Genomic DNA, 56,922 nt, shown 5'->3' on the forward strand with positions numbered 1-56,922 from the left:
CGCCGCACAAGAACGCTTTAACCTGGCTCTGTCGCAGATCTCGGAAATGCAAAGCGAGCTTCTGGCGTCCGAAGAACGCCGCCGCGAGTTGGAAACCGGGATCGGGGTCATTCAGTCGACACTGCGCCGCACCATTGGCGAACGCGACGTGGCGAAGGGCAGCTTGGAGCAGGTTCTTGCGGAAGCCCGCGAAAACGCGGACAACGCAGCCCCGGGCACGACCGCCGTCGCCAGCAACGCAACGCTGACCTTCATGACCGAAGAACTGGCCCGCACCGCAGCCGAGCGCGACAAGGTCGCCGCCAGCGCCGCCGAGGCCGAGAAATTCGCCCAGGATATGATGTACGAGGCGCGTCTGAAGCAAGAGCGCAACGACCAGATCTTCCGCCAGCTGGAAGATGCCGTGTCGATCTCGATGGAACCACTGGACAAGATGCTCGCCAAGTCCGGCATGCCTGTCGACGACATTCTGGGCCAGATCCGCCGGAGCTATTCTGGTCAAGGCGGCCCCCTGACCCCGCTGATCCTGTCCACCAGAGGCGAGGCTCCGGATCCGGACACTGAACGCGCCAACCGCATTCTGGGCGAGCTGGATCGCATGAACTTGTATCGCATCGCAGCCCAGAAGATGCCCTTCGGCATGCCTGTAAAGTCAGGTTTCCGCTTCACGTCGGGCTTTGGCGCCCGCTGGGGCCGGATGCATAATGGCACAGATTTTGCCGCCCCCATCGGCACCCCGGTCTATGCACCGGCAGATGGGGTCGTCATTCACGCTGGCTGGTCTTCGGGCTATGGCCGGCTTATCAAGATCCAACACGAATTCGGCGTCGAAACACGTTACGCCCATTTGTCGCGCATGAATGTGCAGAAAGGACAAAGGGTCTCGCGCGGGGATCGAATTGGTGATATTGGAAACAGCGGACGCTCGACCGGGCCGCATCTTCACTATGAAGTGCGCGTGGGCGGACGTCCGATCAACCCCATGATCTATATCAAGGCAGCACGCGATGTTTTCTAAAAGCAAGATCAACGAGCCCGGCCCCAAGGCTGGCGACAAGGATACCAAACCCGCTGCGGCACCCGCCGCTGAGAAACCGGCCATCCCCCCCAAGGCGTCCACACCGCCCGTGCCGTCTTCGACCCCGAAAGCCAAACCGCCTGCATCGACATTGTCGTCTGACATCGTCATCAAGGGCGACATCAAGTCGACCGGCGACATCATCGTTGAGGGCACCGTGGAAGGTGACATCCGCGCCCACCAGCTGACCATTGGCGAAGGCGCCACCGTACGCGGCGAAGTGGTTGGCGACGACGTTGTGATCAACGGTCGCATCATCGGCCGCCTGCGCGGCCTGAAGGTGCGCCTGACCGCCACCGCACGTGTGGAAGGTGACATCATTCACAAGACCATCGCCATCGAAAGCGGTGCGCATTTCGAAGGCTCGGTTCAGCGTCAAGACGACCCGCTGTCGGGTGGCGCGAAAAAAGTTCAGCCTCCGGCGGCTTCTGCCCCCGCTGCAGCCCCCGCTGCTGAAAAAGCCTAAGTTCCGAAAATCCGGGACCATTCCAAAACAAAGGCCGTCTGATGGGCGGCCTTTGCTATTTCTAGAGGTGCGTTGTGTCAGTCCTCGAACGACATGACCTTCTGGTATAGGTGCCATGTCGCATGCCCCAGGATAGGCAACACAATGAACAGGCCGAGAAACAGTGGCAGCATCGCCAAAATCATCAACACCGTGACCAAAGCGCCCCAGAAAACCATCGGAACAAGGTTCTGCACCACGGACTGGAATGAATAGATCATGGCCGAGATGAAATCCATCTCGCGATCCAGCAGCATCGGCAGGCTACTTACGGTCAGGGCAAAGGCCACAAACGCCATAATACCACCAACGATGGTGCCCACGGTCAACATCGTGATCCCGTTGCTGTTCAACAGGGCATCCTGCCAGTTCGACGTGATATTGGTCATGGGCTGCAGCCCCATGAACAGCATGAACACGATATGTGCCACGAAGATCCAGAACAGAAAGCCCATGATCAGAACCATCGCGATCGACGGGAACTGTCGGTCTTTTTGGTTAAACACCACGCCGAGGATTTGCGCCCAATCGAGCGGCGCGCCTTTTTGCAAACGGCGGCTAACCTCGTACAGGCCGACGGCCAGAAATGGGGCCAGAAACGGGAAGCCAAAGGCGACGGGAATGATCCAATAACTTTGATCCATCACCTTGAACTCAAGAAACAGAACAATGCCGCCCAGCACGAAAAACAACGCGAAAAACAACCCGAAGGCTGGCGCGGTTTTGAAATCCTGAATTCCTGCTTTTAAGGCTGACAGCACATCCGAAATGGAAATGGATTGGATACTTGGCGGCGACGAGGCCTCCAAAGTGGTTGCGTCAGACATTTTTCCTCCCTGCACGTATCTTATTTTTGTTCTCGCGCGCAGATCGAGTGTTGCGGGTGAATTTGCATCCGTCAAGTTTATGAACGCGTTAATCTTGCGTCTCAACGCGCTGAGGACAGCGATAAAATGGCCCGGGATCGGCGAAGCGAAAGAACAAAGGGTTGACCCGGATAGGGCGAACGGGCTTTCGTGCGATAGGTTTGACTGGCGCAGCCGCTTGCTCGCGGCAAAGCGCAGCATCTTGTGTGACGGGGATTTTGACATGCCATTTCTGAAAAAGCTCATCGCTGTTGGGGGCATCCTCTGCCTGACCTCGGGCGCAGCCATGGCCGCCAAATGCGGTAATACATCAGCAGGGTTCGAGGCTTGGAAGGCCGGCTTCGCCAAACAGGCGCAAAGGGCGGGTGTTGGCAAACGTGGCCTTCAGGCCCTCGCCGCGACCCAATACTCATCCACCACCATCAGTGCCGACCGCAATCAGAAATCATTCCGGTACACTCTGTCCAAGTTCATGCAGATCCGAGGCTCTGCCACGATCGAGGCGCAGGGGCGCAAGCGCTTAGCGAAGAACCCGCAATTCTATCAATCGCTCGAAAAACGCTATGGTGTTCCGGCAGGTGTCCTGTTGGCAATCCACGGGATGGAAACCGGGTTTGGTGGTTTTATGGGCGACACGCCGGTTGTGTCCGCGATCACCACATTGGCCTACGACTGCCGCCGTTCTGATTTCTTCAAACCCCACGCGATTGGCGCGTTGAAACTAGTGGATCAGGGCACGATCACCAGCGCGACGCTTGGCGCCAAACATGGCGAGCTTGGTCACACCCAATTCCTGCCGGGCAACGCCGATAAATACGGGGTCGATGCCTCGGGCGATGGGCGCGTGGATCTGTACAATCTGGCAGATGCGATGGCCACCACCGCAAACTTCCTACGCAAGAAAGGCTGGAAGCGGGGCAAAGGCTATCAAGAGGGCCAACCGAATTTCCGCGTGATCAAGGAATGGAATGCGGCGACGGTCTATCAGCAGGCCATCGCGATCATGGCGGCGAATATCGACAGATAACCCCCTGCTACAACAAAGCCCCGGCCAGAGGGTCTGACCCGGGCTTTGCTGAATCTCTCAGCGCGGGCTTAGTCCTCCGCGTTGGCCTCGGACCGCGATTTGCCGGCCACGTCTTGCGCCAGAACCGATGCCATGAATGCGTCCAGATCGCCGTCCAGAACACCTTTGGTATCCGAGGTCTCGTGACCCGTACGCAGGTCTTTCACCATCTGGTAGGGCTGCAGTACGTACGAACGGATCTGGTTGCCCCAGCCCGCATCGCCCTTATTTTCATGCGCTTCGTTGATCGCGGCGTTCCGACGGTCCAGCTCCATCTGATACAGGCGCGATTTCAGCGCTTTCATGGCGATGTCGCGGTTCTGGTGCTGCGATTTTTCCGAGCTGGTGGTGACAACGCCGGTCGGAAGGTGGGTGATCCGTACCGCCGAGTCCGTCGTGTTCACGTGCTGACCACCAGCACCGGACGAGCGGTAGGTGTCGATACGAATGTCGGACGGGTTTACCTCGATCTCGATATTGTCGTCGACCACGGGATAGACCCAGACCGAGCTGAACGAAGTGTGACGTTTAGCGGCCGAGTCATAAGGCGAAATCCGCACCAAACGGTGCACGCCGCTTTCCGATTTCAGCCAGCCATAGGCGTTGTGCCCAGAAATCTTATAGGCGGCAGATTTGATGCCCGCCTCTTCGCCTGCGCTTTCAGATTGAAGCTCGACCTTATAGCCGTGCTTTTCCGCCCAGCGGACATACATCCGCGCCAGCATGGATGCCCAGTCGCAGCTCTCTGTACCGCCGGCGCCTGAGTTGATTTCGAGGAAGGTGTCGTTGCTGTCGGCCTCGCCGTCCAGCAGCGCTTCTAGCTCGGCGGCGGCGGCCTTTTCGACCAGTGCCTTCAGCGATGCTTCGGCGTCCTCGACGACCTCTTCATCTTCTTCCATCTCGCCCAGTTCGATCAGGTCAATATTGTCCTGCATGTCCTGCGCCATGGATTTATAGCTGTTCACGCTGTCCAAAAGCGACTGACGTTCGCGCATCAGCTTTTGCGCCCGGTCGGGGTCATTCCACAGGTCCGGGTCCTCAGTCATCGCGTTGAATTCCTCAAGACGATGTTCAGCCGTTTCCCAACCGATCCGCTGCCGCAAAAGTGCCAGGGATTTTTCGATTGCATCAACGTTGTTCTGAGCCTCTGCCCGCATGGGTGTGTTCCCTGTCCGAAATCTCGTCCCTCGCAATATCAACAGGGGCGCGGATGAGCAAGCGCGGATGGGATACCTGCCCCAATAGAAAGGGCTGCAGAGTTCGAACCCCTGCAGCCCCTTTGCTGTGTGAGTGGATTGAAAGAGAGCGGTTGATCCTCAGGTCCGCATTGTTACGCCGTCGGCAAATATCTGAAGCTTCGACGGGTCTGCCGTCAGGCGCACAGATTGGCCTTTCAGCTCGCCATGAATGCCGGGAAGCTTGGCGATCAGATGCGTCTGGTTGGCGCTGTCCGCGCCCTCGCCCACCGACAATTTGGCAGGGATGTACAGTAGCGACACCTCACCCAAGGCCTCGACGATTTCGACCGCGCCTTCAAAGATCGCATCGCCCTCGGCCAGCACGAAATCCTCAGGCCGGATACCCAGATTGACCACGCGCCCCATGTCGGCCTCGGTCGTGGTGATCTCGGTCACCGCGACGCCACCAGCATCCAGCGTCACCTGCGTTTTATCGCCAGTGGCCGTGATCTTGCCCGGAAGAAGATTCATGGCAGGTGATCCGATGAACTGCGCCACGAACTCGGTCCGGGGGCGTTCATACAGCTCAAGCGGACTACCCACCTGCGCGATCCCCTTGTTGGCCAGAACCACGATGCGATCAGCCAGCGTCATCGCCTCGACCTGATCGTGGGTCACATAGATCATGGTACTCTCAGGCATAGCCTCTTTCAGCTGCGAGATTTCAATCCGTGTGGCGACCCGAAGGGCGGCATCCAAGTTCGAGAGCGGTTCATCAAACAGGTAGACCTTGGGGTCGCGCACAATCGCGCGGCCAATCGCCACCCGCTGGCGCTGCCCACCGGACAGCGCTTTCGGCAGGCGGTCCAGATAAGGTTCCAGTTGCAACGCCTTGGCGGCATGGTCTACGGCGGCGTCAATTTCTGCCCTCGGCTTCTTCGCGATGTTCAGCGCAAAGGCCATGTTGTCGCGCACCGTCATATGCGGATAGAGCGCATAGGACTGGAACACCATCGCAATGCCGCGTTGGCTGGGGGGCACATCGTTCACCACCTGCCCGTCGATTTCCAACATGCCATCGGTGATCTTTTCCAGCCCTGCGATCATGCGTAGAAGCGTCGACTTTCCGCAGCCAGAGGGACCAACGAAGACGATCAACTCGCCGGTTTGAATGTCCAGATTAATGTCGTTCAGGACGTTCACGTCGCCATAGCTTTTGACAACGTCTGTCAGTTTCAAATCGGCCATGGCTACACCTCTTTCTTTTTCATGATCCGCGCGCCCCACGCCGGGATGTCGCTGTCGCTGTCCCCGATTAGCACCTGCCAATCCCCACTGGGCCGGTCAGTCGTGATCAGCGCAGTACCAAGATTGAACTGACACAGGATCCGGTCATCCCCGTGCTGGCGTTCGAACTGCAACAGCGGTCCGTCTGCGACAAGGTTCAGCATCTCGCCTTTGGCGAGGGCGGGATGGGCACGACGGAGAGCGATGACATCGCGATAGTGGTGGATCAGCGCGTCATTACGCGTTTCAGCCTGATCGACCGCCAAGGGCAGATGGTCCGCAGCGACCGGCAGCCATGTGTTGGCACTGGACGAGAACCCACCTTGTGGCGCATTTGCCGACCACACCATTGGCGTGCGGCAACCGTCGCGACCCTTGAATTCTGGCCAGAATTCAATGCCATAGGGGTCTTGCAGGTCTTCGAAGGCGACATCGGCCTCGGCCAGACCAAGCTCTTCGCCCTGATAGATGCAAGCCGATCCACGCAGGGACATCAGAAGGGTCACGAACAGACGTTGTGCTTGATCGGACAAGTCCCAGCGGGTGGCGTGGCGGGCGACGTCATGGTTCGAATAGGCCCAACAGGCCCATCCATCCGGTGCGACCTCGGCCACTTTGTGCATCACTTCCGCGACGCGGGCCGCGTCAGGTTGGTCCCCCGACAGCAACTCGAACGCATAGCACATCTGCACCAGGTCATCGCCACGCGTGTACTCGCCCATGATCTCCAGCCCGCGTTGGGCGTCGCCCACTTCGCCCACGGCCGCAGCACCATAGGGTTCCATCACCGCACGCAGTTTGCGTAGGAACTCCAGCGTCTCGGGCCGGTTTTTGTCGTAGAGATGCTCCTGATGGTTATAGGGGTTCACCGCAGGCGCAATGGTGCTGTTGCGATCCTCGGGCGCCAACGGAGGGTTGTCGCGCAGTTGGGCGTCGTGGGTGTAGAAGTTGATCGTATCCAGACGGAACCCATCTACTCCACGCTCCAGCCAGAACCGGGCCACGTCCAAAAGCGCCTCTTGCACCTCGGGTTCGTGGAAATTCAGATCGGGCTGCGAGGTCAGGAAATTGTGCATATAATACTGCTGCCGTTTCCCGTTCCATTGCCACGCCGAGCCGCCGAAGATCGACAGCCAGTTTGTCGGCGCAGTCCCATCGGGCTTCGGCTCGGCCCAAACATACCAGTTGGCCCTGTCATTCTCGCGATCCTGACGGCTTTCCTGAAACCATGCATGCTGGTCCGAGGTATGGCTGAGCACCAGATCGATCATCACCTTCAGCCCCAGCCCATGCGCGGCGCTGATCAGCTGGTCGAAATCAGACAGCGATCCGAACATGGGGTCCACGTCACAGTAATCGGACACATCATAGCCGAAATCCTTCATCGGCGATTTGAAGAAGGGCGAGATCCAGACCGCATCCACGCCCAGTGACGCGATATGCGGCAGGCGGCGGGTGATCCCCACCAGATCGCCGATCCCGTCGCCATTGTCGTCTTGATAGCTGCGCGGATAGACCTGATAGATCACCGCGCCACGCCACCAATCGGGGTCCTTGGTCAGGTGTCTCATATCCTGTTGAGAAACGGTTGCGTTCATGTGTCAGCCCCCTTTGACGGAACCGGCCAGCAGGCCGCGCACGAGATAGCGTTGGAGTGAGAAGAAAACGAAGATTGGCACTGCGATCGAGACAAAGGCCGAGGCCGCGAGGATTTCCCAATCGCCCCCGCGCGAGCCAAGCAGTTCGACGATACGGCCGGTCATGACCAGCTCGTCCTCACCGGTGCCAAGGAAGACTTTGGCGACCAGAAGGTCGTTCCAGACCCACAGGAACTGGAAGATCGCGAAGGATGCCAGCGCCGGGAAAGAAAGCGGCAAGATGATGCGGCGGAAGATCTGGAAATCTGTGGCCCCGTCCACACGGGCGCTTTCGATGATCTCGCCCGGCAGTCCGACCATGTAATTGCGCAAGAGGAAGACCGCCAGGGGCAATCCGAACCCGGTGTGCGCCAGCCAAATGCCTAGATAGCCTTTGCCCAATCCGACCCCGTTATGAAGTTTCAACAGCGGAATGAAGGCGACCTGCAGTGGCACGACCAGCAGGCCGACCACGGAGGCAACTAGAAGCGCCCGGCCCGGCATCTCCATCCACGCAAGCGCATAGGCGGCGAAGGCGGCGACCAGCACCGGGATGATGGTGGCCGGGATGGTCACGGTCAGCGTGTTCATCAGCGACTGGCCCATGCCCTCGGCAAAGAGAACCTCGCGGTAATTGTCCAGCGTGAAGCCGGGTGGCGTTTCAGCCCGCACAAACAGACGTTGCCCTCGATTTCCGCTAGGTTCTTCCTCATATTCAATACGATAGTGCCCATCCGACTGCACCGTGATCTTATGTCCCCGCGCATGAGTTGCGGTATCGCCGGGAGTAAACGCCTCGGGTTCTTTCGAGGTGATGCCAAAGGCGGTGACGGTTACGCCCTGCCCTTCCAACACCTGCCCTTCGATCACCCACAGATCACCTTCCGGCTTGGCTTCATCCGGCGCCAAGGCACGTTCAATCACGTTCTTTTCCGACGCAGACAAGGCCGTCCACCAGCCCGAGGTCGAGATCGCGTCCCGATCCCGAAACGAACTGATCAACAGCCCAACCGTCGGGATCACCCACAGCAGCACTAGCAGGGCTGCCGACAGGTTGACCGCCCATGTCAGGCGGGATTTGCCTCCTGCCATATCCATCAGCGTGTCTCCTTGTGTGCGTTGTAGATGTTCCAGACCATGACCGGCGTCACCAGAAGCATGATCACCACCACGATGGCCGATCCGCGCCCGAAATCCGGGGATCCACGGAACATCCAGTCATACATGAGATTGGCCAGTACCTGAGTACCCCATTGGCCGTTGGTCATGGCGAAAACGATGTCGAAAACCTTCAGAACGGTCACCGTGATCGTCGTCCACACCACCGCAATCGTGCCCCAGATCTGCGGGATCTTGATCTTGAAGAAGACTTGAAGCGGGCTGGCGCCATCCAGATAGGCGGCCTCGATCGTTTCTTCGCTGATGCCTTTCAAAGCGGCCGACAGGATCACCATCGCAAAGCCCGTCTGAATCCAGATCAAGATCGCCATCAGGAAGAAGTTGTTCCAGAACGGCAGTGTGATCCACGCTTGTGGGTCGCCCCCGAACGCCTGAACCAAAGCGTTCAGAAGGCCGATTTGCTCGCCCTGATTGTCACCTCGATAGTCATAGATGAACTTCCAGATCACCGCCGCACCAACAAAGCTGATCGCCATAGGCATGAACACAAGGCTTTGCGCCGCCTGTCCCCACTTGATGCGGTCTGTCAGCCCAGCTGCAACCAGTCCGAAAAAGGTCGAGGCAGCGGGCACAACGAGGAGCCAAAGCAGATTGTTTACGAGGCTTTCTCGAAATTTCTCGTCCTGAGCAAGCCATGTGTAGTTGCCAGCTCCGACGAAATCTCCGCTGCTATCATGCAGCGACAGGTAGGCCGTCGAGAACACCGGATAGAGCAGGTAAATCGACAGGATCGCCAATGCGGGGAAGACGAACAGCCAAGGACGAATGGCATTCGCCCGGTTGATGTTGCGCCCGGCATTTGGCCCCTTGGCGGGCAGAAGCCGATCCAGAATGACGTTTGAGAAATAGAAATAGGCGACGCACCCAAAGACACCGATGATGATTGTGGATATCGCGAAGATTGCCTGTTGCATGGCTCCCCCTTCCAACCGAACGGCCACTCGATTTGGACAGTCCCCCGGCGATCCTGCCGCCGAGGGATCGTTTTTTCAGATCCGATTTACTTGATCGAGTCCCATGTCGACTGGATCGAGGCCGCAACCTCGGCCGCGTCTTTACCGCCTGCATAATCAACCATACCGGTCCAGAAGACGCCCGCACCAATCGCACCCGGCATCAGGTCCGATCCGTCGAAGCGGAACGTGTCTGCATTCAGCAGGATGTCGTTCATCTTTGCGACAGTCGGGTCCGTGTAGACGCCGGTGTTCACACCCTTATGCGGGGTCAGGAACCCGGTCTGAGCCATCCATACTTCGTGCGCGATGGGGGATTTCAGGAAGTCCATAAATGCCTGAGCGCCCTTGCTGTCAGAGGTAATCGCCCACAACGTACCGGCACCCAAAACGGGTTTGCCCAAGTCTTTCCCTTCGTAGGCTGGGAAGTAGAAGAAGTCCGCATCTACGCCCACTTCAGTCCCCTCTGGGAAGAAGCTTGGAATAAAGCTGGCCTGACGGTGCATGTAACACTGCGGCGGCGACGCGAACATCCCCTGCGGGCTATCGCGGAAGTCGGTGGTCGCCACGGCACCTGCCCCACCTGAAACATAGGCATCATTACGCGCAAACGCGCCGAACTCTTCGATTGCAGCGACCACTTTGGGATCGTCGAATTTCAGGTCGTTGGATACCCAAGCATCATAGTCGGCCGGTGTCTGCGTGCGCAGCATCATGTCCTCAACCCAGTCGGTCGCCGGCCAGCCGGTGGCCCCGCCGGACCCCAGACCGATGCACCACGGAACACCACCATCGTCCACAATCTGATCGGTCAACGCCTTCAACTCTTCCATCGACTGCGGCACGTCATAGCCCGCATCTTCAAAGTTTTCGGGTACATACCAAACCAGCGACTTCAGATCGACCTTGTAGAAGAAACCATAGTGTGCGGCGTTGCCGTCTTTCCCTGCATAGGTGCCCAGATCCACCCAGCTTTGACCTGCCGCATAGTTGTCACGTACCCAGTCCGCCGTTCCATCCGGCAAAGCAGACAGAAAGCCTTTTGAGGCCAAATCTGCGGCGAGTCCCGGCTGAGGGAACACCGCAATGTTGGGTGCGCTGCCAGCTTCGGCATCAATCACGATCTGCTGCTCGAAACTGTCCGAACCGGAATACAGCACATCCGCGCCGGTTGCGTGCTCGAAATAGGCGATCACGCTTTCCACCAATTCTTTGTCCGGTCCAAGCCAAGGGCCAAGCACGGTAATCGTCTCGCCCGACAGATCCATCGACTTCAGGGCTTCAAAACTATCCCAGGTAAACGCCCCGTCCCCCGGAGCAAACTTCAAGTGCCCGTCGGCATATCCAGCACCAGCCGACAAGGCCAACGCGGCAGCGCTTGCGTAAAACACGTTCTTCATAATGTCCTCCCACGACATTTCATCGAACCCGATGATGATTAGACCGGAAAACCGGTTGCGCCCTGCGGAACTTCAATTTTCCCAAAGCGCTTTGAATGCTTCACAGTTACCCGTTATCCGATTCCTGTCAACAGCAATGTTAGCGCCATCACTTTCTTCACTTTAACCTTTACATATATGGTTTTTAGGGAATAGCGTAGGAAGCAATCCCCTGGTCGATGACCAACTCACACTACCAAACCGCTTTGGAATTTACGCATGACCCTCAAGGAACTCTCTGATCTACTCGGGCTTTCGCCGACCACGGTCAGCCGCGCCTTGAACGGCTACCCCGAAGTATCCGAGGCCACGCGCAAGAAGGTTGCCGCGGCCGCACACGCCCATGGATACGCCCCAAACACCCGCGCCCGCGCGCTGGCGACGGGCCGCGCGATGGCCATCGGGCATGTGATTCCCATCAGCGCGAAGCATGAGATGGTGAACCCGATCTTCGCAGACTTCACGGCTGGCGCGGGCGAAGTGTACTCACGCAATGGCTATGACATGCTGATGTCCGTAGTATCGGATGACGATGAGGAACAGGCCTATCGCAGCTTTGCCACCAAGCGAAATGTGGATGGGCTGATCATCCACGCGCCAAGTCTGAACGACCAACGTATCCCCTTCCTGAATGATCTGGGCCTGCCCTATGTGGTGCACGGACGCAGCTCGAACGCGACGGCGCCTTATGCATGGGTCGACGTAAACAACACACGCGCGTTCCAACGCGCGACCGAGCTGTTGCTGGATCTAGGCCACCAGCGGATTGCCCTTCTGAACGGGCTTGAGCATATGGACTTCGCCGCGCGCAGGCGCGCCGGATATGAAGCTGCCCTTGCCTCGCGTGGGGTCGACCCTGATCCATCCTTGATGTTTTCCGGCGAAATGACCGAGGCACAAGGCCATGACCTGACGCGCACCCTTCTGGCGCGCCCGGATCGCCCGACCGCGATCTTGGTCAGCTCGATGATCATGGCCATCGGGGTGCGCCGCGGGATCGAAGAACTTGGCCTGACACTGGGACGTGATGTGTCGCTGATCACTTATGACGATGACCTCAGCTATTTCCGTAATGGCTCGGACATCCCCGTCTATACCGCCACCCGGTCGTCAGTGCGCGAGGCCGGGCGGCGTGCAGCACAAATGCTGATCGACATCATCAACGGAAAGGACAGCCCGACCGAGCTGTTGCTTGAGGCCGAGCTAACGCTGGGCATGTCCACGGGCCCCGCCCGCCGCGGCTAACACCAAAACCAAAACCGAAGGAACAAGACTGATGCTGCCACATCGCTCTGATTTTCCGTCTGATTTTCTGTTCGGGGCTGCGACCTCGGCCTATCAGATCGAAGGCCACGCCCAAGGCGGTGCTGGACGCACCCACTGGGACGATTTCGCTGCGACCCCCGGCAATGTCGCCGGAGCCGAAAACGGATCCATCGCCTGCGATCACCTGAACCGGATGGACGAAGATTTGGACCTCCTGAAAGCCGCCGGGTTCGACGTCTATCGCTTTTCGACAAGCTGGGCGCGTGTCTTGCCTGACGGGCGCGGTACGCCAAATGCGCAAGGCTTGGATTTCTATGATCGCCTGATAGATGGGTTGCTCGAGCGCGGGATCAAACCCGCCGCGACACTGTATCACTGGGAGCTTCCGTCGGCGCTGTCTGATCTGGGGGGCTGGCGCAATCGCGACATCGCGAACTGGTTTGCCGACTACACCGAGATCCTGATGTCCCGCATCGGCGATCGCGTCTGGTCCGCCGCCCCGATCAACGAACCGTGGTGCGTGACGTGGCTGTCGCATTTCGAAGGCGCACATGCGCCGGGCCTGCGCGACATCCGCGCCACCGCCCGCGCCATGCATCACGTGTTATTGGCCCACGGGCGCGCGACGCAGGTCATGCGCGGGCTGGGCATGAGTAACCTTGGCGCCGTTTGCAATATGGAGTTCGCAGCACCCGCCAAAAAGACAGAAGCCTCACGCAATGCGGCACGGGTTCAAGACGCGATCTATAACCGTTTCTTCATCTCGGGCATCACCAAGGGCTGCTACCCGGATGACGTCCTGGAGGGCCTCGGCGCGCATTTGCCAGACGGGTGGCAGGATGATTTCAACACGATCACCCAACCCATCGATTGGATCGGCCTGAACTATTACACCCGCAAACTTTACGATGCAGCGCCCACGGGCGCCCCGTGGCCCGCAACAATCGACGTCGAAGGCCCACTTCCGAAAACCGCCATGAACTGGGAGGTCTACCCGGAAGGCCTGTCCCATTTCCTGACGATGATCCAGCGCGAGTACACAGGCGACCTGCCGATCTACGTCACCGAAAATGGGATGGCCGGGCAAGCTGAACTCTCGGGCGATCCTCTCTCAGATCCCGATCGCATCGCTTACCTGCAAGCTCATCTGGCGCAAGTTCAAGAGGCATTGGCACGAGGCATACCCGTTAAAGGGTATTTTATCTGGTCTCTTTTAGACAATTACGAGTGGGCCGCGGGATACGCACCAAGGTTTGGCCTGATACATGTGGACTGGATGTCCTTAAACCGTTATCCGAAGGCATCGTTTAGCGCTATCAAAGAGGCTTTGAACAGCTGATGCCCCACCACTCGATCGTCGCGGATGTCGGCGGCACCAACACCCGCGTAGCCATCGCGCGCGACGGGCAGGTTCTGCCAGACAGCATTCGCAAATTCGCCAATGCGGGCCACGACAGCCTGACCGACATCCTTTCGGCCTACCGGAACAGCCATGACACGGTGATGTTCGAGCAGGCCGCCGTCGCTATCGCTGGGCCGGTGCGCGATGGAGAGGGGCGCCTGACCAATCTGGACTGGTCGATTGATTGCCCGTCCTTGACGCAGGCAACCGGTGCACCGGATGCGCATGTTCTCAATGACTTGCAAGCGCAGGCCCATGCGGTCGGCTCTCTTGACCCGGCCAAAGTCGAAATCATCCGATCAGGCCAGAACGCCAGTCCCGAGGCCGCCCATCTGGTGGTCGGAATTGGCACCGGGTTCAACTCGGCAGTGGCCTATCACACTTCAGGTGGGCGGCTTGTGCCGCCAGCCGAAAGTGGTCATGCCACCCTGCCCGTCAGCACTGCAGATCAGCTTGCTTTTGCTCAGTATCTGCGCAGCCGTTTCAGTCACGCTGCAATCGAAGACGCGCTGTCCGGGCGCGGGCTTGGACATTGCCACGACTGGCTCTGTCATCGTGCAGGGCAGCCGATCGGCGTGAAATCCGCACAGGTTTTTGCCGATGCTGAAGCTGGTAACGACAAGGCGAAAGAGGCAATCAACCTGTTCAGCTGCATCCTCGGCACCGTTCTGGGGGATCTGGCCCTGACCACCCTGCCCTTTGGCGGGATCTATCTGGTGGGCGGCATGTCCCGTGCGATTGCGCCGTGGCTAGATAAGACGGGTTTCGAGGCAGCGTGGTATGACAAAGGACGGTTTGGTCCGTTCCTGGATCAGTTCCCGATCCGTCTGGTCACAGATGACTATGCCGCATTGACGGGATGTGCCAGTTTCCTGGAAGAGTTCCGCACCGCGCACTAGTCCAAGGCAAGTTGCGGCACTTTTGATCGATAGCGGAGGCATCATGCTGGATTGGGCCATCTATATCATTGCGATTCTGGTGTTTTTCCTGACGCATTCGATCCCCGTGCGTCCTACCAACAAGGCGAGGGTCGTCGCGCACCTGGGCGCGCGCGGCTTCACGCTGGGCTATTCTACGCTGTCCATCGCGACCCTCAGCTTTGTGATCATCGCCGCAAACCACACGCCCTTTGTCGAGCTGTGGCCTTGGGCGCCTTGGCAGAACTACGTGACGCTAATCGCAATGGCAGGCGCGGTGTTGATCGCGTCTTTGGCAATCGGACGCCCGAACCCGTTGTCTTTCGGCGGCGGCAACAATGATCAGTTTGATCCGCGCACCGCAGGCATCATCGGCTGGGTGCGCCACCCACTTCTGGCTGCGTTACTATTGTGGTCATTGGGCCACCTGATCCCCAATGGCAATCTCGCCCATGTGATCCTTTTCGGCCTGCTTGCCAGCTTCTCATTCCTTGGAAAGCGGATCATCGACAAACGCAATCAAAGGCTTCTGGGCCTCGAGAATTGGCAGCATCTGTCACACACACAGCGAGACATCGCAATCACATGGTCCGGCCTGATGCGCGTCTGCATTGGCATCGCCATCTATCTTCTGCTCTTGTATGTCCACAGCGCGATCATCGGCGTGACACCCCTGCCCTGACCAGTTCGCCGCGCGCAACCGCCAATGGCGTCAAACCGAACTCTTGCCGGAACGCCCGGGCAAAGGCGCTGGCATCCGCGTATCCTGATCGAAGCGAGACTTCCGCAACCGACAATCCGCCCGCTTCCAGCATCCGTCGCGCCGCGTTCAGACGCAGGCGTCGATAGACCTTGCGGGGTGATGCCCCGAAGTGGCGTTCGAAACGCGCCTCGAGATCGCGTTGCCGACAGCCCGACAGTCGCGCCAATGCAGGAATGGTCAGCGGGACCTCGATATTGGCTTCCATCGCGCGCAGGCATGTGTCCACACGGCGGTCCGAGCGCGCACGCGCGACGATCTGTGGCGCGGTGGCGTTCTCGGACATGAACATCTGATTGATCTCTAGCAAAATGGCAGCACCGTGATCCTGCCCGATCAACTCACAGGTCAGTTCATACGCCGCCATCCCCCCACTGCAGGTGATCCGGTCACGGTCCTGCAACCATCGGGCGCGCTCGACCTCGATGTCGGTGAACTGTTCAGCAAAGGCATCCTGCAAATCGAAGTGAATGGTTGCACGATACCCATCCAGCAGCCCTGCCGCCCCCAACAGCCAGCATCCCGCATCAACTCCTGCAACGGATGAGAATCGCCCCGCCAAACCGCGTAAAACCCTGCGTGTCTGCGCAGTTGAGTGGCGAACATGGTCATAACTTGCCACGGCATAAACCACGTCCCCCCTGTCAATATCTGCCAAGCGCGCCGTGGGCATGATTGGCAAACCGCTTGAGGTATGCGCCACTTCATCATCCGGCGTCACAATGCGCCAGCGATACGCCTCACGCCCCAACAACGTGTTGGTTGCCCGCAGCGGCTCCAACAGGTTTGCAAGCGCAAGGTTCGAGAACCTGTCGAACAGGAGAAACGCAATTTCCCGCGTTCTGGAGTCGGATTTATACCAAATCTGCATACTCTCAACTAATTCCGCACGGTACTATCCGTCAATTCCCCATGTGATGAACAGGTGAAATTCCGCATCAGGAGGGAACAGGATGCCGCTTCAAATGAACCGCGAAGTTTTTATCACTGCCGCTGTGACCGGCTCGGGCAGCACGCAGGACCGTTCGCCCCATGTGCCACGCAGCCCCAAGGAAATCGCTGACAGCGCCATCGAGGCCGCTAAAGCAGGTGCCGCCGTAGTTCACTGCCACGTGCGTGACCCCGAAACCGGCACGCCTTCGCGCGATCTGAAACTGTATCGCGAAGTCACCGACCGCATTCGCGACGCAGAAGTCGACGTGGTTCTGAACCTGACCGCCGGGATGGGTGGCGATATCGTGTTTGGACCGACCGATGCGCCCTTCCCCGTGAACGCCAATGGCACGGACATGATTGGCGCCGAGGAACGCGTCGCGCATGTGGCTGAATGCCTGCCCGAAATCTGCACACTGGATTGCGGCACGATGAACTTCGCGGAAGCGGATTATGTGATGACCAACACCCCCGGCATGCTGCGTGCGATGGGCCAGATGATGACCGATCTCGGCGTGAAGCCCGAGATCGAGGCCTTCGACACCGGCCATCTCTGGTTCGCCAAAGAGCTCGTGAAAGAAGGCATCTTGGAACCCAACGCCCTTGTACAGCTGTGCATGGGTGTGCCGTGGGGCGCACCGGATGATTTGAACACCTTCATGGCAATGGTGAACAACGTGCCGGACGATTGGACCTTCTCGGCCTTCTCGCTGGGACGGAACCAGATGGCCTATGCGGCTGCCTCGGTGCTGGCAGGGGGCAACGTGCGCGTCGGGCTTGAGGACAACCTGTGGCTCGATAAAGGCGTCTTGGCCACCAACGCGCAACTGGTCGAGCGCGCCCGCGGCGTGGTCGAGGGTATGGGCGCACGCATCATCGGCCCCGCCGAAGTACGCGAGAAACTGGGTCTGACCAAACGAGCGCCTGTATGAACGGGCTTGAAGGAAAGCGCGTTCTGATCACCGCCGGCGGCAGCGGCATTGGCGCGTGTTTCGCCCGCCGCTTCCACGCGGCTGGGGCCAAGGTCGCGATCTGCGACATGGACGCAGAGGCGTTGGCAGAAACTGCAAGCGCCCTGCGGGGGGTGATTTCGGTCGCGGCCAATGTCACACAACCCGGCGAGATGCAGGTGCTATTTGACCAACTCGACAGTGATTGGGGCGGTGTCGATATGCTCTGTGCCAATGCCGGCACCGGCGGCCCGGCAGGCCCGATCGAGGATCTGTCGCTTGAGGATTGGCGCGCCTGCATTTCGGCCAATCTGGACGGCGCGTTCCTGGCCTGTGGCTGGGCGGCGCGTCACATGAAGGAACAAGGCAACGGAAGTATGCTCCTGACCTCCTCGACGGCGGGGCTTTGGGGCTATCCGATGCGATCCCCATACGCGACGGCAAAATGGGGCGTGATCGGTTTGATGAAAACGCTAGCCTCCGAGCTTGGCCCCTATGGCGTCCGCGTAAACGCGCTTTGCCCTGGAGCCGTCGAAGGCCCGCGCATGGAGCGGGTGATCACCCGTGAGGCCGAGGCACACGGGTTGGACCCGGAAGAACTGCGCAAACGCTATGTCACGGGCGTGGCGATGAAAACATGGGTCACGGCAGACGATCTGGCAGACACGGCGCTTTTCTTGGCGTCGGACGCCAGCTCCAAGGTCTCGGGTCAGGCCTTGGCCGTCGATGGACATACTGAAAGCTTGGTAGGATAGACGACAATGAAAGCAGCGATTATTGGCGGTGGCGTGATCGGCGGCGGATGGGCCGCGCGCTTCCTTTTGAACGGTTGGGACGTCGCCGTGTTCGACCCGGACCCCGAGGCTGAACGCAAAATCAGCGAAGTCATGGACAATGCGCGCCGCGCGCTACCAGGGCTCTATGAAACCGCGTTGCCAACCGAAGGTAAACTGACCTATCACGCTAGTCTGCCCGAGGCTGTCGCGGACGCCGACTGGGTGCAGGAAAGCGTACCGGAACGGCTCGACCTGAAGCACAAGGTACACGCGAGCCTGATGGAATTGGCCCCCGAAACAGCCATCATCGGCTCATCCACTTCAGGTTTCAAGCCTTCGGAATTGAATGAAAAAGGCGCGCGCGCCGTGGTCGCGCACCCGTTCAATCCTGTCTATCTTCTGCCGCTGATCGAACTGGTTGGCGACGCAGACACCTGCGCCCGAGCCGCTGATATTCTGCGCGGGATCGGCATGTTCCCCCTGACTGTCCGCAAGGAAATCGACGCCCATATCGCGGATCGGTTCCTTGAAGCGGTCTGGCGCGAGGCGCTGTGGCTGGTCAAAGACGGCATCGCCACCACCGAAGAAATCGACGAGGCCATCCGCATGGGCTTTGGCCTTCGCTGGGCGCAAATGGGCCTGTTTGAAACCTACCGCGTGGCTGGTGGCGAAGCTGGCATGAAGCATTTCATGGCGCAGTTCGGCCCCTGCCTGTCATGGCCCTGGACCAAACTGATGGACGTCCCCGAGTTCACGGACGAACTTGTCGACCTGATCGCGGGCCAGTCTGACGCCCAATCCGGCCACATGTCGATCCGCGAATTGGAACGCCTGCGCGATGACAACCTCGTGTCGATGCTGCGCGCTCTGAAAGCGCGGGGCGAAGGCTCTGGCGCGGGGCGCGTGATCCGGAACCACGAGACAGGTCTGTGGCCTGCCATGTCAGATGAGACGCCAATGCGTACCGTCGCGCGTGACGTTCCCATCGACTGGACGGACTATAACGGCCACATGAATGAGGGACGTTATGGGCAGGTATTCTCGGACGCCGCCGACCGCGTGATGATCCATGTGGGCGCGGATGCGGACTATATCGCCTCGGGGTTGAGCTATTTCACTGCCGAGACCACCATCAAGTATCTGGATGAATGCCACGCGGGCGAAGCGGTCTATGTCGACAGCACCATCACGCTGGGCGAAGGCAAGAAACTGCGCCTGTGGCACGAGATGAAGCGCGCCTCGGACGGCGGAACTCTCGCCACGTGCGACCAGTTCCTGCTGCATGTGGACCTGAACACCCGCAAATCCTGCCCGCCAGCCCCCGCCGTCGAAGCACGCGTCGAGGCGCTGGCCAAACTACACGCCAAAGGAGACGCGTGATGCATTTCGGATTGTCTGAAGAACAAGAGATGATCGTCTCGACCGTGCGGTCGTTCGTGGAAAACGAGATCTACCCGCATGAGGCCGAGGTCGAGCGCACGGGTCAGGTGCCGCATGAGCTGGGGATGGAGATCAAGCAGAAATGCATTGATCTGGGATTCTACGCCTGCAACTTCCCGGAAGAGGTCGGCGGTGCGGGTCTGTCCCACCTCGACTTCACGCTGGTCGAGCGTGAGCTTGGACGCGGCTCGATGGCGCTGACCCATTTTTTCGGGCGGCCCCAGAACATCCTGATGGCCTGTGACGGCGACCAGCGCGAACGCTACCTGCTGCCCGCCGTGCGGGGCGAAAAGATGGACGCGCTTGCCATGACCGAACCAGATGCAGGATCGGATGTGCGTGGCATGAAAGCCAACGCGGTGCGGGATGGCGGCGACTGGGTTCTGAACGGATCCAAGCACTTTATCTCTGGCGCAGAACACGCTGATTTCTTTATTGTTTTCATCGCGACCGGTGTGGACGACACCCCCAAGGGGCCAAAGAAACGCATCACCTGCTTCCTTGTGGATCGTGGAACGCCCGGCTTTGAAGTGCGCGAGGGCTACAAGTCCGTCAGCCATCGCGGTTACAAGAACTATGTGCTCGATTTCGACAATTGCCGCCTGCCCGATGCGCAGGTACTGGGCGAGGTTGACGGCGGTTTCGCAGTGATGAACGAATGGCTTTACGCCACCCGCCTGACGGTTGCAGCCTTCTGCGTCGGGCGCGCGCGTCGCTGCTTCGATCTGGCGCTGGACTACGCTGCCGAGCGTAAACAATTCGGCCAGCCGATCGCCAAGTTTCAGGGCGTCAGTTTTCAGATCGCCGACATGATCACCGAGATCGACGCCGCCGACTGGCTGACCCTTTCGGGCGCGTGGCGGCTGGACCAGAACCTGCCCGCAAACCGCGAGATCGCCTCGGCCAAGCTTTATGCATCTGAAATGCTCGCCCGCGTGACCGACGCAAGCCTGCAGGTCTTCGGCGGCATGGGGCTGATGGACGACTTCCCGATTGAGCGCTTCTGGCGCGATGCCCGCGTCGAGCGGATCTGGGACGGTACATCAGAAATCCAGCGCCACATCATCAGCCGCGACCTGTTCCGGCCATTGGGAGCCTAAGATGGGTCGCCTCAACCGGCTTCTTCGCCCGCGCTCCATCGCTGTGATTGGCGGTGGAGTCTGGTGCGCCAATGTGATCGAGCAATGCCGCAAAGTGGGCTTTCAGGGCGACATCTGGCCCGTCCACCCGACGAAACCCGAAGTCGGTGGGCTGGCCACTTACCCCTCAATCGAAACGCTCCCCTCTGCGCCCGATGCAAGCTTTATCGGTGTGAACCGAAACGTAACCATCGAGGCCGTTGCCGCGCTGTCTGCTGTCGGTGCAGGGGGTGCAATCTGCTTTGCCTCTGGCTTTCGCGAAGCCAGCGCCGAGCTCCTGGACGGCGCGGCTCTGGAACAGGCGCTTCTGGAGGCTGCCGGGGACATGCCGATCATCGGTCCCAACTGTTACGGGCTTCTGAACCTGTTGGACGGCGCCGCGCTTTGGCCTGACCAACACGGTACGACGCGTTGCGACAGTGGTGTGGCGATCATCACCCAAAGCTCAAACATCGCGATCAATCTGACCATGCAGAGGCGCGGCTTGCCTGTTGCTTACGTGGTCACAGCGGGCAATCAGGCACAGACCGGGTTGGCCGAGATCGGACAAGCATTGCTGGAAGACAGCCGCGTTACCGCGCTGGGGCTGCATATCGAGGGGATCGGCGATCTGCGCGCGTTCGAGGCACTGGCCCGGCGGGCAACAGAACTGGGCAAACCCATCGTCGCCTTGAAGATTGGTCGGTCTGATCAAGCCCGTGCCGCCACGATCTCGCATACAGCATCCCTTGCCGGTAGCGACGCAGGTGCACGGGCGCTTTTAAGGCGCTTGGGCATCGGGCAAGTGGACGATCTGTCGGCCTTTCTCGAGGCACTTAAGCTGCTACATATCACCGGCCCGCTTAGCTCGAACCGCATTGCCTCGGCCTCGTGCTCGGGTGGCGAAGCCAGCTTGATGGCAGACGCGGCTCACACCTACCAGATCGATTTCCCCCCCCTCACACCCACTCAATCGGACGGGCTGCGCGCAGCGCTTGGTCCGAAGGTCGCGCTTGCCAATCCGTTAGACTACCACACCTATATTTGGGGCGACGCAGCGGCCATGACCGCGACCTTCACCGCGCTGCTGCAAGGCGATCTGTCGCTTGGGATCGTTGTCTTGGACTTCCCGCGCACGGACCGCTGCGACGGGGCTGAATGGGATCTGGTGATCGATTCCGTCGAGGCCACCATGACCGCCACGGGACGCCCCATGGGCATTCTCGCCTCGCTTACGGACACTATGCCCGAGGCCGTCGCTCAGGACCTGATGGCGCGCGGTATCGTGCCATTTTCCGGAATGAAAGAGGCGATGGCGGCCATTGATCTGGCGGCAAACCTGCCCGCGATGACCACAGACGCCCTGTTTCTGGAGCCTCCTGCGGACAAGGGTTCGACACTATCAGAAGCCGAAGCGAAATCTGCGTTGGCGCAGTTTGGGCTGCGGGTGCCCGGGGCAGACCGGGCGATCTCTCCTGAAACCGCTGCAGCCGTCGCCGATAGCGTGGGCTTCCCCGTTGTACTGAAAGGCGAAGGCGTCGCTCACAAGACCGAAGCAGGAGCAGTCGCTCTGGGTCTGTCCACTGCATCGCAGGTCGAGACCGCTGCGCGTGCCATGCCAACCGACAGCTTCCTTGTTGAAGAAATGCTGACCGCTGTTCTGGCCGAGCTACTCGTCGGCGTGACCCACGATCCGGCGCATGGTTATGTGCTGACGCTCGCGGCCGGAGGAACGCTGACCGAGATCCTGAAAGACAGCCGCTCTTTGCTGGTGCCTGCCAGCCGTACGCACATCCGCGCCGCGCTTGAACAATTGAGGATCGCACCCTTGCTTGCAGGGTATCGCGGCGCTGCGCCTGCAGATATGAACGCCGTGCTGGACGCAATTGACGCGATCCAGTCCTATGTGATGGCCAATCCCGTGGCCGAAATTGAAGTGAACCCGCTTATGGTCATGGCCGATCGCGCCGTGGCCGCTGATGCCCTGATCCGTACCGGAGGAGAGACATGACCGACCTGACAAACCTGACCGACGGCCCGATCCGTACAGCCCGCAAGGGTCATGTGTTCGAGGTCACGCTGGACCGTCCTAAGGCCAACGCGATTGATCTGGCCACCAGCCGGATCATGGGTGATGTGTTCACCGCGTTTCGCGATGATCCTGAACTGCGCGTCGCGCTTCTGACCGCCGAAGGTGATAAGTTTTTCTGCCCCGGGTGGGATTTGAAAGCGGCTGCGGACGGCGATGCTGTGGATGGCGACTATGGCGTCGGCGGCTTTGGCGGGTTGCAAGAGCTGCGCGGACTAAACAAGCCCGTTATCGCGGCCGTGAACGGCATCTGCTGCGGCGGCGGGCTGGAACTGGCGCTGTCGGCTGACATCATCCTAGCTGCGGATCACGCCAGCTTTGCGCTGCCGGAAATCCGGTCGGGTACTGTTGCAGATGCGGCCTCGATCAAGCTGCCCAAGCGGATCCCCTATCACATCGCGATGGAGATGCTTTTGACCGGGCGCTGGATCGACGTCGAGGAAGCTGCGCGCTGGGGCATGGTTAACCATATTTATCCAGCCGCCGACCTGATGGCCGAGGCGCGCAAACTGGCCGAGCTACTGGCGTCCGGCCCACCACTGGTCTACGCCGCGATCAAGGAAGTCGTGCGCGAGGCTGAGGACATGAAATTTCAGGACGCGCTGAACAAGATCACCAAGAGCCAGTTTGAAACGGTAGAAAAGCTCTATCGGTCCGAAGATCAGCTGGAAGGCGCGCGGGCCTTTGCAGAAAAGCGCGATCCGGTATGGAAGGGTAAGTAACCACCCTCAAGATTCAAAAGGGCGGCCCGGATAGGACGCCCTTTCGTGTTTCTGAGATACCAGATCAGGCGTGCATCGCCGCCACCGCGTCGGCCAGATGAACCTGCCCTGTGACTTTGCCATGTTCGTCCTTCACCGGCACGATATGCCCTTCGGCGCCTGCGATCACTTCAAGAGCGTCCTCAAGCACCATGCTGTCCGCCAAGGCATCCCCCGCCGGAGCAGCTCCGTTCAGGGGCTTTTGAAGCGCGCGCAAGCGCACCACTTTGGCGCGGTTGATCTCGCGCGTGAAGTCCGCGATGTAGTCGTCCGCCGGGTGCAACACGATGTCCTGCCCATCGCCGGTCTGGATCAACGCCCCATCCCGCAGGATGGCAATGTTGTCGCCCAGTCGCAGCGCCTCGTCCAAGTCGTGGGTAATGAAAACGATGGTCTTGTGAAGCTCTTCCTGAAGCTCCAGCAGGATACCTTGCATATCCATCCGGATCAGCGGATCCAGCGCCGAGAACGCCTCGTCCATTAGAAGGATATCGGCATCGGTGGCCAGCGCTCGCGCAAGACCCACACGCTGTTGCATGCCGCCCGACAGCTGTCCGGGATAGTAATCTTCGTATCCCGACAGCCCCACACGATCCAACCAGTGGCGCGCGCGCTTCCCAGCTTCGTCTTCTTTAATCCCCTGAATCAGCAGACCGTATTCGGCGTTTTCGAGAACCGTGCGGTGGGGCAGAAGTGCGAACTTCTGAAACACCATCGACATCTTGAAACGGCGCAAATCACGCAGACGATTTTCATCCATCGCCAGAACGTCTTCACCATCGACGATCACCTCGCCGGCCGTAGGATCAATCAAGCGGTTCAGGTGGCGAATAAGCGTCGACTTGCCCGACCCGGACAGCCCCATCACCACTTGGATCTTACGATCGTGCATATCCAGCGAGATGTCATTCAAGCCAAGCACATGGCCGGTTTGCTCCAACAGATCATCCTTGGACAGACCATCGCGCACCTTCTTCATCGCCTTGGCAGGGTTGTTGCCAAAGATCTTATAAAGGTTGCGGATCGAGATCTTGATGTCATCAGTCATGGCCAGTCTCCCGATACGCTTGCAGGCGTTTGCCATAGGTCTGACTGACACGGTCAAAGATGATCGCCAGTGCCACAATGGCCAAGCCGTTCATCAGGCCAAGTGCCAGATACTGGTTTGAAATGGCCCGCAACACAGGAACGCCAAGCCCCTGCACACCGATCATCGAGGCTATGACGACCATCGACAGTGCCATCATGATGGTCTGGTTTACACCCGCAAAGATGTTGGGCAGCGCCAGTGGAATCTGCACGCCAAAAAGCTTCTCTTTGTAGGAGGCGCCGAAGGCCTCGGCGGCCTCCATCACCTGTTTGTCTACAAGTCGGATGCCCAGATTGGTCAGGCGCACGATAGGCGGCAGCGCATAGATACAGACCGCCAGAAGCCCCGGCACCTTGCCGATGCCCAGAAGCATCACCACCGGGATCAGGTAGACGAAGCTGGGGATCGTCTGCATCACATCAAGAATGGGCGTGATGATCGACTGTGCGCGGTCATAGCGTGCCATCAACACGCCAAGCGGAATGCCCACGAGGATACACAGGAACGTCGCGACCGAGATGATCGCCAGCGTCGACATCGTGTCTTCCCACATACCAAAAAAGCCGATGACCATCAGACAGACCCCTGCCCCAAAGGTGATCTTCCACGATCGGGCACCGGCATAAGCCAACCCGCAGAGCACAACGATAATGATAGGCCACGGAGTGGCGAGAAGCAGGTCCTCGAACCAGACCAAGAACTTGAGAAGCGGATAGAAGATTGCTTCGATTGTTTCACCCCATGCGCGGGTGAATTCGCGGAACGTGCCGTCAATCGCACGTCTGAGCGCACTCAGGTCTTTGCGCCCAAGTGACGGGAATTCGGTCAGAAACTCCATGTCCTGCCCCCCTGTGTATTTTGCTTATTCATGCATTCGCCAAGGGCACATACAGCGCCCTCGGCTAGGTTCAAATCGGCTGCGCGATCCCTTTGGATCAGAGCGCGCCTTTGACCTTGTCCGCCACGTCTGCCGGCACCCAAGTGGTCCAGAGGTCTTCGTGGATGGACAGGAACTCATAGGCTGCGTCTTCGCCAGTTGCCTGATTGTCGGTCATGAAGACCAGCATTTCGTTCATCACAGAGCCAGGAAACACGCGAGCCTTGAAATAGTCCTGCGCCGGGCCCGAGTTCGCGACGAAATCATCGGTCACAACGGTCGAGACCTGACTTTCGGTCCAGGACGACGGTTTCGGGTCAGCACAGTCCTGCTCGGCTTTTACCATGCAGCCGTCCCAGTTTTCGGACCCGCCCCATTCGGCTTCAAACGGCAGTTTCACCATCTGGTATTTGCCGATCAGAGCCGTGGGCGACCAGTAATAGCCAAACCAAGGTTCGCCACGTTCGGCAGCCTTGGCCATCGAGCCATCCAGCCCCGCGCCGGAACCCGGATCAACGATAACCCAGCCTTTGTCTTCCATGCCGAAGGCGCGGAACAGGTTGGCGTTGGTCAACTGACAGCCCCAGCCCGCCGGACAGGTTACGAAGGCGCCTTTCGACGGGTCTTCCACATCCGGAAACAGGTCCGGGCGCGCCAGCACCTTCTCAACGGTATTCAGGTCGGGGTGTGCTTCTGCAAAGGCCGGGGTGATCCACCAGCCCTCGCCCAGATCGGTGATCGGGCCGTCATTCAGGACAACCATCGACCCCTCGCCAGTGGCGATGGCCAGAGGTTCACGTACGGCGTTGGTCCAAAGCTCGGGCGCCACATCTGGCTGACCCTTTTCATTCATCGAAGCAAATGTGGTGGTGGTGGCACCGGGCACTTTTTCGACATCGCATCCATAGCCTTCGCTCAGGATGATGGCATCAACGTTCGCCATCAACTCGGCCGAGGCCCAGTTCATTTCGGCAATGGAAACCTTGCCGCATTCCTCCGCTGCTGCGCCTTGGCTGAACGCAAACAAAGCACCAGCTACACCAAGTGCACCTTTGATAGTTTTTTTCATTGTTGGGGTTTTCCCTATCCAGATCTTTGTCGACTTGAAGGGCCGCGGATCTTCGGTTTCACGGCCAGTCACCAGCCCTCGCGGCTGATTTCCCGGATGTATCGACCTTGCGGCGTCACTGCTCCGAGCTGCCTCAGCAGTGAACCACGGAGAATGCGAAATTGCAACATCTTTGAATATTTCCCCGCACAGGCGCAAATATACACAAGATATTGTGGTCTCTCGTGAAATCTTCTTGCGAAACCCTCAGAAACGCCCCCCCCCTGCAGGAGAGCACTATTGCAGGCCAGCTTTACCAAGATCCGAGGTCAGCGCCGTAATCTGCGTCTGCGAGGTCATCGGGTAGGTCGTCCAAAAAGTCTTTAGCGAGTACATCGGCTCGATGCTCAGGATCTCTTCCACCTCCCATTCGGCGCTTTCGATATCCCCTTGCCGCACCATACACGCGGCCATGTATATACGCGCTTCCAAGTTCGAAGGGTTTCGTGCGGACGCTTCGCCTAAATTGATCAATGCCTGCTCGCACTCATCCAGAAAGTAATAGGCGCGCCCGAGGAGTAAAAAATAGAGATAGCCCGCGTCGGGCTGCAACCGGATCGCGTCACGCAAAAGCGGCAACGTGTCGGCAGGCTGGCCCGTATATGTCCGAATTCCCCCCAGCAGGGCCAAGGCATCAGCGTATCCGGGGTCCCTCTTCCGGGCTTCATTCAGGGCGGCCTCGGCTGCCGCAAAGTTGCGCCTTTGCGTTTGAACGTATCCAATCACCCAGTATTGGTCCGGCAGATCAGGTTCAATGCTCAGCGCGGTTTCTGCCATCGCCTGCGCCTGACCAAGTGCATGTTCTGTATCATTCACCCAACCGTTGCGAAAATCAGCGGCATGGGTCAGGGCCAAACCACCATACGCCCGCGCAAAATTGGGATCACGCGCGATCGCTTGCTGATACAGCCTTCGAGCGTGGGTATTGCTTTGTGGGTCGCGCGGTAAAAGGGCCGCGCGGGCTTGTAAGAACAGATCATAGGCCTCGATGCTGTCGGTCAGCGCACGCGATTGCGCGGTCCGATGTGCCAGATCGATATCAAGCGCCAAAGCAGCGACGAGATCGGCCTCGATCAGGGCCTGTACCTCAAGAAGATCTGAAAACGCGCGGTCATGTCGCTGGGTCGATAGGATAACGCCCGTGACAGCGTCGCTTAGCCGCGTGTCGATCCGGATGCGCGCGCCTGCCCGCAAGACATTACCTTCTAGGTGATAGTCGGCGCTTGACCCGGTGTTCAACTGGGACGCCACGACCTGTGGCACACCAACCAAACCGTTCAGTATGGATTGTTGGACACCTTGCGCCAGATAATCCTGCGCGGGATCTCCACTGATGTTCTGAAACGGTGCAACGGCGACGTGAACGCGGTCATCGCCCCGCACAACGACCTCGTGTACAGGGTCTTCAAGCTGCCAAAGGGCGACAAACAGCCCTGCTATCAAGACAAGCATTCCAGCCCCGGCGGCTAGAATGCTTCCCAGTTTCCATCCCCCCGCGTGCTGAGGCGCAAGCGGTGACACATCAGCGATCAACCGATACCCTCGTTTCGGGATGGTCTCGATTACGCGTGGATTGCGGGCATCATCCTTAAAGGCTTTGCGGATCTTGATGATCGCATTGGTCAGACTGTCGTCCCCCACGATCACATCGCCCCAGATCGCATCCTGCAGCTGATCACGCGACACGACCTCTCCGGCGTGGGCGAAGAGGTGGACAAGCACCTCCATCGACTTCGGCTCCAGCCGCGTGACCTGATCCCCCAGCGCAATCTCGTTGGTGTCCGGCGTCACAATGTGATCCAGCACAACGTATTGGGGATGATCTTCAGAGGACGGCATAAGCACGCGCTTTCATGGGGTTTTTCTTATCATAGCGCAAAAAACGGAAAACCGTCGGAAAACCGTTGGGACTTTTTCCGACGATGTTTTGCAGGCTTTCAGAAGAGCTTTGACTGGAGGGCACACAATGACGGCGTTCAATGCAGAAACGTATAAAACGACCACACATGCGCAGTGGCAAGATGCGGCAAAAGCGTGGAATGATTGGGGGCGTGTCCTGAACGAATGGCTGGGGCCTGCAACCGAAACCATGTTGGACATGGCGGGGATCACCCACGGCAGCCACGTTCTGGATGTGGCCGCAGGGGCTGGCGAACAATCCCTTGTTGCCGCCGAGCGGGTTGGTCCAACGGGCCGGGTGCTGGCCACCGACATCTCGGAAAACATCTTGGAGTTTGCCGCCGAGAATGCGCGCGCTGCAGGGCATGACCAACTGGACACTCTGGTCGCCGATGGCGAGGTTCTGGACGTGCCCCCGGCCTCGTTCGATGCAGCGATTTCCCGTGTTGGCCTGATCTACTTCCCGGATCAACAAGCAGCATTGGCGCGCATTCGCAGGGCGCTGAAATCCGGCGGGCGCTTTGCAGCGATGGTCTATTCCACGCCTGACCGAAACGGGTTCTTTTCGACCCCGGTGTCCATCATTCGCGAACGTGCAGCCCTGCCGCCCCCGCTGCCCGGACAACCTGGCCCCTTCAGCCTTGGCGGTGCAGGAGTGCTGGCAAATGTGCTACAAGAAGCCGGGTTCGACGACATCGAGGAACGGGTAATCGAGGCACCGCTGCGCCTGCCCCATGCATCCGATTGCTTGCGGTTCGAAAAGGAAAGCTTTGGTGCGTTGCACCAGATGCTCTCCGGCCTCGCGCCCGAAGACCGCGAAAGCGTCTGGAACGAGGTTGCCGACGCCTTGACCGGCTATGAAACAGAAAATGGCTTCGTCGGCCCGTGTGAAATGGTCGTCGTCTCGGGCCGCAACGGAAAGGACATCCAATGAAAACCGCAGTTGTTCAGGAACCACCCGTCTATCTGGATCTGGCAGCCAGCATGGAGCGTGCCGTCGGGTTGATCGAAACGGCTGCCGCTGAAGGCGCCAAGCTGATCGTTTTCCCCGAAGCGTGGTTTCCCGGCTACCCCACCTTCGTCTGGCGCCTGCCGCCCGGCGCGGGCATGGGGAAAACGGACGAGCTGTTTACCCGCCTGCAAGCCAACGCGATTGATCTGAGCCGCGGGGGAATGACCCCGCTGCAGGACGCAGCACGCGAGCACGAGATGGTGATTGTCGCAGGCTATCAAGAGCTGGACGGAGCCGTGTCGGGCTCGACCCTCTATAACTCCTGCGTGATCATTGATGCAGACGGCACGATCGCGAACAACCATCGTAAGCTAATGCCCACCAACCCGGAACGCATGGTCTGGGGATTTGGGGATGGATCAGGCCTGAAAGTGGTCGACACTGCCGTGGGCCGGATCGGTGCGCTGATCTGCTGGGAAAACTACATGCCTCTGGCCCGCTTCGCCATGTACGCCCAAGACATCGACATCTATGTCGCGCCCACTTGGGATAGTGGCGACACATGGCTGGCCACGATGCAGCATATCGCGCGCGAAGGCGGGTGCTGGGTGATCGGCTGCGCCACCGCGCTCGAGGTTGCAGATATCCCGACCGACATCCCGCATTACGACGAACTGTTCCCAAACAAGGACGAATGGGTGAACCCCGGCGACGCCGTGATCTACAAGCCCTTTGGCGGCGTCATGGCAGGTCCGATGCACCGCGAAAAGGGTCTGCTGTTGGCCGAAATTGATCCCGCCGAGGCCCGCGCCTCGCGGCGCAAATTCGACGTGGCCGGTCACTATGCGCGCCCGGATGTGTTCAGCCTGTCCGTCAACCGTGCAGCGCAACCGCCTGCAACCTTCACTGATTAACCACTGAAAAGGAGAACTCCCATGTCAGATCAAACCTACCACGGAAGCTGTTTCTGCGGAAAAGTCGCATTTTCTGTCAAAGGCACCCCCGCCGGGATGGGCTATTGCCACTGTACGTCGTGCAGAACGTGGTCGGCAGCGCCGGTCAATGCCTTTACGCTGTGGGACCCGGCCAGCCTGACCATCACCGCAGGCGAGGAGCACATTGCGACCTACTGCAAGACCCCTCAAAGCCACCGGAAATACTGCACCTCCTGCGGCGGTCACCTGATGACCGACCATCCTGAAATGGGGTTGGTCGACGTTTATGCGGCGATGTTGCCGGATTTGGATTTCCAACCCGCTCTACATGTTCACTATGGCGAGAAAGTCCTGAGCATTCCGGACGGCCTGCCTAAGTTCAACGATATGCCCGCTGAACTTGGCGGAAGTGGGAAGGAGCTTCCTGAATAGACGCGCCAGCAGTCTGTAATACCGGTGGCACCGCGTTGTTCAAACGCGTCGCCCCCGTCCCCTTGGTGCTGAGGAAAGGCAAAGATCCTCGCGGGGGACAAGGGCGCGGTTGAACCTTGTTGTGCTGCACATATTACTGACCGGACAGGCGCGACCAAACAGCCGAAAAAACACGTTTTGCCCGACCCAACTTGGCCCTCACGGCTGCGCTAAGTGACGAGCTGCCCCGCAGCTCGAGGGTCAGTTTTCTTGCAACTCTCGCCTCAGACGATCGCCCCAATGCCGCCAGACATTCACTGCGCAATGAATGCACGCTTGGGTCGTATGGCGCCACCGACACGGCCATGTCGGCAACCTCAAGCGCCTCGGATATCCGCTCACAGCCGATCAAAGCCTTACCAAATGCAACAAGCCCTTTTGCATTCGGATCATCCCACGACACGATGTCATCGTAGAAGGGCAAGGCCCGCTCGGGGCATCCCATCTTCGTATATGCCCTGATCAGCGCAGTCCGAACGGGTGACGCGTTTGGATGCGCTTGAAGCACGCGTTCGGCCGTCGTTGCAAGCTCGGGCCAGGCCGCGATCCGATGCAAATACCGCACCATCAAACGCGACAACCGTTGGTGCGTCGGATGCCGTGCTAGCCCTTCGCGCAACGCGCGCTCGCAGGCATCTAAATGCCCAAGTTGGAAGTACACGCGCGCCTTTTGCTCATGCACCGAGGGTTGGTCGGCCTGCAATGTCTTAAGCCGGTGCAGAACGTCCGCACGCTCATCCTCGAACCCGGGATTCTGGAACACGGAAAGAAACCGAAGATCTAAGGACAGCTGCCAAGTCTCGCGACGTCGCGCCTGCAAAAGCGCCACTCGTGCAGCGGCGGTGTCGCCCTTCTGGAACAAAGCTTCCGCCAGATTGGCATAGACGCAGACCGGCTGGTCTTCGTTATCCGCAATCGCTTGCTGCAGGCATGATATCTCGCGAGGTAAATCCCCGTCTGCGCGTGGACTGCGGCCGCTGGGTGTGAAAACCGGCTTGCTTTGCACGAACATGCGGGCTGAAGATGTGACAAACACGTTGGACCTCGCGTTGCAGGCGTCAGGATGTGATCAAGTCCACGTCGTTCACAAGCCCAGATCGAAGCCTTCGTCGATCACTACAACCATCAGCGTTATCACGAGAACCTGAACAACGTCACGCCAGCTGATGTCTACTTCGGCCGTGACAAAGCCATTCTACAGGAGGGAAAAAGGATCAAACGACAGACACGTGAAGCACGACGCTTGCATCACAGCCAGCGCGCCGCATAGTCAAACCAACCAGATGAGCCGAACACTCTCTTAGTTTGCGCCACTCGTGGTTCCATAAACTCTGACGACGGACAGAGTGTCGGTAAACTTGCGCGCTCGCAATTTGGCTGCTAGCTTTCCCAGCACCCAACCAAATCCTGAATGGATCCCTATTAAGTGCTTGAAGTAACCCATAATAATTATCTCGTACTTGCTTCCGTGGGTATCGTTTTGATGGCAAGTTTCACGGGACTTTCACTTACGAGGGGAGCTTCGAAACTTAAGGTTGCACAACGTAAAGTCACTGTTGCCATGGCCGCAATAGCGTTGGGTGTTGGTGTCTGGGCGATGCATTTTGTGGCGATGCTCGGGCTGCAATTGCCGATCTTGTTTTATTATGATGCGCTAATCACATTGGCATCTGCTTTGATTGCCATCCTGATCATGGGTGTCGCGCTCTTAATTCTTCACTTTCGGGAGCGCACCACGACGAACGTGACCATTGCCGGCGCAATCGTAGGACTTGGAATTCCCGTCATGCATTACGTAGGGATGTATGGGATCCAACTCTGCCGTGCGACTTACACGTTGAAAGGTTTGCTGACGGCGGTGGCCATTTCCCTTGCTCTCAGCATTGCAGCAATCTGGATCGCTTATGGCAAACGTGATCGGATGAACATCGTGATCGGCACAATCGGGTTTAGCACAGCCGTGGTGGCAATGCATTTCGTGGCCATATCGGGAACCAGTTTCTGGGAAGTGGTGGGTGAAACGTCAATTGGTCCTCTCGTCAGAAACGAGGCGTTGGCGATCATGGTGCTTCTCATATCCTTTTTGATCTGCGGAGCATTTCTGCTGTCAGGGATCACATTCATGCACTCAGCACCACAAGCGGCAGCCTCTCGGCCCCTCGTCGCCCCTTCAGAGATGACTGAGGGAATGAGTGATGAGGACGTGTTTGAACGGCCGTCCTTTGCAGGCGCCATGGTCAATGTTCCGTATGAACAAGACGGACAAACGCTGTTCGTTGACGGCAACGCCGTCGCATTCATTCAGGCAGAGGGGCACTATACCGTCTTGTATGCCGATGACAAAAAACTGTTCTGCCCCTGGTCAATTTCAGAAGCAGAATCGCGTCTGCCTTCCCCGTATTTCATTCGCTCGCATCGGAGTTACCTAATCAATCCTGCATTGGTCAGCCGGTTTGAACGCAAAAAAGACAACGGCATCTGTCATTTCGACCTAAACGGAGCACAGCTGACGGCTCCGGTCAGCAGGACAAAACTCGCCACTGTTCGCGCCGCGCTCGGTGTTTGAAAGGGTTTTCGCACTTCGTGCAGGCATTTCGCATTTCATGAATTGAGTGGCGTCAGAGGTTCATTCCGGCGCAAACATTCGAATTACATTATGCATAGTGCTTCCAATCACCAAGCGACACAGCTGGTAAGCGGGAGGGAAAATTCATGTTAGACGCATATCGGTTTCGCTGAGCTCAAATGAAACCAAAGTGTTCATCTGCATGAACACAACAAGTTCCTAAGTGATCCTATGCTGGCAATCTGAAGCTGGCAGGCTTCGAGAAGCCTGAACCGATCCTGTTTGATCGTCGTTCAGGGGCGGAGATACGCGTCTCGATGGCACGGGCGCAACGGATTCAACACTCAAAACCCACAGGCGCAGAACGAAGACGGTTCTGCGACAGGGAAGTTTTGCATCGTTCGGGAATGACCGGACCGATGAGGCGCTCGTCAGTCTCGTTTGCTGTCAATCAGCTGTCGCGAGACGCGCCGTCCAATTTGTTCGTGAAAGGGAGGAGACATCATGACAAATAACTTTAACCGCCGCAAATTCCTTAAGGGAGGCGCTTTAGCAACGGCCGCAGCCGGTTCGTTGGCGGCGCCAGCAGTGGCGAACACAGAACCCATGGTTCTCAAAATGCAGGCAGCATGGGGCGGCGGCATCTGGCTTGAAAATGCCAAATCCTTTGCGCAGCGCATCAATGATATGAGCGGCGGATCGCTGAAGGTTGACGTGCTGCCGGTGAACTCGGTCGTGAAAACCAGCCAAATGCAGGACGCGGTTCACCGTGGTGTTCTGGACGCAGTGCACTATGTACCCGCCTATTGGTACTCCAAATCTAAAACGGCATCACTGTTTGGCACCGGCCCTTGCTTCGGTTGGTCTTCGCAAGAGGTTCTGGGCTGGGTGCACCAAGGTGGCGGTCAAGAGCTGTTTGATGAACTGATGGCGAGTCTTCGGCTCAATGTTGTGTCCTTCTTCAACTCTCCGATGCCGGCGCAGCCTCTTGGCTGGTTTAATGAGAAAATCACCGACGCAAGCCAGATGGACGGACTGAAGTACCGTACGGTCGGCTTGGCGGCCGACGTGATGCTTGAAATGGGACTGTCCGTTGTGCAGTTGCCCGGCGGGGAAATCCAGCCCGCGATGAAATCGGGTCTGATTGACGCCGCTGAATTCAACAACCCGACCTCGGACCGAGAATTTGGCATGCAAGACGTGTCCAAGCACTATCACCTTGCGTCGTTCCACCAGAGTCAGGAGTTCTTTGAGATCTCCTTCAATAAGGACAGGTTCAACGGACTAGCCTCTGAGCACCAAGCGATCATCAAGAGCGCGTCGGATGCAGAAAACTCGGCGTTCTACTGGGGCAATACCAAAGCCTACTCGGATGATCTGGTGAAACTCCAGACGGAAGAGGGCGTCAACGTCTACCGCACTCCGGACTCTGTCTTGTCGGCTCAGTTGAAAGCTTGGGATACCGTCATCGACCGCATCTCGGCTGAGGATCCATTCTTTGCGAAAGTCATTGAGAGCCAGAAGGCCTACGCCAAAGATGTGATGAACTATCTCAACCTAAACCAGCCTGACTACAAGCTGGCGTATAATCACTACTTTGGCTGAAGCCCCTCAAAAAAGAAAACTTTGGGGGCCAAAGCTGGCCCCCGATTACACCATAACACCTGTGGGAGCGGGATGTGAAAAACTTCATCTATACCATTGAAGGTCTCAGTCTCTGGACTGGACGAGCCTTCGGCTGGTGCATCATGATCCTGACCTTCTCGGTCTCATACGAAGTCTTCGTCAGATATGTGCTGAATGCACCAACCGTCTGGGCATTTGACATGATGGTCCAGATGTATGGCGCCCTATTCCTGATGGCCGGGCCCTATGCGCTTGCGCAAGACAGCCATGTGCGAGGGGATGTCTTGTACCGTCTCTTTTCGGTCCGCTGGCAAGCGCGTGTGGACTTTACGCTGTATCTGCTTTTCTTCTTTCCGGGCATGCTTGCACTGTTCTGGTATGGCTGGGAAATCGCAGCCGACAGCTGGCGCTATCAAGAGGTCAGCTGGAATAGCCCTGCACGCATCCAAGTCTATTTCTTCAAATCTCTCATCCCACTGGCAGGCTTCCTGCTCATGCTTCAGGGCGTCGCAGAGCTCATGCGCTGCTGGCACGCCATCAAGTCAGGCGAGTGGATGGAACGTCTCGATGACGTGAAAGAAACCGAGGACATGCTGATGGATATCCAAGCGCATGACCTTGAAGAGCAAGCGCGCCATGACGCGGGCAAAAACTGATCCGGCATCGGACAAGATAAAGAGACACAAAAATGACTGATCCTCAAGTCGCAATCGTCATGCTCTGCATGTTCATTTTCTTGGTCCTGTTGGGTTTTCCAATCGCCTTCACCCTTCTGGCGATGGGTGTTGGGTTTGGTTACTACGCCTACTACTCAAGCGCGCCCGAAAGTATTGCGGACATCTTCAACAATAACATCTTCTATCTGCTGAATCAGAACACCTATTCGGTAATGGAAAATGACACGCTTGTCGCCATCCCACTGTTCCTGTTCATGGGGTATGTGGTGGAACGGGCCAACATCGTGAACCGCCTGTTCTATTCGCTGCAAATGGCTGCGCGGAATCTGCCCGGATCAATGGCGATCGCGGCGCTGATCACATGCGCTATTTTTTCCACCGCGTCCGGTATCGTCGGAGCCGTGGTAACTTTGATGGGGTTGCTGGCGTTTCCTGCAATGGCCAGTGCCGGGTACAACAAACAGTTTGCATCGGGTGTCATCTGTGCAGGCGGGACACTTGGCATCCTGATCCCCCCATCCATCATGCTGATCGTGTATGCGGCGATTGCAGAACTGTCGCCGCTACGCTTGTACGCCGCCGCAGTCTTCCCGGGCATGATGCTTGCAGGCCTGTACATCGTGTACGTGATCATTCGCGTATTCCTGAACCCTTCAATTGCCCCAAAGCCGCGCGAGGAAGACGTCCCGCCGGCTGGCAAAATCTACCTCGATCTACTGATCTCTTTTGTACCACTCACGGTTCTGATCATGTTGGTCTTGGGGTCGATCCTCGGCGGGTTGGCAACACCCGCCGAGGCGGCTGCAATGGGCGCATTGGGCGGTCTGGTGCTTGCGGCAATCTATCGTTCTCTGTCCTGGAAGAAGGTCAAGGAAAGTGTGTTTCTGACCGCCAAAGCAACGGCAATGGTATGCTGGCTGTTTGTCGGATCATGGACCTTTGCTTCGGTATTTTCCTACTTGGGAGGGCATGACATAATCGAACACTGGGTGCTGGCCATGGACCTCGAACCTTGGCAGTTCCTAGTCCTCGCGCAGCTGATCATCTTCTTCTTGGGATGGCCGCTGGAATGGTCCGAAATCCTGATCATCTTCGTGCCTATCTTCCTGCCGATGCTCGATACGTTTGGTGTGAACCCATACTTCTTCGCGATGCTGGTCGCCTTGAACCTGCAAACCTCGTTCCTGACGCCGCCAATGGCCATGTCAGCTTACTATCTGAAGGGTGTGCTGAAAAAAGACATCGAACTAATCGAGATCTTCAAGGGCATCCTTCCGTATCTTGCAATTGTGGTGTTCTCGATGGTGCTAATGTACCAGTTCCCGGGAATTGCACTCTGGCTGCCTGACTATCTGTTCGGAGTGTACGTACCATGATGCATACGACAGTTCCCCCAAACGCGCTGTCGGCATTGGATGCGGCACGGCAAATTCGTGAAGGCAAACTGACCTCGGTTGAACTGGTGACAGCCTGTCTGAAACGTATCAGTGAAACAGACGAGCAACTAAGGGCCTGGGTTTATGTTGACGCTGACGAAGCGCTGGCTCAGGCCCGTGAGCTCGACGAGATCCGACGCAAGGGGCGTCCTACTGGCCCCCTGCATGGTGTACCCGTCGGCATCAAGGATATCATTGATGCCAAAGGTGTCGCCTGCGAGCGAGGTTCCCCAATTTTCAAGGGACGGATCCCCGAAGCAGATGCAGCAATCATCGAGCGGTTGAGAGAGGCAGGCGCGGTGATTATGGGCAAAACGGTCACAACCGAATTCGCCTTCATGCATCCGGCAGAAACGCGGAATCCGCACAATCCCGATTACAGCCCCGGCGGGTCATCGAGCGGGTCAGCAGCGGCTGTAGCGGCCTATCATGTTCCACTTGCGATCGGCACTCAGACAAACGGGTCAGTCATCCGACCCGCGTCATATTGCGGAACTTACGGGTTCAAACCAAGCCGAGGCGTGATTTCACGGCGTGGAATACTGCAGACTTCTCAATCTCTGGATCAGGTGGGTGTCTTTGCTCGTGACCTACCAGACGCTGCCCTGTTGGCGGATGTGATCGGGGGCTACGATCCGACGGACGACCTGTCCTATTCGCGGCCGCGCCCCCAGATGCTTGCAGGCAGTCAGGCGAAAGCCCCGGTAGAGCCCGCCATTGCATATCTCGATATGCCGTACAAAAATCGCCTTTCAAATGACGCGCGTGAGGGTTTCGAAGAGTTGCTGGAGACACTCGGGCAATCTGTCGAGAGGTTACCTGTGGATGACAAACTCGCCACGTTAATAGACGCCCATGCCACCATTCATGAATACGAGATCTGGCAACACAACAAAGAGCTGTTCACAGAGCACTGGGATCAGCTTTCGCAAAGCATTCAGCCCGTTCTTAGGAATGCACGCACAATAAGCGCTGCTGCTTATGAAGACGCATTGCAAGTTAAGCTGAGCGGCGAGCGCTTCTTCTCTGAATTCTTCAATGATTACGACGCAATCATCATGCCAAGTTCAACGGGAGAAGCCCCTCTGTTCGAAACCGGAACAGGTGATCCGATTTTCAGCACAATTTCATCGCTTTGCGGCCTGCCATCTCTGACCATGCCGTTGCTCGTTGGGGCCAACAATATGCCAGTTGGCGTGCAACTGGTCGGCGGCTGCGAAGAAGATGATCGCCTGCTGCGAACGGCCAGCTGGATGCTGGACACTCTGTTCATCTGAAACCACGATTAGGAAACGAAAATCATGCTCAAAAAACGAACGAACATAATCGTGGCAGCCCTGTCTACCGCTCTTTTTGCAGTCTTCATTCTGGGTCTTGCTCACTCAATCTCAAGCGGTTTTGCAGGTTTCTGGGGGGGGCTCCCATTCTGGATCATCTCCCTGCTGGTCTTGGCCATGGCGGTCTATGACCTCTGGGAAGATGCTGTAAAGAAAGACTAGGAGGTCGATTTGAGCACCAAACCTACGCTTTGGATCACTCGAAAACTGTCTGACGCAACGCTGGAACGTGCTGCACGTGACTACGACGTGACGATCAATCATGAAGACAGGCTTTATACGCCGGATGAGATCATTCAAAACAGCGCCAATTTTGACGCCATTCTGCCATGTCACTCAGAACTTTTTGACGCCTCGGTGGCAAGGCAACTTGATGCACGTGTCAAGATCATCGCCAATCATTCCGTTGGTGTAGATCACTGCGACCTACCAGCGCTCAAAGCGCGAGGGATCACGGTGACAAACACCCCTGACGTCTTATCAGATGCCACTGCGGAAATCGCCTTGTTGTTGATGTTGGGGGCCGCGCGACATGCAGTCGAAGGTGACCGGTTGGTGCGTACCGGCGGGTGGGATTTCTGGTCCCCTGCCTTCATGGTCGGCAAGCAGGTCAGCGGCGCGCGCCTTGGGATCATTGGCATGGGGCGTGTAGGTCAGGCGATGGCCCGGAATGCCCGTGGTCTTGGCATGGAGATCCACTATCATAACCGCTCGCAATTGCCGGAGGCCTTGGAGAACGGCGCAACCTATCACGCTACCCTTGATAGCCTGTTGCCTGTCTCTGACTTCCTGTCACTTCATTGCCCGGCTCTCCCTGATACAATTGATCTCATGAACCGCAATCAACTGCAGAAGCTTCCCAAAGGTGCAGTTCTGGTAAACTCCGCGCGTGGAGCACTGGTCGACGAGGATGCATTGCTGGACGCCATCAAAAGTGGGCACCTCTCTGCAGCCGGGCTTGATTGCTTTAAAAACGAACCAGGCGGTAATTCCGAGTTTTCTCGGCACGAGAACATCTTCATGTTGCCGCATATCGGAAGCGCCACGGTAAAGACCCGCGATGCGATGGGCTTTCGAGCCCTCGATAATCTCGATGCTTTCTTTGCCGGAAAACAACCGGGCGATCAGCTCTAATTCGCCCTGCCCTATTTGATCGGCTAAACACCGATGGTTGCAGGCAACTTACCAAAAAAGGACAAGAAATGGCAAAAGTCGCGTTTTTAGGTCTCGGTGTTATGGGCTTTCCCATGGCAGGTCACCTCGCAGCCGCGGGTCACGATGTGCGCGTTTACAATCGCACAGCTCAGAAAGCTGAAAAATGGGCACAGCAACATAAAGGCCAATCATTCATCTCACCGCGAGAGGCTGCCGAAGGAGCGGATTATGTCATGGCCTGCGTCGGCAATGACGACGATCTACGCGCGATATGTATGGGAGACGACGGGGCATTTGCGGGCATGTCGCAAGGTAGCATTTTCATCGACCACACAACTGTGTCCGCTGCGGTCACACGCGAGCTCTACGCGCTGGCAACAAAAGCCCAGATTGGATTTGTCGATGCTCCTGTATCCGGGGGGCAGGCCGGCGCTGAAAACGGAGTTCTATCGATCATGTGCGGTGGCGATCTGAACCATTATGCAAAAGCCGAACCGGTAATGCAGGCCTATGGGCGGTCGATCAAGCGACTGGGAGAAAGTGGGGCTGGGCAGCTGACAAAGATGGTCAACCAGATCTGCATCGCCGGTCTGGTACAGGGGCTATCCGAAGGCCTGCACTTTGCTGAAAAATCGGGATTGAATGGCAAAGACGTGATCGAAGTGATCGCCGGTGGAGCAGCCGGAAGCTGGCAGATGTCTAATCGCTATGAAACCATGCTGGACGACAAATTCGAGCATGGTTTCGCAGTCGACTGGATGCGCAAAGATCTGGGTATCTGCCTGTCCACTGCAAACGAAAACGGAGCCTCGCTGCCTGTTACCGCGCTGGTAGATCAGTTTTACAAGGATGTTCAAAAGATGGGCGGTGGACGCTGGGATACCTCCAGCTTGCTTAAACGATTGCGACATATCAATTGATCTCTGTGTGCTGCCAGACTGGTGGTGTCAGACAAATTCGAACTAGCCTCTACCGGGACAGTGAAGCTGTCCCTCACCCCATGCACCCGGTTGTTGTTGGCATAGGGCTTCAGGGCAGTGATCGGGGTGGACCGACCTTGTCAGCCATCCAGATGGGTTTGTCCGACTTTGGTGCGTCAGATGAGAGATAGGATATCGTCATGTGTCACTCCACACTAATGCGCGACCAGCGGCAGCGCGTTAAAAGAGGTTGGATCACATCGATCTTGGAGAGGACGCGGGGCCGCCTCCGAACCGATGGATCCGGTTCGTCCGCCCCGTGAAATTTGACAGGGCCCATCTGCACGCCAGCCAACGCGACCTCACAAGAGCTAAATCGTCCTCTCTCGCTCTTGAGATCTGGTACGAAATGTATGCCCCCCTTCGCGCAGGCTGCAATAGAAAATTGCGTTGACGAAGAATGCAACACATTGAAAGTGCTAATAATTATGGGCGCGGCATCTTTAGGGACACCTCATCGACTTCAATGTCCAAGCCAATGGGGCGTAGTCGTCCAGTACCACGCTGCGACTAACTGTACTGCGTCCAACTCGAACCTCAGGCGATATCCGGTTTCCGTCACAGTGGGCGGTTTCCAGACTTTCGCTGCGATCTGAACCAAGGTCAGCAACGCGAACCATCCACCATTCTCCAATATCTGTTTGAATGGCCGCTATGTTTATCCCGAGGTGCAGTAGGCAGGGTGTCGCCATGCCATAAATCTGGCCTGCGATCTGGCAAGACCTGCATAACTCACATGATCATTTGACTTCGTCAGGTTGAGTTGCTACTCGGCGTTCGAACCGTTGGGGTGCCTTACCAAGGCTGAGACTCGCACAAGCGTAAACCCATCGAACCTGATCCGGGCAATGCCGGCGTAGGGAACGGTCTTAACGCTGCCCGTCAGTGTTCCTGTCCGTGCCCTTTGAGAAAAAAAGGAGCACGATGTGGCGAAAATCGCTTTGACAATAGCTGGATCTGACAGTGGCGGTGGTGCAGGCATACAGGCTGATCTGAAAGCCATGTCTGCGTTGGGCGTCTATGGCGCCAGCGTGATCACCGCGGTGACGGCTCAGAACACTCAGGCGGTGACGGCTGTACACGGCATTCCGCTTGCTGTTGTGACCGCCCAAATCGAGGCCGTGTTGAGCGACCTTGATGTTGGCGCGATCAAGATCGGGATGTTGGCAACTCCTGACATCATCCAGACCGTCGCGGAGGCGCTGGCCGGATTTGAAGGTCCGATCGTGCTTGACCCGGTGATGATCGCCAAGTCCGGCGATGCGTTGCTGGCAGTGGAGGCCATCGCGACACTGCGCAACGTGCTTTTGCCACGCGCGACTGTGCTGACCCCCAACTTGCCGGAAGCAGCCTGCCTGCTGGATCAACCCGTGGCGACTTCGGCGGACGACTTGGTCGCGCAGGGCCATGCGCTTGTTGATCTAGGGGCGCAGGCGGTTCTGATGAAAGGCGGTCATGCCGAGGGCGAGATTTGCCATGATATCCTGATTTCTGAGCGTGGTGTGATCGCCGAATTTACGGCCCCGCGCCGCCAAACTGCGAATACGCATGGCACCGGGTGCACCTTGTCGTCCTCGATCTCTGCCGGTTTGGCAAATGGGTTGCCGTTGAAGGACGCGGTTGGGCAGGCGCATACCTATCTGCAAGGGGCCATCGCTGCGGCTGATGATCTGGGTGTTGGTCATGGTCACGGGCCTGTCCACCATTTCCACCGGGTCTGGCAGGCATGACGATCTGGTCCGTCATAGGGGCTGGCGTCGCGGGGCTGGCAGTCGCGACCGAGTTGGCCGCGCGTGGCGCCGAGGTGCAGGTGTTTGATCCCTCTGGCCCGCCCGGCCCGCATGGGTGTTCTTGGTGGGCTGGCGGCATGCTGGCACCGTGGTGCGAGTTCGAGAACGCCGAGGAGCCGGTGGTGCGCTTGGGGCAAGAGGCCATCGGCTGGTGGGCGGATAAGACCCAGTTGCAGCGAAGCGGAACCCTTGTGGTTGCTTCGCGCCGGGACCTGCCGGATCTGCGCCGTTTCGCCCGCCGGACCGAAGGGTTTCGCGAGGTCGGTGCCGAGATTGCGGAGCTAGAACCCGATCTACACGGCTTTACACAGGGGTTGTATTTCGAGGCCGAGGCCCATTTGAATCCGCGTAAGGCGCTGCTGGATCTCTACAATGGCTTGTTGGACAAAGGCGTCACCTTTCACAAGAAAATGGCTCCATCGCAGCTGAAAAATGCCATCGATTGCCGCGGGTTACACGCCCGTGAGGTTCTGCACGATCTGCGCGGTGTCAAGGGCGAGATGCTGGTGATCCGCTGCCCAGATGTCTCTCTGACGCGCCCGGTGCGGCTGCTGCATCCCCGGATGCCGCTTTACATCGTACCGCGGGGCGACGGTGTCTACATGCTGGGCGCGACGATGATCGAAAGCGAAGACAGCAGCCGCATCACCGCGCGTTCCATGCTGGAACTGCTTTCGGCTGCCTATGCGCTGAACCCCGCATTCGGCGAGGCCGAGGTGCTGGAAATCGGTGTCGATCTGCGTCCGGCGTTCCCCGACAACCTGCCGCGCATTCGCCGGTTGGGCCACACTATTTATGCCAACGGCCTGTACCGCCACGGCTATCTGCTTGCCCCGGCATTGGCGCGCGGCGTGGCTGATCTGGCGCTCAACAACACACATTCGGAGATGGTCGATGAAGATCGTGCTTAACGGAGAGGTGCGCGAGGTCGCGGCCTCAACCCTGTCTGCCTTGCTGACGGAATGCGGCTTTACGGGCCGCGTCGCGACCGCGGTGAACGAAGACTTCGTCCCGGCCCCTCTGCGGGACGGTCATAGCCTGAACGACGGCGACCGGGTCGAGGTCGTCGCGCCAATGCAGGGAGGGTGAGGATGAAACGTTTTTACGGCACTGAGCTTCCCAACCCGTTGATGCTGGGCACGGCGCAATATCCCAGCCCCGCGATCTTGGAACAGGCCTTTCGCGAAAGCGGCGCTGGCGTGGCCACGGTATCCCTGCGTCGAGAAGGCGCTGGGGGCACGGGTCAAGCGTTTTGGCAGATGATTCAGGATCTTAGCGTTCTGATCCTGCCCAACACCGCCGGATGCCACACGGTGAATGAGGCCATCACCACGGCCCATATGGCGCGCGAGGTGTTTGACACCAAATGGATCAAGCTGGAACTGATCGGGCACACCGACAGTCTGCAACCAGACGTTTTCCAGCTGGTCGAGGCCGCCCGCATTCTGACCGAAGACGGGTTTCAGGTATTTCCCTATACCACCGAAGACCTGATCGTTGCCGAACGTCTGCTTGATGCGGGATGCGAGGTGCTGATGCCTTGGGGCGCACCCATCGGGTCTGGCCGGGGGCTGAACAATGAATACGCATTGCGGGCGATGCGGGCGGAATTTCCAGATGTGCCCTTGGTGGTCGATGCCGGAATTGGCCTGCCCAGCCACGCCGCCCATGCGATGGAGCTGGGCTATGACGCGGTTCTGCTGAATACCGCCGTCGCCCGCGCCGGTGATCCGGTCGCGATGGCGCGCGCCATGATGAGCGCCATCGAGGCCGGGAAACTGGCGCATGACGCCGACCCAATCGAGGCGCGCGACATGGCCGAGGCATCGACCCCCGTGATTGGAAAGGCGTTTCTCGCATGACACTCGACCGGTTCTACCCGATTTTCGACCATTCCGACTGGCTGCGCCGAATGCTGCCTTTGGGCGTGAAACTGGTGCAGTTGCGGATGAAAGATCAGCCTGATGCGGTGGTGCGCGAGCAGATCGCGATCTCGCGTGATCTGTGCCGCGCTCACGGCGCGGTTCTGGTGGTGAATGACTACTGGCAGGCCGCGATCGAGCTTGGCTGCGACTGGATCCATCTGGGCCAAGAGGATCTCGACGAGGCTGACCTTACAGCGATCCGCAAGGCGGGACTGAAGCTGGGTGTTTCCACCCATGACGATGACGAATTGGAACGGGTTCTGGCGATGGGTCCGGATTACGTTGCCCTTGGTCCAGTCTATCCAACGATCCTGAAAAAGATGAAGTGGCACGAGCAGGGCTTACCGCGGGTCACCGAATGGAAGGCCCGCGTAGGCGACGTCCCTCTTGTCGGGATCGGCGGCATGTCCGTTGAACGGTCAGCGGGTGTCTTCGCTGCGGGGGCGGACATCGTCTCGGCGGTGACGGACATCACGTTGAATGCTGACCCCGAAGCGCGCGTTCGCCAGTGGATCGAGGCGACGCGATGAACCGCTATGCCCGCCAGATGATTTTGCCCGAGCTTGGCGCGGACGGTCAGGCCCGTTTAGCGCAGGCGCGGGTTCTGGTGATCGGCGCAGGTGGTCTGGCCGCACCCTGTCTGCCCCTTCTGGCAGGAGCGGGCATCGGACACCTGACGATTGTCGATGGCGATACGGTGTCTCTGTCGAACCTGCACCGCCAGACCCTATTTGCCGAGGCGGATTGCGGTCTTCCAAAGGCCCGCATCGCGGCTGACCGTTGCCGTGCCATCAACTGCGACATCACCGTGGAAACCCGGGAATACAAGCTGACCCCGGCCAACGCTCCCGGCCTGCTGGCAGAGGCCGATCTGGTGCTGGATTGCGCCGACAGCTACGCGGTCAGTTATCTTCTGAGCGATCTTTGCCGCGCGCAAAATTTCCCGCTGATCAGCGCTTCGGTGCTTGGGCTGGGCGGCTATGCTGGCGGGTTCTGCGGCAGCGCGCCCTCTCTGCGTGCGGTGTTTCCCGACGCGCCGGACAGTGGAGCAAGCTGCGAAACCGCCGGAGTACTTGGCCCAGTGGTCGGCATGATCGGAGCGATGCAGGCGCAAATGACGCTGAACGTGCTGCTGGGGTTTTCGCCTTCGCCGCTGGGGCAGGTGGTGCAGTTCGACGCGCGCAGCCTGCGGTCCTCGAACTTCCGCTTTGATACCGCCCCAGAACCCGAGGCCTTGTTCCGCTTTGTCGCGGCATCGGACCTGACCGACCAAGACCGGATTATCGAACTGCGCCAAGACGCCCCTGCGCTGCACCCTTCGGCCCAACGGCTGAGTGTCGAACAGCTTGCACAGAACTTACCACCCGCTGGCACCCGGCTTGCGCTGTGCTGTGCCACAGGGCTGCGCGCGTGGCGCGCGGCCGAAGACATCACCCCCATTTGGCCCGGCGAGATCGTCCTTGTCGCGGCCTCTGCCTCATGACGAACAGGAAGGAAACCGCATGAAACACCTGATAACCGCCGTTGCGCTTTTGGCTGCAACTCCAGCCATGGCTGCCGACAAGATGACCCTGCTGTTGGATTGGTTCATCAACCCCGACCATGGGCCGATCATCATCGCGCAGGAGAACGGCTATTTCACCGAACAGGGGCTAGAGGTCGACATCGTCGCCCCCGCTGACCCCTCGGCCCCGCCGCGCCTTGTGGCTGCTGGACAAGCCGAACTGGCCGTGTCCTATCAGCCGCAGCTGCACCTTCAGATCCACGAAGGGCTGCCCTTGAAACGGGTTGGCACCTTGGTCGCCACACCGCTGAACTGTCTGCTGGTCCTAAAAGACGGCCCGATCGCCACACCCGCGGACCTGAAAGGTAGCAAGGTTGGCTTTTCGGTTGCCGGTGTCGAAGAGGCAGTTCTGGGGGCCGTTTTGGGCAACCACGGCGTCAGTGTCGATGATATCGAGATGATCAATGTCAACTTCTCGCTGTCGCCGTCGCTGATGTCCGGTCAGGTGGATGCCGTGATCGGCGCGTTCCGCAATTTCGAACTGAACCAGATGGAGATCGAAGGCGTAGAAGGTCGCTGCTTCTATATCGAAGAAGAAGGCGTGCCGTCCTATGACGAGCTGATCTACGTCGCCAATCCCGAGCTGATGGACGCCGACATGATCGCGCGCTTCATGGCCGCGACCGAGAAAGCAACGCAGTACATCGTCAACAACCCAGACAAAAGCTGGGAGATCTTCGCAGGCACCTCGACCGAATTGCAGGACGAGCTGAACGCAAAGGCGTGGGTCGACACCCTACCGCGCTTTGCCTTGCGTCCTGCTGGATTTGACGCGGGTCGCTATGCGCGGTTCGAGCAATTCCTGCTGGACAGCGGCATGATCACATCGCTGAACCCGGTGGATGCGATCACCATCGACGTGACCGCAAAATGAGCGGTCCTTACGGCCACGCCTTCGCGGTGATGCGCGATCAGTCAGGCGAAGCATGGCGGGATTATACCCGCCATGCATTCGTCGAGGGGATGAAGGACGGCACCCTGCCCCGCGAAGCTTTCCTGCATTACCTGCGGCAGGACTATGTGTTCCTGATCCACTTCTCTCGCGCGTGGGCGCTGGCGGTGGTGAAGTCGGAAACGCATGCGGAAATGCTGACCGCCGTGGGCACTGTCAACGCGCTGGTGGCTGAAGAAATGCAGCTGCATATCGGCATTTGCGAGGCTGCGGGCATTTCTCAGGACGAGCTGTTCGCCACCGCCGAACGCGCCGAAAATCTTGCCTATACGCGCTTCGTGCTCGAGGCAGGATATAGCGGCGACCTGCTGGATCTGTTGGCGGCACTTGCCCCCTGCGTGATGGGCTATGGCGAGATCGGCACGCGCTTGGCGGCCGACAAGACCTCGGATGCTTATGCCGACTGGATCGCCACCTATGCGGGCGAGGACTATCAAGGGGCGTGCAAGGCGGTGGGCGAGATGCTCGACGCGGCCCTATTCCGCCGCTTGGGGCAAGACTTCACCGCGTCGCCTCGCTGGGATCGCTTGTGCAATACATTTCGCACCGCGACCGCGTTAGAGGTCAACTTCTGGCAAATGGGTCTGACGCCATGAATCCAGCGCCCGGTATTCGGGTTAAAGGGTGTGCGACGCTGAAAGGCGCGCCGCTTTTTGCGCCTTTGACGTTGGAGCTTGAGGCCGGGCAATGGACCTGTCTTCTGGGCGGGTCTGGCGTGGGGAAATCCACGGTTTTGCGGCTGATTTCAGGCTTGGCGACAGGGGCGGAGTTCGAGGGCGAGATCACTGCCTCGGACAATGCCGAAGTTGCCTCCCGCGTGGCCTATATGGCGCAGGATGATCTGCTTTTGCCGTGGGCAAGCGTGTCTCAGAACGTTCTTCTGGGCGCACGCCTGCGCGGCGACAAGCCGGATACGGATCGGTTGCGCCGCATACTCGACCGTGTTGGCCTAGCCGATCACGCGACTAAGAAACCTGCCGAGCTGTCAGGCGGTCAGCGCCAGCGCGTGGCCCTTGCCCGCACGTTGATGGAAGACAAACCTGTCATCCTGCTTGATGAGCCCTTCTCGGCGCTGGACGCGCAGACGCGCGCGGCGATGCAGGAACTGGCGGTCGAGCTGTTGCAGGGCAAAACCGTTCTGGTCGTCACGCACGACCCGGCCGAGGCCGCGCGTCTAGGCCATTCCATCATCGTGATGGCCCCCGGTGGCCTGACCCGCTGCCCACATCCGCCATCGCCAATTCCACGACCCGTGGATGATCTGGAAACGCTGGAGTGTCAGGCAGCACTTCTCCGACACCTGCGCGAGGGCGTGGCATGAGGTACCTTCCCGCCCTTGCAGCCGCGCTTTTCGCGGTCATCCTGTGGCAACTCATTGTCACCACCACCGGCCTGCCGAAATTCATCCTGCCCGGCCCTGCATTGGTGGCCGAGACGTGGTGGCAATACCGCGCCGTCATCGCCGAGCACACGCTTGTCACGGCAACCGAAGTGCTGATCGGCCTTGCCATCGGAGCAGGTCTGGGTGCAGTAACCGCCATCCAACTTGCCTCGTCGCGGGTGGCGCGGGTTTTGATCCAGCCGATGCTGGTCTTCACGCAAGCGCTGCCGGTCTTTGCCCTGGCCCCCATCCTGACCCTGTGGCTGGGCTATGGTCTGTGGTCCAAGGTCGCGATGGCGGTCCTGATCATCTATTTCCCCGTCACATCGGCCTTCTTCGACGGGTTGATGCGCACACCTCAGGGCTATCTGGATCTGGCCCGCACGATGCAAGCCAGCCCGTCACGCGTCCTGTGGCATATTCGTGTACCGGCAGCTCTGCCTTCGCTGGCTTCGGGGCTGCGACTTGCGGCTGTCTATGCGCCCATCGGCGCAGTGATCGGCGAATGGGTCGGCGCGTCGCGCGGGTTGGGCTATTTGATGCTTTTGGCAAATGGCCGCGCCAAGACGGATCTGATGTTCGCTGCCATGCTGACACTTGGGGTATTCTCGATCCTGCTGCACATTGCCGTTGGATATCTCACCCGCAATCTGGGCAAAGACTGTAGATGAGGTCAAAACGCGAGACGTCCCAAAGCGGTCATTCATCGCAATTGCAGCATCAGGTTATTGGGGTTCAAAACCGGCCACTCGCGACAAGGGAAGCAAGGTCGACTAAGGGCCGGTTCCTACCTGAAACAAGTCTGGGCGGAGCGTTGATTTAATGCCCAATGCTCACTGACCCGTGTTCGTATCTCAGAAACGACTGGACTACCCGGCCAGACAACGCATTATTGGCCAGCTTCGCACGGCACTCATCGAGAACTTCAAGATTGGTTGCTATCAGACAAATTTGAACCAGTCTCCACTAGGCCAGTATGACCGTCCTTTAACCAGCGCAAAGACCGCGCCACTCGGCGAGAGCGACGGAGCGTTTCAGCTTGAAATGATCCCGTCTCGAAAGACTGCGATCCTGATTGAAATGGTTGAAGACGGAGGCGTGGACGGCAACGAATATCTGCAGACTTCGCATTCGCCGGAAGCGAAACATGGCACGTTCTCGTCGTCGAAACGGGAAATGGGAGTTCTCAATCCGGTTGTTCAAATAACGGCCAGTCACCTGCTTACCTTCAATTCCAATATCCCGCATTGCCGCCCCATAAGACCGAAGCCGATCCGTCACAACCAGCTCAGGCTGAGCCGTATCGTTTCATCGCTTTCCTCAAGAGTTTAAGGGCTGCACGCTTGTTTCGGCGCTTCGTTACGTAGCTTTCCAGCACCTCCCCTTCGTGATCAATTGCTCGCCATAAGTAATGTCGCTCTCCGTTGATTTTCACGAACACCTCGTCCAGGTGCCACTGCCAACGGGAGAATGCGCGTAGTTACTGAACCCGTTTTCTTCGTATCTCAGAAGTGAACAAAGGACCAAACCGGTTCCACCAATAGCGCACTGTTTCGTAGCTGATTTCGATCCCGCGCTCATGCAGAAGATCCTCCACATTACGCAGTGAAAGTGGGAACCGAACATATATCATCACCGCTAGGCGGATGATCTCAGGACTGGTTTTAAAGTACCGAAAAGGAGAGCGTTTGGACATGGCAGGACGCTAATTCAGCACCCTGCCCGTCTCAAGTTAGTTTCTTCTGACACCGCCATGACGTGCCAAGCTTTTGAGATAGCCACCATAGTTATTCTTTGCGTAATACCGTGCACGCTCAAGCAAGGCCTCAGAGCTAATCCATCCATTTCGGTAGGCAATTTCATCTGGCGAGCCTACTTGTTGTCCTTGGCGCTCGGTGAGAGTCCGAACGAAATTACCCGCTTCTAGCAGGGAGGAATGGGTGCCTGTGTCCAACCAAGCATAACCGCGCCCCATGAGTCTGACAGATAGCAACTCATCGCTCAGATAGCTTTCCAATAGAGTTACTATCTCGAGCTCTCCGCGAGCAGAGGGCCTGATGTCACGCGCGCGCTCTGGAGCACTGCCGTCCAGAAAATACAACCCAGTTACCGCGTAGCTCGAAGGCGGTACGGCTGGTTTTTCTATGATTGCGCGGACCGTACCGTCATCTGTAAAATCTACGACGCCGTAGCGTTCAGGATCTGCTACACGGTAGCCAAATACGGTACCGCCTTCTGTATCTCGATTACCCTCTGAAAGCATTTCGGGTAATCCGTGTCCGAAAAAGATGTTATCACCAAGGACCATTGCGGAGGGATCCCCATCAAGAAACTCCTCACCCAAAATATATGCCTGAGCTAACCCGTCCGGATTGGGCTGCACGATATATGAAAGCGAAATCCCCCACTGGCTTCCATCCCCAAGCGTACGTGCGAACTGCTCTTGATCCTGGGGGGTTGTAATAATGAGAATCTCGCGAATGCCGGTCAGCATAAGAACGCTTAGAGGATAATATATCATCGGTTTATCATAGATCGGAAGAAGCTGCTTCGACACTCCCAGCGTGATGGGATAGAGACGTGTACCAGAACCGCCTGCCAGTATGATGCCCTTGCGTTCCCTCATTATTCCATCTCCAATTCATTCAAGACATCATCAAGAGCCCGCTTCCAGTCTGGACGCGAGATGCCAAATTTTTCTTCTGTTTGACGGCAGTCCAACCGCGAGTTCAAAGGGCGAAGTGCAGGTGTGGGATAGTCATGGGTCGAAATTGGATTGACGGCAATCGAGCGTCCAGTTCGGCGAAATATCTCTTGGGCGAAACTGTACCAACTAACATCGGGAGTGCCCGTCAAATGGTAGGTGCCGGATTTCGAGGGGTCTTGTCTTAGCTGCTTGGCGATTGTCACACACGCTTGCGCAATATCGCGCGCTGACGTCGGGCCACCAATTTGATCGTCTACGACATTCAACTCATCACGGGTCGCGGAAAGGCGCAGCATGGTTCTTACGAAATTAGTACCATGCGCGGAAAACACCCAGGAAGTGCGCAAGATTGCGTAGCGCCCGCCGACCGCACGCACTCCATCTTCGCCCGCTAATTTTGACCGACCATAGGAGTTTGGAGGAGCGGGATGATCATCGGGACGCCGAGGGCGCTCACCAGTTCCATCAAAAATGTAATCGGTTGAGACATGAACAAACGGAATATCTAGCTCTGCGCAGACCTTCGCCATCAGTGCAGGGGCATCACCGTTGATCCGGGTAGCAAGCGCCTCCTCTTTCTCGGCCCGATCAACGGCTGTATAGGCTGCGGCATTAATCACAGCCTTCGGTGCGTGTGTGCGGATCTCAAAGGCGCAAGATTGTGGGTCCTCGAGGTTGGCCTGATTGCGCCCCAGAGAAATCACCCCTTCAAGCTGCCGTAACTCTGTAGCGACTTGTCCATTTTGTCCGAACACTAAGACCGTCATTCCGATCCCTCTCCTACACCAAGCCGAACGCCCACGCCCCGGCGATCCAGCAGCGGTCGCCACCAACTCTCATTCTCCAAATACCACCTAATGGTCCGCTCAATTCCTTCCTCAACAGTCACTGAAGGTTGCCAGCCTAATTCATTGCGTATCCGCGAAGGATCAATCGCGTAGCGCACATCGTGACCAGGTCGATCAGACACAAAGGTAATTAGATCTGTGTAGCTTGCATTCTTTCTCGGATGCAGACGGTCGAGAATGGCGCAAACAGTTTGTACCAATTCGAGGTTCGTGCATTCATTTTCTCCGCCGATATTGTAACTGCGTCCTAACCGCCCCTTCTCGATTGCCAGAAGTATTGCATCGGCGTGATCCTCCACAAACAACCAGTCACGGATGTTCGAACCGTCGCCATATATTGGCAGTGGCTTACCAGCGAGAGCGTTCAGGATCACAACCGGAATAAGTTTTTCGGGGAATTGGTAGGGCCCATAATTGTTCGAGCAGTTTGTTAATATGACTGGCAGGCCGTAGGTCTCATGCCACGCACGAACCAGGTGATCGGAACTCGCCTTGGAGGCGGAGTAAGGTGACCGTGGATCATAGGCCATGTCTTCGGTGAATTTCACCTGTGGGTTAGTGGGGAGCGAGCCATACACCTCGTCAGTGCTAACATGAAGAAAGCGAAATCTGTCAGGACGATCAGCGCTCTCCCAATAGCTGCGTGCGGCTTCTAGCATATTAAACGTGCCTGTGACATTCGTCTCAATGAAATCAGCAGGCCCATCGATTGAGCGATCCACGTGGCTTTCGGCAGCCAAATGCATTACCATATCCGGGTGATACTTGTTGAATATATGATCAAGGGAGGTTCGGTCACGAATGTCCGCTCGCTCAAAGTGGTAACTCGGATTGTCAGCCACAGATGCTACATTTTCCAGGCAAGCAGCGTAAGTCAGTGCATCGAGATTGATCACGCCATACCCCCGTTCTAGGGCCAACCGAACCACTGCTGAGCCAATGAACCCGGCTCCGCCCGTCACAAGAATCCTCATTGGCCGCCCTCATACAGAAACGGAGTCTCAAATTCGGCAAACAGTTGGGCCGCCCGATCTTTCTCCGATAAGATCGGGATGGTTCGCTTCAAAGGCCACTCAATCCCGCAGCTGTCCCACCTTACAGCACCATCACAAGCCGGCGCATAATAGTCAGAACACTTATAGATAATTTCTGTTTCTGGCTCTAAAGTCATAAAGCCATGTAAGAAGCCTTTTGGCACAAAAAGCTGCTTTCCATTCTCGAAACTCAATTCCTCCATCATCCACCTGCCGTATGTTGGCGAGCCACGACGAACATCCACCACGACGTCAAGTAAACGGCCACGCCCACAGCGCACCAATTTGTCCTGCGCATACGGGGGGAATTGGTAGTGTAGTCCGCGGATAGTTCCAATTTCTCGCGACAGTGAATGGTTATCTTGAACGAAATCAACGTCAATCCCTTGATTTTCCAATTGCTTTTTGTTCCAGCTTTCGGAAAAGAAACCGCGATCATCACCATAACGCTCTGGCATAATGATCTTAACATCGGGGAGTGGTGCGTTTTTAACTGAGATCACTTTAACAAATTCATTCTTAGGCCTTTAATCCAACGGCTTTTGCAAGTGGCTACCAAGGCATTCTGGGGCATTCTCACATAACCTAATGCGAGGAATTTCGTTTCCTCATTGAGCTTTAACAAACTCACGCAAACAGATCGTTTCACTCGCGCTACCGCACAAGGGCTGCCTTTCGTGGTGCCTTGTTCTTTTTCTTTTATGTGAAGCACATTTGAGGTCTTACTCGTCGCTTCGTTCAACCCCGATCGGTACCATAGCTTCACGAGGCTGAAAACCCGTAAGCGGTTTTTGAAAATTTGTCATCGCAGTAGATCTATTGTTTTCCCACTTCATCATTATAGCATTTACCCCCACCGAACTGGCTGAGGCAACAGGTGACTCCAAAGGGGACATCACTCAGTTGGTGACTTTTGACCAAGGTCCGATGCCGGTTTGTAATAATTGAAAGACCCAGCGATTTATGCGCTGTGATGTATCTTGATAATTGTTCCCTCCCCACTCTTAGAACTAGGCGATTACGTAACTTAGTAGCTCTGCCCATTTGCCGATCTCACTATAGGTGAACTCCCCCCGAGATTCGGACACTGACGTAAGCTACGATTTGTTGTCTGCTGATCTTCGACAAGAAGGAGATCAGAGATGTCGGAACGGAAGAACCATTCGCGGGAAATCAAGGCGAAGGTGGCGCTTGAGGCACTGAAGGGTGAACAGACGGTCGCTGAGTTGGCGAGCCGCTTTGGCGTTCACCCGACTATGATCCACAGTTGGAAGCGAGCGCTCCTGAAAGGTGCGTCCGGTATATTTGAGCGCGGCGGCAAGAAAACCCCTGAGATTGACGAGGAGCAGGTCAAGGAACTGCACGCGAAGATCGGGGAGCTGGCTGCTGGCAAGGAAACCGAAGATGCTGGTCGCTATTGCTCTGGCGAACAAGATGGCGCGAACATTCTGGGCCATGCTGACGAAAAATGAGGATTATCAGGATCCGGACCAGGCTGTCTCTGCGTGAAAAAGAAGCACTGCTCGGCAGTCCAAAGCCGGTGACGGGGGGAGTGAGAAGTCGACGAATTGCATGGGCGAAATGATCGAACAGATCTGGAGCAGGAAAACCAGCACTGGCCCACCAGCCGATCTGAGCTCGTTCATCAGATTTGGACCTGATCCGCGGATCACCATACCGGCCAGCGGCTTCCGAAAGACCGCACTCGATCACACGAAAATGGCTCAGAAACTTCTAGCATTTCGAGCGGAAACCACAGAAGGGCCTGCGATCAATTGCACCGTACACAAAGGCCGGACACATACCCGCAACCCAAAATGACCAAAGTCAGTTCAGATCAATCCTTGCAAAATAGGTGCCGTCCACACATGATTGTGTCAGCAAACAAGGTGCGCAGCATCGCCCAAAGGTATCGTCGGCAGAACCGCGCCATGGTGCGATACTCTTGCTTGGGGCGCAGGATGGCCAACACCGAAAACGCGACCCATCTCATCAGATATCCGGCAAAAAGGATGGCATCATAGGCCACACATGCTAGCGGACCGCGATCCTTTCTGAAAAACTGCCTGGGGCCTTTGAAGACGGTCCCGATCACTTCCATGGACGGCTGTTTGGAAAAGCTGCGGCCATGGTGATGCGTGATGGTCTGAAGCGCCGAGAACACGACGCGGTGGCTTTTCCCGACACGGTGGCACAGCTGCATGTCTTCGCCGAACATGAAGAATTCGGGTGCAAAGATCTGGTCTCCCACGACGTCACGGCGAAACATCAGCGATGCACCGGATACCCAGTCAAAGTCGCGCAGGCCGGGGACGTCATCCTCCACGTAAACCGGATCGGGCCGCCAGCTCCGCGGCAGGAGGCGTTTGGGCAAGAGGTAGTTCCAGGCGAGGTTGTAAAGGGTCGGGAAAGCCCCCCCTGCCGCGCGTTGAAAGCTGCCGTCACTGTTGCGCAGCCGGGATCCCAAAATGCCGATCTCGGGCGTGCTGGTAAGTGTCTCCAGCATCTGGTCGATCGCCCCCTCGTGTACGACAGTATCGGGATTGAGCAACAAGATTACAGGCGCAACCGTGGCCTCGTACCCGATCTGGCAACCGGGCGCGAAGCCTACATTTTCGGGTGCTTCTATCAGGCGGATCCAAGCGAATTCCGGATCGCGCAACATGTCAACGCTCCCGTCGGACGAGGCATTGTCAACGACGATGACCTCGTAGCGGTCGGGGCTCATACCTGTGTTGTCGCGTAGTGACGTCAAACAGTCCCGCAAGAGGTCCTTGACGTTCCAGTTGACGATAATGATAGCGAGCTCTTTGGTCATGGTTGCCGGGCCATCCGTTGATAAAGCGCAAGGTAGTCATCGCGAAGAACGGGCCAGGCATAGGTCCGGGTCGCGAACGCGTCGACCTGCGCCGCGTCGCGCGCGTCCGGATCCGCCATCAGATCCTGCAGCCTGCGCGAGAGTGCGCCAGCCTCGAGCATGTCGATGCGGCTGTCGTCCTGAGGGATCAACCAACGGAAATGGGCGTTGTCATGGATCAGCACGGGCAGGCCATACGCCGCCGCTTCGATGATGGCGATGCCAAAGGCCTCGAAACCAGCAGTGTGGACGAAGGTGTCGGCCAAACCAAACAGCTCGCCCACCTTGTCGCTGTCCACATGGGTGATGCGTACCCGGTCGCCAAGCCGCTGGCGCGCAATGTCCGGCAGGTCGGCATCTCCGTGATCGAGGCTCCCATCCAGCCATAAGAGCGCACCCTTCGGCATCCCGGCGAACTCCTCGATCAGGTAGTCGGTCCGCTTGTGATAGCGGTTCAGTGCCGCGACCGAGAGCACCACAAACGTGTCCTCGGGCACGCCGTATTCCTGTCTCAGCGTGGCGCGGTCTTTGGCCTTGGCAAAGCGCGCAGGGGAATAGCCACAGGGCAGGACAGTCATCGCATCTGGGTTGTGACCGTGCGCGACCGCGTCGTCGAACGTGGCGGCACTGATCTGGTGAATGTGGTCCGCAGGCGGATAGTCACCCGGCGGCATCGCGGTCCCTTCGGTGTAAAGCAGGCGGAACCGTGCTCCGGTCAACCGCCGCAGGTGAAAGAGCAGTCGCGCCAACGGCGGATCGATTACATGCACAACATCATAACGCCCGGCCAGAAGCGACGGCATCATGGCCAGAGCGAAGGTGAGGCATTCGATATGCATCGGCGTACGCCCAATCAGTTTGTGCAACGGGACCCACTTCAGAAACTGGCCACCGCGCGGCAGGAAGTGCATGCGCCTTTCGTCCGGCTTCTGTGCCCCCCCCCCCTTGAGCAGAGTCACATCGGCGTCGTCCCGCACCAGATCGAAGAGGTCGCGAAACAAACGTTCGAACCCGCGCTGGACGAGGCCTACCCCGGGGGAGGCGATGGCAATACGGATCTTGTCACTCATTCGACCGAGGCCCGCCTTGCCAGAACCGCCGCTACTGACGATCCCCGCTGACGCGTCAGGACACCGAGCATGACGGCCAGCAGCA

Annotated in this window: 53 protein-coding genes, 4 pseudogenes and 1 riboswitch (2 of these 58 only partly in view); of the genes and pseudogenes, 36 read left to right on the top strand and 21 right to left on the bottom strand. The window is 58.0% G+C overall.

The window, feature by feature from the left end; genetic code table 11:
• Both G0Q00_RS03085 and G0Q00_RS03090 read left to right on the top strand, forming a co-directional pair.
• Positions 1–1,018, top strand: partial view of a M23 family metallopeptidase gene (locus G0Q00_RS03085; RefSeq protein WP_163036293.1) — the 3' portion only. It extends 302 nt beyond the left edge of the window; the window shows 1,018 of its 1,320 coding nt (coding positions 303–1,320); its start codon lies off the left edge, out of view; the stop codon is at positions 1,016–1,018.
• Positions 1,008–1,544, top strand: coding sequence for a polymer-forming cytoskeletal protein (locus tag G0Q00_RS03090; RefSeq protein WP_163036295.1), 537 nt, complete (start codon positions 1,008–1,010; stop codon positions 1,542–1,544). Before G0Q00_RS03085 ends, G0Q00_RS03090 begins: the two co-directional genes overlap by 11 nt.
• Positions 1,545–1,621: 77 nt before the next feature.
• Here the strand turns inward: G0Q00_RS03090 and G0Q00_RS03095 are convergent, their stop codons facing one another.
• Positions 1,622–2,410, bottom strand: a complete 789-nt coding sequence (locus G0Q00_RS03095) for a DUF2189 domain-containing protein (protein ID WP_163036297.1) — start codon at positions 2,408–2,410, stop codon at positions 1,622–1,624.
• A gap of 262 nt (positions 2,411–2,672) precedes the next feature.
• Here G0Q00_RS03095 and G0Q00_RS03100 point away from each other — a divergent pair, with 262 nt between their 5' ends.
• Positions 2,673–3,476: a lytic transglycosylase domain-containing protein gene (locus G0Q00_RS03100; RefSeq protein WP_163036299.1), complete on the top strand. Its 804-nt coding sequence runs from the start codon at positions 2,673–2,675 to the stop codon at positions 3,474–3,476.
• A 68-nt stretch (positions 3,477–3,544) separates the two neighbouring features.
• Here G0Q00_RS03100 and prfB read toward each other — a convergent pair whose 3' ends face one another.
• The 6 genes from prfB to G0Q00_RS03130 form a co-directional block, all read right to left on the bottom strand.
• Positions 3,545–4,672, bottom strand: a complete 1,128-nt coding sequence (gene prfB / locus G0Q00_RS03105; protein WP_163036301.1) for a peptide chain release factor 2 — start codon at positions 4,670–4,672, stop codon at positions 3,545–3,547.
• A 159-nt stretch (positions 4,673–4,831) separates the two neighbouring features.
• A complete protein-coding gene (locus G0Q00_RS03110) occupies positions 4,832–5,941 on the bottom strand; it encodes an ABC transporter ATP-binding protein (RefSeq protein ID WP_163036303.1) in 1,110 nt (369 codons plus the stop codon).
• 2 nt (positions 5,942–5,943) lie between these two features.
• Positions 5,944–7,551: an alpha-amylase family glycosyl hydrolase gene (locus G0Q00_RS03115; RefSeq protein WP_163036305.1), complete on the bottom strand. Its 1,608-nt coding sequence runs from the start codon at positions 7,549–7,551 to the stop codon at positions 5,944–5,946.
• Between the two features lie 30 nt (positions 7,552–7,581).
• Positions 7,582–8,718, bottom strand: a complete 1,137-nt coding sequence (locus tag G0Q00_RS03120) for a carbohydrate ABC transporter permease (protein WP_203564930.1) — start codon at positions 8,716–8,718, stop codon at positions 7,582–7,584.
• On the bottom strand, positions 8,715–9,710 hold the full coding sequence (locus G0Q00_RS03125; RefSeq protein ID WP_163036309.1) for a carbohydrate ABC transporter permease: 996 nt from the start codon (positions 9,708–9,710) through the stop codon (positions 8,715–8,717). Before G0Q00_RS03125 ends, G0Q00_RS03120 begins: the two co-directional genes overlap by 4 nt.
• Before the next feature lie 86 nt (positions 9,711–9,796).
• Positions 9,797–11,149 (bottom strand): ABC transporter substrate-binding protein, encoded by a 1,353-nt coding sequence (locus G0Q00_RS03130; protein ID WP_163036311.1) that lies wholly within the window; start codon positions 11,147–11,149, stop codon positions 9,797–9,799.
• Positions 11,150–11,407: 258 nt separating this feature from the next.
• Here G0Q00_RS03130 and G0Q00_RS03135 point away from each other — a divergent pair, with 258 nt between their 5' ends.
• The 4 genes from G0Q00_RS03135 to G0Q00_RS03150 are packed head-to-tail and all read left to right on the top strand — an operon-like array spanning position 11,408 to position 15,455.
• On the top strand, positions 11,408–12,433 hold the full coding sequence (locus G0Q00_RS03135) for a substrate-binding domain-containing protein (RefSeq protein WP_163036313.1): 1,026 nt from the start codon (positions 11,408–11,410) through the stop codon (positions 12,431–12,433).
• A 31-nt stretch (positions 12,434–12,464) separates the two neighbouring features.
• Positions 12,465–13,793: a GH1 family beta-glucosidase gene (locus G0Q00_RS03140; protein WP_163036315.1), complete on the top strand. Its 1,329-nt coding sequence runs from the start codon at positions 12,465–12,467 to the stop codon at positions 13,791–13,793.
• A complete protein-coding gene (locus G0Q00_RS03145) occupies positions 13,793–14,755 on the top strand; it encodes a glucokinase (RefSeq protein ID WP_163036317.1) in 963 nt (320 codons plus the stop codon). The genes G0Q00_RS03140 and G0Q00_RS03145 overlap by 1 nt, the downstream gene beginning before the upstream one ends.
• 43 nt (positions 14,756–14,798) lie before the next feature.
• The gene (locus G0Q00_RS03150; protein ID WP_163036319.1) at positions 14,799–15,455 is read left to right on the top strand and encodes an NnrU family protein; all 657 of its coding nucleotides are present in this window, start codon (positions 14,799–14,801) and stop codon (positions 15,453–15,455) included.
• On the opposite strand, the gene G0Q00_RS03155 is transcribed toward G0Q00_RS03150, so the two are convergent.
• The gene (locus tag G0Q00_RS03155) at positions 15,430–16,404 is read right to left on the bottom strand and encodes a GlxA family transcriptional regulator (RefSeq protein WP_163036321.1); all 975 of its coding nucleotides are present in this window, start codon (positions 16,402–16,404) and stop codon (positions 15,430–15,432) included. The two genes, G0Q00_RS03150 and G0Q00_RS03155, sit on opposite strands and share 26 nt — an antisense overlap.
• Positions 16,405–16,486: 82 nt before the next feature.
• Between G0Q00_RS03155 and G0Q00_RS03160 the strand changes: the two genes are divergently transcribed.
• The 6 genes from G0Q00_RS03160 to G0Q00_RS03185 are packed head-to-tail and all read left to right on the top strand — an operon-like array spanning position 16,487 to position 23,561.
• Positions 16,487–17,398, top strand: a complete 912-nt coding sequence (locus G0Q00_RS03160; protein ID WP_163036323.1) for a 3-keto-5-aminohexanoate cleavage protein — start codon at positions 16,487–16,489, stop codon at positions 17,396–17,398.
• Entirely contained in the window at positions 17,395–18,171 is a 777-nt protein-coding gene (locus tag G0Q00_RS03165; protein WP_163036325.1) for an SDR family oxidoreductase, read from the top strand. Before G0Q00_RS03160 ends, G0Q00_RS03165 begins: the two co-directional genes overlap by 4 nt.
• A 6-nt stretch (positions 18,172–18,177) precedes the next feature.
• Positions 18,178–19,572, top strand: coding sequence for a carnitine 3-dehydrogenase (locus tag G0Q00_RS03170; protein WP_163036327.1), 1,395 nt, complete (start codon positions 18,178–18,180; stop codon positions 19,570–19,572).
• Positions 19,572–20,732, top strand: a complete 1,161-nt coding sequence (locus G0Q00_RS03175) for an acyl-CoA dehydrogenase family protein (RefSeq protein WP_163036329.1) — start codon at positions 19,572–19,574, stop codon at positions 20,730–20,732. Before G0Q00_RS03170 ends, G0Q00_RS03175 begins: the two co-directional genes overlap by 1 nt.
• Before the next feature lies 1 nt (position 20,733).
• Positions 20,734–22,761: an acetate--CoA ligase family protein gene (locus tag G0Q00_RS03180; RefSeq protein ID WP_163036331.1), complete on the top strand. Its 2,028-nt coding sequence runs from the start codon at positions 20,734–20,736 to the stop codon at positions 22,759–22,761.
• Positions 22,758–23,561: a carnitinyl-CoA dehydratase gene (locus tag G0Q00_RS03185; RefSeq protein ID WP_370458524.1), complete on the top strand. Its 804-nt coding sequence runs from the start codon at positions 22,758–22,760 to the stop codon at positions 23,559–23,561. Before G0Q00_RS03180 ends, G0Q00_RS03185 begins: the two co-directional genes overlap by 4 nt.
• A 64-nt stretch (positions 23,562–23,625) precedes the next feature.
• On the opposite strand, the gene G0Q00_RS03190 is transcribed toward G0Q00_RS03185, so the two are convergent.
• The 4 genes from G0Q00_RS03190 to G0Q00_RS03205 form a co-directional block, all read right to left on the bottom strand.
• Positions 23,626–24,648, bottom strand: a complete 1,023-nt coding sequence (locus G0Q00_RS03190; protein WP_163036333.1) for a glycine betaine/L-proline ABC transporter ATP-binding protein — start codon at positions 24,646–24,648, stop codon at positions 23,626–23,628.
• Positions 24,641–25,528, bottom strand: a complete 888-nt coding sequence (locus G0Q00_RS03195) for a proline/glycine betaine ABC transporter permease (protein WP_163036335.1) — start codon at positions 25,526–25,528, stop codon at positions 24,641–24,643. Before G0Q00_RS03195 ends, G0Q00_RS03190 begins: the two co-directional genes overlap by 8 nt.
• Positions 25,529–25,625: 97 nt before the next feature.
• Positions 25,626–26,636 (bottom strand): glycine betaine ABC transporter substrate-binding protein, encoded by a 1,011-nt coding sequence (locus tag G0Q00_RS03200; protein WP_163036337.1) that lies wholly within the window; start codon positions 26,634–26,636, stop codon positions 25,626–25,628.
• A gap of 276 nt (positions 26,637–26,912) precedes the next feature.
• Positions 26,913–28,514: a transcriptional regulator gene (locus tag G0Q00_RS03205; RefSeq protein WP_163036339.1), complete on the bottom strand. Its 1,602-nt coding sequence runs from the start codon at positions 28,512–28,514 to the stop codon at positions 26,913–26,915.
• Between the two features lie 127 nt (positions 28,515–28,641).
• Here G0Q00_RS03205 and G0Q00_RS03210 point away from each other — a divergent pair, with 127 nt between their 5' ends.
• The 3 genes from G0Q00_RS03210 to G0Q00_RS03220 are packed head-to-tail and all read left to right on the top strand — an operon-like array spanning position 28,642 to position 30,893.
• Entirely contained in the window at positions 28,642–29,508 is an 867-nt protein-coding gene (locus G0Q00_RS03210) for a class I SAM-dependent methyltransferase (RefSeq protein ID WP_163036341.1), read from the top strand.
• A complete protein-coding gene (locus tag G0Q00_RS03215; protein WP_163036343.1) occupies positions 29,505–30,440 on the top strand; it encodes a carbon-nitrogen hydrolase family protein in 936 nt (311 codons plus the stop codon). Before G0Q00_RS03210 ends, G0Q00_RS03215 begins: the two co-directional genes overlap by 4 nt.
• 21 nt (positions 30,441–30,461) lie before the next feature.
• Positions 30,462–30,893 (top strand): GFA family protein, encoded by a 432-nt coding sequence (locus G0Q00_RS03220; protein ID WP_163036345.1) that lies wholly within the window; start codon positions 30,462–30,464, stop codon positions 30,891–30,893.
• Between the two features lie 133 nt (positions 30,894–31,026).
• Here the strand turns inward: G0Q00_RS03220 and G0Q00_RS03225 are convergent, their stop codons facing one another.
• Positions 31,027–31,944 (bottom strand): tetratricopeptide repeat protein, encoded by a 918-nt coding sequence (locus tag G0Q00_RS03225; protein ID WP_370458525.1) that lies wholly within the window; start codon positions 31,942–31,944, stop codon positions 31,027–31,029.
• Here G0Q00_RS03225 and G0Q00_RS03230 point away from each other — a divergent pair.
• The 18 genes and pseudogenes from G0Q00_RS03230 to G0Q00_RS03315 form a co-directional block, all read left to right on the top strand.
• A pseudogene (locus tag G0Q00_RS03230) lies at positions 31,931–32,202 on the top strand (hypothetical protein); the annotation flags it as partial. The gene G0Q00_RS03225 and the pseudogene G0Q00_RS03230 overlap by 14 nt on opposite strands.
• A gap of 156 nt (positions 32,203–32,358) precedes the next feature.
• Entirely contained in the window at positions 32,359–33,498 is a 1,140-nt protein-coding gene (locus G0Q00_RS03235; RefSeq protein WP_370458526.1) for an MHYT domain-containing protein, read from the top strand.
• A 504-nt stretch (positions 33,499–34,002) separates the two neighbouring features.
• Complete coding sequence (locus tag G0Q00_RS03240) at positions 34,003–35,103, top strand: TRAP transporter substrate-binding protein (protein ID WP_163036347.1); 1,101 nt, start codon at positions 34,003–34,005, stop codon at positions 35,101–35,103.
• A gap of 74 nt (positions 35,104–35,177) precedes the next feature.
• On the top strand, positions 35,178–35,780 hold the full coding sequence (locus tag G0Q00_RS03245) for a TRAP transporter small permease subunit (RefSeq protein WP_163036349.1): 603 nt from the start codon (positions 35,178–35,180) through the stop codon (positions 35,778–35,780).
• 32 nt (positions 35,781–35,812) lie between these two features.
• The gene (locus G0Q00_RS03250) at positions 35,813–37,177 is read left to right on the top strand and encodes a TRAP transporter large permease subunit (RefSeq protein ID WP_163036351.1); all 1,365 of its coding nucleotides are present in this window, start codon (positions 35,813–35,815) and stop codon (positions 37,175–37,177) included.
• Positions 37,174–38,514: an amidase gene (locus G0Q00_RS03255; RefSeq protein ID WP_239058311.1), complete on the top strand. Its 1,341-nt coding sequence runs from the start codon at positions 37,174–37,176 to the stop codon at positions 38,512–38,514. Before G0Q00_RS03250 ends, G0Q00_RS03255 begins: the two co-directional genes overlap by 4 nt.
• 231 nt (positions 38,515–38,745) lie before the next feature.
• Positions 38,746–39,708 (top strand): D-glycerate dehydrogenase, encoded by a 963-nt coding sequence (locus tag G0Q00_RS03260; protein WP_163036353.1) that lies wholly within the window; start codon positions 38,746–38,748, stop codon positions 39,706–39,708.
• Positions 39,709–39,776: 68 nt separating this feature from the next.
• A complete protein-coding gene (locus G0Q00_RS03265) occupies positions 39,777–40,649 on the top strand; it encodes an NAD(P)-dependent oxidoreductase (RefSeq protein WP_163036355.1) in 873 nt (290 codons plus the stop codon).
• A gap of 836 nt (positions 40,650–41,485) precedes the next feature.
• Positions 41,486–41,589, top strand: a riboswitch (TPP riboswitch).
• Between the two features lie 46 nt (positions 41,590–41,635).
• The gene (thiD, locus tag G0Q00_RS03270) at positions 41,636–42,439 is read left to right on the top strand and encodes a bifunctional hydroxymethylpyrimidine kinase/phosphomethylpyrimidine kinase (protein ID WP_163036357.1); all 804 of its coding nucleotides are present in this window, start codon (positions 41,636–41,638) and stop codon (positions 42,437–42,439) included.
• Complete coding sequence (locus G0Q00_RS03275) at positions 42,436–43,410, top strand: FAD-dependent oxidoreductase (RefSeq protein WP_163036359.1); 975 nt, start codon at positions 42,436–42,438, stop codon at positions 43,408–43,410. The genes thiD and G0Q00_RS03275 overlap by 4 nt, the downstream gene beginning before the upstream one ends.
• Positions 43,394–43,588 (top strand): sulfur carrier protein ThiS, encoded by a 195-nt coding sequence (gene thiS, locus G0Q00_RS03280; protein WP_163036360.1) that lies wholly within the window; start codon positions 43,394–43,396, stop codon positions 43,586–43,588. The genes G0Q00_RS03275 and thiS overlap by 17 nt, the downstream gene beginning before the upstream one ends.
• A 2-nt stretch (positions 43,589–43,590) precedes the next feature.
• Positions 43,591–44,361: a thiazole synthase gene (locus tag G0Q00_RS03285; RefSeq protein WP_163036362.1), complete on the top strand. Its 771-nt coding sequence runs from the start codon at positions 43,591–43,593 to the stop codon at positions 44,359–44,361.
• On the top strand, positions 44,358–44,954 hold the full coding sequence (locus G0Q00_RS03290; protein WP_163036364.1) for a thiamine phosphate synthase: 597 nt from the start codon (positions 44,358–44,360) through the stop codon (positions 44,952–44,954). The genes G0Q00_RS03285 and G0Q00_RS03290 overlap by 4 nt, the downstream gene beginning before the upstream one ends.
• Positions 44,951–45,907, top strand: coding sequence for a HesA/MoeB/ThiF family protein (locus G0Q00_RS03295; protein ID WP_163036366.1), 957 nt, complete (start codon positions 44,951–44,953; stop codon positions 45,905–45,907). Before G0Q00_RS03290 ends, G0Q00_RS03295 begins: the two co-directional genes overlap by 4 nt.
• Before the next feature lie 19 nt (positions 45,908–45,926).
• A complete protein-coding gene (locus tag G0Q00_RS03300; RefSeq protein WP_163036368.1) occupies positions 45,927–46,862 on the top strand; it encodes an ABC transporter substrate-binding protein in 936 nt (311 codons plus the stop codon).
• Positions 46,859–47,536 (top strand): thiaminase II, encoded by a 678-nt coding sequence (gene tenA / locus G0Q00_RS03305; protein WP_163036370.1) that lies wholly within the window; start codon positions 46,859–46,861, stop codon positions 47,534–47,536. Before G0Q00_RS03300 ends, tenA begins: the two co-directional genes overlap by 4 nt.
• Complete coding sequence (locus G0Q00_RS03310) at positions 47,533–48,261, top strand: ABC transporter ATP-binding protein (protein ID WP_163036372.1); 729 nt, start codon at positions 47,533–47,535, stop codon at positions 48,259–48,261. The genes tenA and G0Q00_RS03310 overlap by 4 nt, the downstream gene beginning before the upstream one ends.
• Entirely contained in the window at positions 48,258–48,992 is a 735-nt protein-coding gene (locus G0Q00_RS03315; protein ID WP_163036374.1) for an ABC transporter permease, read from the top strand. The genes G0Q00_RS03310 and G0Q00_RS03315 overlap by 4 nt, the downstream gene beginning before the upstream one ends.
• A gap of 316 nt (positions 48,993–49,308) precedes the next feature.
• Here the strand turns inward: G0Q00_RS03315 and G0Q00_RS03320 are convergent.
• The 5 genes and pseudogenes from G0Q00_RS03320 to rfbC all read right to left on the bottom strand — a co-directional run bounded on the left by G0Q00_RS03320 (position 49,309) and on the right by rfbC (position 53,410).
• Positions 49,309–50,017 (bottom strand): annotated as a pseudogene (locus tag G0Q00_RS03320) (IS6 family transposase).
• 36 nt (positions 50,018–50,053) lie between these two features.
• Positions 50,054–50,947: a glucose-1-phosphate thymidylyltransferase RfbA gene (rfbA, locus tag G0Q00_RS03325; RefSeq protein ID WP_163036376.1), complete on the bottom strand. Its 894-nt coding sequence runs from the start codon at positions 50,945–50,947 to the stop codon at positions 50,054–50,056.
• Complete coding sequence (gene rfbD, locus G0Q00_RS03330) at positions 50,947–51,795, bottom strand: dTDP-4-dehydrorhamnose reductase (protein ID WP_163036378.1); 849 nt, start codon at positions 51,793–51,795, stop codon at positions 50,947–50,949. The genes rfbA and rfbD overlap by 1 nt, the downstream gene beginning before the upstream one ends.
• Positions 51,792–52,850, bottom strand: a complete 1,059-nt coding sequence (rfbB, locus tag G0Q00_RS03335; RefSeq protein ID WP_163036380.1) for a dTDP-glucose 4,6-dehydratase — start codon at positions 52,848–52,850, stop codon at positions 51,792–51,794. The genes rfbD and rfbB overlap by 4 nt, the downstream gene beginning before the upstream one ends.
• Positions 52,847–53,410: a dTDP-4-dehydrorhamnose 3,5-epimerase gene (gene rfbC / locus G0Q00_RS03340; protein WP_163038272.1), complete on the bottom strand. Its 564-nt coding sequence runs from the start codon at positions 53,408–53,410 to the stop codon at positions 52,847–52,849. The genes rfbB and rfbC overlap by 4 nt, the downstream gene beginning before the upstream one ends.
• Before the next feature lie 642 nt (positions 53,411–54,052).
• On the opposite strand from rfbC, the pseudogene G0Q00_RS15790 reads away from it, so the two are divergent.
• Both G0Q00_RS15790 and G0Q00_RS03350 read left to right on the top strand, forming a co-directional pair.
• Positions 54,053–54,214: pseudogene (locus G0Q00_RS15790) on the top strand (transposase); the annotation flags it as partial.
• A 49-nt stretch (positions 54,215–54,263) separates the two neighbouring features.
• A pseudogene (locus tag G0Q00_RS03350) lies at positions 54,264–54,419 on the top strand (IS110 family transposase); the annotation flags it as partial.
• A gap of 328 nt (positions 54,420–54,747) precedes the next feature.
• Here G0Q00_RS03350 and G0Q00_RS03355 read toward each other — a convergent pair.
• The 3 genes in view from G0Q00_RS03355 to G0Q00_RS03365 are tightly spaced (each overlapping or abutting the next) and all read right to left on the bottom strand, a layout consistent with a single transcriptional unit that may run on beyond the window.
• On the bottom strand, positions 54,748–55,728 hold the full coding sequence (locus tag G0Q00_RS03355; RefSeq protein ID WP_163036384.1) for a glycosyltransferase family 2 protein: 981 nt from the start codon (positions 55,726–55,728) through the stop codon (positions 54,748–54,750).
• The gene (locus G0Q00_RS03360; protein ID WP_163036386.1) at positions 55,725–56,837 is read right to left on the bottom strand and encodes a glycosyltransferase family 4 protein; all 1,113 of its coding nucleotides are present in this window, start codon (positions 56,835–56,837) and stop codon (positions 55,725–55,727) included. The genes G0Q00_RS03355 and G0Q00_RS03360 overlap by 4 nt, the downstream gene beginning before the upstream one ends.
• Positions 56,834–56,922 carry the 3' end of a lipopolysaccharide biosynthesis protein gene (locus tag G0Q00_RS03365; protein WP_163036388.1) on the bottom strand. Its footprint extends 1,336 nt past the window's final position, so only the last 89 of its 1,425 coding nucleotides appear in the window; its start codon lies off the right edge, out of view; its stop codon occupies positions 56,834–56,836. Before G0Q00_RS03365 ends, G0Q00_RS03360 begins: the two co-directional genes overlap by 4 nt.

This window comes from Aliiroseovarius sp. PrR006 (genome assembly GCF_010500215.1).
In the GTDB taxonomy this organism is placed as follows: Bacteria; Pseudomonadota; Alphaproteobacteria; order Rhodobacterales; family Rhodobacteraceae; genus Aliiroseovarius.

Excerpts from the sequence above, each read along its gene's own strand:
- G0Q00_RS03090 (WP_163036295.1), top strand. The coding sequence starts at position 1,008 with ATGTTTTCTAAAAGCAAGATCAACGAGCCCGGCCCCAAGGCTGGCGAC.
- G0Q00_RS03095 (WP_163036297.1), bottom strand. The coding sequence starts at position 2,410 with ATGTCTGACGCAACCACTTTGGAGGCCTCGTCGCCGCCAAGTATCCAA.
- G0Q00_RS03100 (WP_163036299.1), top strand. The coding sequence starts at position 2,673 with ATGCCATTTCTGAAAAAGCTCATCGCTGTTGGGGGCATCCTCTGCCTG.
- prfB (WP_163036301.1), bottom strand. The coding sequence starts at position 4,672 with ATGCGGGCAGAGGCTCAGAACAACGTTGATGCAATCGAAAAATCCCTG.
- G0Q00_RS03110 (WP_163036303.1), bottom strand. The coding sequence starts at position 5,941 with ATGGCCGATTTGAAACTGACAGACGTTGTCAAAAGCTATGGCGACGTG.
- G0Q00_RS03115 (WP_163036305.1), bottom strand. The coding sequence starts at position 7,551 with ATGAGACACCTGACCAAGGACCCCGATTGGTGGCGTGGCGCGGTGATC.
- G0Q00_RS03125 (WP_163036309.1), bottom strand. The coding sequence starts at position 9,710 with ATGCAACAGGCAATCTTCGCGATATCCACAATCATCATCGGTGTCTTT.
- G0Q00_RS03130 (WP_163036311.1), bottom strand. The coding sequence starts at position 11,149 with ATGAAGAACGTGTTTTACGCAAGCGCTGCCGCGTTGGCCTTGTCGGCT.
- G0Q00_RS03135 (WP_163036313.1), top strand. The coding sequence starts at position 11,408 with ATGACCCTCAAGGAACTCTCTGATCTACTCGGGCTTTCGCCGACCACG.
- G0Q00_RS03140 (WP_163036315.1), top strand. The coding sequence starts at position 12,465 with ATGCTGCCACATCGCTCTGATTTTCCGTCTGATTTTCTGTTCGGGGCT.
- G0Q00_RS03145 (WP_163036317.1), top strand. The coding sequence starts at position 13,793 with ATGCCCCACCACTCGATCGTCGCGGATGTCGGCGGCACCAACACCCGC.
- G0Q00_RS03150 (WP_163036319.1), top strand. The coding sequence starts at position 14,799 with ATGCTGGATTGGGCCATCTATATCATTGCGATTCTGGTGTTTTTCCTG.
- G0Q00_RS03155 (WP_163036321.1), bottom strand. The coding sequence starts at position 16,404 with ATGCAGATTTGGTATAAATCCGACTCCAGAACGCGGGAAATTGCGTTT.
- G0Q00_RS03160 (WP_163036323.1), top strand. The coding sequence starts at position 16,487 with ATGCCGCTTCAAATGAACCGCGAAGTTTTTATCACTGCCGCTGTGACC.
- G0Q00_RS03165 (WP_163036325.1), top strand. The coding sequence starts at position 17,395 with ATGAACGGGCTTGAAGGAAAGCGCGTTCTGATCACCGCCGGCGGCAGC.
- G0Q00_RS03170 (WP_163036327.1), top strand. The coding sequence starts at position 18,178 with ATGAAAGCAGCGATTATTGGCGGTGGCGTGATCGGCGGCGGATGGGCC.
- G0Q00_RS03175 (WP_163036329.1), top strand. The coding sequence starts at position 19,572 with ATGCATTTCGGATTGTCTGAAGAACAAGAGATGATCGTCTCGACCGTG.
- G0Q00_RS03180 (WP_163036331.1), top strand. The coding sequence starts at position 20,734 with ATGGGTCGCCTCAACCGGCTTCTTCGCCCGCGCTCCATCGCTGTGATT.
- G0Q00_RS03185 (WP_370458524.1), top strand. The coding sequence starts at position 22,758 with ATGACCGACCTGACAAACCTGACCGACGGCCCGATCCGTACAGCCCGC.
- G0Q00_RS03190 (WP_163036333.1), bottom strand. The coding sequence starts at position 24,648 with ATGACTGATGACATCAAGATCTCGATCCGCAACCTTTATAAGATCTTT.
- G0Q00_RS03195 (WP_163036335.1), bottom strand. The coding sequence starts at position 25,528 with ATGGAGTTTCTGACCGAATTCCCGTCACTTGGGCGCAAAGACCTGAGT.
- G0Q00_RS03200 (WP_163036337.1), bottom strand. The coding sequence starts at position 26,636 with ATGAAAAAAACTATCAAAGGTGCACTTGGTGTAGCTGGTGCTTTGTTT.
- G0Q00_RS03205 (WP_163036339.1), bottom strand. The coding sequence starts at position 28,514 with ATGCCGTCCTCTGAAGATCATCCCCAATACGTTGTGCTGGATCACATT.
- G0Q00_RS03210 (WP_163036341.1), top strand. The coding sequence starts at position 28,642 with ATGACGGCGTTCAATGCAGAAACGTATAAAACGACCACACATGCGCAG.
- G0Q00_RS03215 (WP_163036343.1), top strand. The coding sequence starts at position 29,505 with ATGAAAACCGCAGTTGTTCAGGAACCACCCGTCTATCTGGATCTGGCA.
- G0Q00_RS03220 (WP_163036345.1), top strand. The coding sequence starts at position 30,462 with ATGTCAGATCAAACCTACCACGGAAGCTGTTTCTGCGGAAAAGTCGCA.
- G0Q00_RS03225 (WP_370458525.1), bottom strand. The coding sequence starts at position 31,944 with ATGTTCGTGCAAAGCAAGCCGGTTTTCACACCCAGCGGCCGCAGTCCA.
- G0Q00_RS03240 (WP_163036347.1), top strand. The coding sequence starts at position 34,003 with ATGACAAATAACTTTAACCGCCGCAAATTCCTTAAGGGAGGCGCTTTA.
- G0Q00_RS03250 (WP_163036351.1), top strand. The coding sequence starts at position 35,813 with ATGACTGATCCTCAAGTCGCAATCGTCATGCTCTGCATGTTCATTTTC.
- G0Q00_RS03255 (WP_239058311.1), top strand. The coding sequence starts at position 37,174 with ATGATGCATACGACAGTTCCCCCAAACGCGCTGTCGGCATTGGATGCG.
- G0Q00_RS03265 (WP_163036355.1), top strand. The coding sequence starts at position 39,777 with ATGGCAAAAGTCGCGTTTTTAGGTCTCGGTGTTATGGGCTTTCCCATG.
- G0Q00_RS03275 (WP_163036359.1), top strand. The coding sequence starts at position 42,436 with ATGACGATCTGGTCCGTCATAGGGGCTGGCGTCGCGGGGCTGGCAGTC.
- thiS (WP_163036360.1), top strand. The coding sequence starts at position 43,394 with ATGAAGATCGTGCTTAACGGAGAGGTGCGCGAGGTCGCGGCCTCAACC.
- G0Q00_RS03285 (WP_163036362.1), top strand. The coding sequence starts at position 43,591 with ATGAAACGTTTTTACGGCACTGAGCTTCCCAACCCGTTGATGCTGGGC.
- G0Q00_RS03290 (WP_163036364.1), top strand. The coding sequence starts at position 44,358 with ATGACACTCGACCGGTTCTACCCGATTTTCGACCATTCCGACTGGCTG.
- G0Q00_RS03295 (WP_163036366.1), top strand. The coding sequence starts at position 44,951 with ATGAACCGCTATGCCCGCCAGATGATTTTGCCCGAGCTTGGCGCGGAC.
- G0Q00_RS03300 (WP_163036368.1), top strand. The coding sequence starts at position 45,927 with ATGAAACACCTGATAACCGCCGTTGCGCTTTTGGCTGCAACTCCAGCC.
- tenA (WP_163036370.1), top strand. The coding sequence starts at position 46,859 with ATGAGCGGTCCTTACGGCCACGCCTTCGCGGTGATGCGCGATCAGTCA.
- G0Q00_RS03310 (WP_163036372.1), top strand. The coding sequence starts at position 47,533 with ATGAATCCAGCGCCCGGTATTCGGGTTAAAGGGTGTGCGACGCTGAAA.
- G0Q00_RS03315 (WP_163036374.1), top strand. The coding sequence starts at position 48,258 with ATGAGGTACCTTCCCGCCCTTGCAGCCGCGCTTTTCGCGGTCATCCTG.
- rfbA (WP_163036376.1), bottom strand. The coding sequence starts at position 50,947 with ATGAGGGAACGCAAGGGCATCATACTGGCAGGCGGTTCTGGTACACGT.
- rfbD (WP_163036378.1), bottom strand. The coding sequence starts at position 51,795 with ATGACGGTCTTAGTGTTCGGACAAAATGGACAAGTCGCTACAGAGTTA.
- rfbB (WP_163036380.1), bottom strand. The coding sequence starts at position 52,850 with ATGAGGATTCTTGTGACGGGCGGAGCCGGGTTCATTGGCTCAGCAGTG.
- G0Q00_RS03355 (WP_163036384.1), bottom strand. The coding sequence starts at position 55,728 with ATGACCAAAGAGCTCGCTATCATTATCGTCAACTGGAACGTCAAGGAC.
- G0Q00_RS03360 (WP_163036386.1), bottom strand. The coding sequence starts at position 56,837 with ATGAGTGACAAGATCCGTATTGCCATCGCCTCCCCCGGGGTAGGCCTC.